At 62.4% G+C, this 57,671-nt stretch carries 46 protein-coding genes (2 of these 46 cut by a window edge); 22 read left to right on the forward strand and 24 right to left on the reverse strand.

The annotated features are described in order from the left end of the window. The 17 genes from F3H95_RS12095 to F3H95_RS12175 form a co-directional block, all read left to right on the forward strand. Positions 1 to 666, forward strand: the 3' portion of a protein-coding gene (locus F3H95_RS12095; protein ID WP_244617994.1) for a shikimate dehydrogenase. It extends 378 nt beyond the left edge of the window; the window shows 666 of its 1,044 coding nt (coding positions 379-1,044); its start codon lies off the left edge, out of view; the stop codon is at positions 664 to 666. 74 nt (positions 667 to 740) lie between these two features. Beyond that, the gene (locus F3H95_RS12100) at positions 741 to 1,877 is read left to right on the forward strand and encodes an ABC transporter substrate-binding protein (protein ID WP_149746153.1); all 1,137 of its coding nucleotides are present in this window, start codon (positions 741 to 743) and stop codon (positions 1,875 to 1,877) included. 64 nt (positions 1,878 to 1,941) lie between these two features. Continuing rightward, positions 1,942 to 2,820, forward strand: coding sequence for a branched-chain amino acid ABC transporter permease (locus F3H95_RS12105; RefSeq protein WP_142881223.1), 879 nt, complete (start codon positions 1,942 to 1,944; stop codon positions 2,818 to 2,820). Next, positions 2,817 to 3,800 carry a branched-chain amino acid ABC transporter permease gene (locus F3H95_RS12110; protein WP_142881224.1) on the forward strand — a complete coding sequence of 328 codons (984 nt, stop codon included), beginning with the start codon at positions 2,817 to 2,819 and terminating at the stop codon, positions 3,798 to 3,800. Before F3H95_RS12105 ends, F3H95_RS12110 begins: the two co-directional genes overlap by 4 nt. Then, entirely contained in the window at positions 3,797 to 4,543 is a 747-nt protein-coding gene (locus F3H95_RS12115) for an ABC transporter ATP-binding protein (protein ID WP_149746154.1), read from the forward strand. Before F3H95_RS12110 ends, F3H95_RS12115 begins: the two co-directional genes overlap by 4 nt. 2 nt (positions 4,544 to 4,545) lie before the next feature. After that, positions 4,546 to 5,274 carry an ABC transporter ATP-binding protein gene (locus tag F3H95_RS12120; RefSeq protein WP_142881226.1) on the forward strand — a complete coding sequence of 243 codons (729 nt, stop codon included), beginning with the start codon at positions 4,546 to 4,548 and terminating at the stop codon, positions 5,272 to 5,274. Positions 5,275 to 5,708: 434 nt separating this feature from the next. Next, positions 5,709 to 6,224 (forward strand): sigma-70 family RNA polymerase sigma factor, encoded by a 516-nt coding sequence (locus F3H95_RS12125; protein ID WP_142881227.1) that lies wholly within the window; start codon positions 5,709 to 5,711, stop codon positions 6,222 to 6,224. A gap of 111 nt (positions 6,225 to 6,335) precedes the next feature. Further along, a complete protein-coding gene (locus F3H95_RS12130) occupies positions 6,336 to 7,343 on the forward strand; it encodes a FecR family protein (protein WP_149746155.1) in 1,008 nt (335 codons plus the stop codon). A 135-nt stretch (positions 7,344 to 7,478) separates the two neighbouring features. Then, a complete protein-coding gene (locus tag F3H95_RS12135; RefSeq protein WP_149746156.1) occupies positions 7,479 to 9,773 on the forward strand; it encodes a TonB-dependent receptor in 2,295 nt (764 codons plus the stop codon). Positions 9,774 to 9,923: 150 nt separating this feature from the next. Continuing rightward, complete coding sequence (locus tag F3H95_RS12140) at positions 9,924 to 11,717, forward strand: IucA/IucC family protein (RefSeq protein ID WP_188134371.1); 1,794 nt, start codon at positions 9,924 to 9,926, stop codon at positions 11,715 to 11,717. Beyond that, a complete protein-coding gene (locus F3H95_RS12145) occupies positions 11,701 to 13,425 on the forward strand; it encodes an IucA/IucC family protein (protein WP_188134372.1) in 1,725 nt (574 codons plus the stop codon). Before F3H95_RS12140 ends, F3H95_RS12145 begins: the two co-directional genes overlap by 17 nt. Then, positions 13,422 to 14,690, forward strand: coding sequence for an AMP-binding protein (locus tag F3H95_RS12150; RefSeq protein WP_149746159.1), 1,269 nt, complete (start codon positions 13,422 to 13,424; stop codon positions 14,688 to 14,690). Before F3H95_RS12145 ends, F3H95_RS12150 begins: the two co-directional genes overlap by 4 nt. After that, a complete protein-coding gene (locus F3H95_RS12155) occupies positions 14,687 to 16,000 on the forward strand; it encodes a DUF6005 family protein (RefSeq protein WP_149746160.1) in 1,314 nt (437 codons plus the stop codon). Before F3H95_RS12150 ends, F3H95_RS12155 begins: the two co-directional genes overlap by 4 nt. A 32-nt stretch (positions 16,001 to 16,032) precedes the next feature. Further along, positions 16,033 to 16,944: a siderophore ABC transporter substrate-binding protein gene (locus F3H95_RS12160; RefSeq protein WP_149746161.1), complete on the forward strand. Its 912-nt coding sequence runs from the start codon at positions 16,033 to 16,035 to the stop codon at positions 16,942 to 16,944. A gap of 38 nt (positions 16,945 to 16,982) precedes the next feature. Beyond that, a complete protein-coding gene (locus F3H95_RS12165; protein ID WP_244618001.1) occupies positions 16,983 to 17,921 on the forward strand; it encodes an iron chelate uptake ABC transporter family permease subunit in 939 nt (312 codons plus the stop codon). After that, positions 17,914 to 18,858 carry an iron chelate uptake ABC transporter family permease subunit gene (locus F3H95_RS12170; RefSeq protein ID WP_149746163.1) on the forward strand — a complete coding sequence of 315 codons (945 nt, stop codon included), beginning with the start codon at positions 17,914 to 17,916 and terminating at the stop codon, positions 18,856 to 18,858. Before F3H95_RS12165 ends, F3H95_RS12170 begins: the two co-directional genes overlap by 8 nt. Next, a complete protein-coding gene (locus F3H95_RS12175) occupies positions 18,855 to 19,625 on the forward strand; it encodes an ATP-binding cassette domain-containing protein (protein WP_149746164.1) in 771 nt (256 codons plus the stop codon). The genes F3H95_RS12170 and F3H95_RS12175 overlap by 4 nt, the downstream gene beginning before the upstream one ends. 144 nt (positions 19,626 to 19,769) lie before the next feature. Here F3H95_RS12175 and F3H95_RS12180 read toward each other — a convergent pair whose 3' ends face one another. The 5 genes from F3H95_RS12180 to F3H95_RS12195 all read right to left on the reverse strand — a co-directional run bounded on the left by F3H95_RS12180 (position 19,770) and on the right by F3H95_RS12195 (position 25,490). Further along, a complete protein-coding gene (locus F3H95_RS12180; RefSeq protein WP_149746165.1) occupies positions 19,770 to 21,497 on the reverse strand; it encodes a biotin carboxylase N-terminal domain-containing protein in 1,728 nt (575 codons plus the stop codon). Then, positions 21,494 to 23,113 (reverse strand): 5-oxoprolinase/urea amidolyase family protein, encoded by a 1,620-nt coding sequence (locus F3H95_RS12185; protein ID WP_149746166.1) that lies wholly within the window; start codon positions 23,111 to 23,113, stop codon positions 21,494 to 21,496. The genes F3H95_RS12180 and F3H95_RS12185 overlap by 4 nt, the downstream gene beginning before the upstream one ends. Before the next feature lie 7 nt (positions 23,114 to 23,120). Continuing rightward, a complete protein-coding gene (locus F3H95_RS27150) occupies positions 23,121 to 23,294 on the reverse strand; it encodes a hypothetical protein (protein ID WP_188134377.1) in 174 nt (57 codons plus the stop codon). 4 nt (positions 23,295 to 23,298) lie between these two features. Next, complete coding sequence (locus tag F3H95_RS12190) at positions 23,299 to 24,066, reverse strand: 5-oxoprolinase subunit PxpA (RefSeq protein WP_149746167.1); 768 nt, start codon at positions 24,064 to 24,066, stop codon at positions 23,299 to 23,301. Positions 24,067 to 24,239: 173 nt separating this feature from the next. Then, positions 24,240 to 25,490 (reverse strand): NRAMP family divalent metal transporter, encoded by a 1,251-nt coding sequence (locus tag F3H95_RS12195; protein ID WP_149746168.1) that lies wholly within the window; start codon positions 25,488 to 25,490, stop codon positions 24,240 to 24,242. A gap of 267 nt (positions 25,491 to 25,757) precedes the next feature. Here F3H95_RS12195 and F3H95_RS12200 point away from each other — a divergent pair, with 267 nt between their 5' ends. Next, positions 25,758 to 26,411 (forward strand): GntR family transcriptional regulator, encoded by a 654-nt coding sequence (locus F3H95_RS12200; RefSeq protein ID WP_142881242.1) that lies wholly within the window; start codon positions 25,758 to 25,760, stop codon positions 26,409 to 26,411. A gap of 74 nt (positions 26,412 to 26,485) precedes the next feature. On the opposite strand, the gene F3H95_RS12205 is transcribed toward F3H95_RS12200, so the two are convergent. The 9 genes from F3H95_RS12205 to F3H95_RS12245 all read right to left on the reverse strand — a co-directional run bounded on the left by F3H95_RS12205 (position 26,486) and on the right by F3H95_RS12245 (position 36,567). Beyond that, positions 26,486 to 26,833 (reverse strand): cupin domain-containing protein, encoded by a 348-nt coding sequence (locus F3H95_RS12205; RefSeq protein WP_142881243.1) that lies wholly within the window; start codon positions 26,831 to 26,833, stop codon positions 26,486 to 26,488. Between the two features lie 58 nt (positions 26,834 to 26,891). Continuing rightward, on the reverse strand, positions 26,892 to 28,229 hold the full coding sequence (locus tag F3H95_RS12210; RefSeq protein ID WP_149746169.1) for an FAD-binding oxidoreductase: 1,338 nt from the start codon (positions 28,227 to 28,229) through the stop codon (positions 26,892 to 26,894). 12 nt (positions 28,230 to 28,241) lie between these two features. After that, the gene (locus F3H95_RS12215) at positions 28,242 to 29,129 is read right to left on the reverse strand and encodes an ABC transporter permease (RefSeq protein WP_149746170.1); all 888 of its coding nucleotides are present in this window, start codon (positions 29,127 to 29,129) and stop codon (positions 28,242 to 28,244) included. A gap of 41 nt (positions 29,130 to 29,170) precedes the next feature. Further along, positions 29,171 to 30,121, reverse strand: a complete 951-nt coding sequence (locus F3H95_RS12220) for an ABC transporter permease (protein ID WP_149746171.1) — start codon at positions 30,119 to 30,121, stop codon at positions 29,171 to 29,173. Between the two features lie 175 nt (positions 30,122 to 30,296). After that, positions 30,297 to 31,961 carry a peptide ABC transporter substrate-binding protein gene (locus F3H95_RS12225; RefSeq protein ID WP_149746172.1) on the reverse strand — a complete coding sequence of 555 codons (1,665 nt, stop codon included), beginning with the start codon at positions 31,959 to 31,961 and terminating at the stop codon, positions 30,297 to 30,299. A gap of 141 nt (positions 31,962 to 32,102) precedes the next feature. Next, positions 32,103 to 33,434 carry an FAD-binding oxidoreductase gene (locus tag F3H95_RS12230; RefSeq protein ID WP_149746173.1) on the reverse strand — a complete coding sequence of 444 codons (1,332 nt, stop codon included), beginning with the start codon at positions 33,432 to 33,434 and terminating at the stop codon, positions 32,103 to 32,105. A gap of 1 nt (position 33,435) precedes the next feature. After that, positions 33,436 to 34,149 (reverse strand): SDR family NAD(P)-dependent oxidoreductase, encoded by a 714-nt coding sequence (locus F3H95_RS12235; RefSeq protein ID WP_149746174.1) that lies wholly within the window; start codon positions 34,147 to 34,149, stop codon positions 33,436 to 33,438. Beyond that, entirely contained in the window at positions 34,146 to 34,631 is a 486-nt protein-coding gene (locus F3H95_RS12240; protein ID WP_149746175.1) for a MarR family winged helix-turn-helix transcriptional regulator, read from the reverse strand. The genes F3H95_RS12235 and F3H95_RS12240 overlap by 4 nt, the downstream gene beginning before the upstream one ends. 295 nt (positions 34,632 to 34,926) lie before the next feature. Further along, on the reverse strand, positions 34,927 to 36,567 hold the full coding sequence (locus F3H95_RS12245; RefSeq protein WP_149746176.1) for an ABC transporter ATP-binding protein: 1,641 nt from the start codon (positions 36,565 to 36,567) through the stop codon (positions 34,927 to 34,929). A 448-nt stretch (positions 36,568 to 37,015) separates the two neighbouring features. Here F3H95_RS12245 and F3H95_RS12250 point away from each other — a divergent pair, with 448 nt between their 5' ends. The 4 genes from F3H95_RS12250 (at position 37,016) to F3H95_RS12265 (ending at position 44,080) form a co-directional block, all read left to right on the forward strand. Then, a complete protein-coding gene (locus F3H95_RS12250) occupies positions 37,016 to 37,960 on the forward strand; it encodes a class I SAM-dependent methyltransferase (RefSeq protein ID WP_149746177.1) in 945 nt (314 codons plus the stop codon). Beyond that, on the forward strand, positions 37,957 to 40,053 hold the full coding sequence (locus tag F3H95_RS12255) for a hypothetical protein (RefSeq protein WP_149746178.1): 2,097 nt from the start codon (positions 37,957 to 37,959) through the stop codon (positions 40,051 to 40,053). Before F3H95_RS12250 ends, F3H95_RS12255 begins: the two co-directional genes overlap by 4 nt. 8 nt (positions 40,054 to 40,061) lie before the next feature. Further along, positions 40,062 to 42,521, forward strand: a complete 2,460-nt coding sequence (locus F3H95_RS12260; RefSeq protein ID WP_149746179.1) for a TylF/MycF/NovP-related O-methyltransferase — start codon at positions 40,062 to 40,064, stop codon at positions 42,519 to 42,521. A gap of 416 nt (positions 42,522 to 42,937) precedes the next feature. Continuing rightward, positions 42,938 to 44,080 carry a polysaccharide biosynthesis/export family protein gene (locus tag F3H95_RS12265; RefSeq protein ID WP_149746180.1) on the forward strand — a complete coding sequence of 381 codons (1,143 nt, stop codon included), beginning with the start codon at positions 42,938 to 42,940 and terminating at the stop codon, positions 44,078 to 44,080. Here F3H95_RS12265 and F3H95_RS12270 read toward each other — a convergent pair whose 3' ends face one another. From F3H95_RS12270 to F3H95_RS12315, 10 genes are all read right to left on the reverse strand, one after another. Beyond that, on the reverse strand, positions 44,081 to 44,884 hold the full coding sequence (locus tag F3H95_RS12270; RefSeq protein WP_188134373.1) for a protein kinase: 804 nt from the start codon (positions 44,882 to 44,884) through the stop codon (positions 44,081 to 44,083). Between the two features lie 103 nt (positions 44,885 to 44,987). After that, positions 44,988 to 46,385, reverse strand: a complete 1,398-nt coding sequence (gene tagF / locus F3H95_RS12275; protein WP_188134374.1) for a type VI secretion system-associated protein TagF — start codon at positions 46,383 to 46,385, stop codon at positions 44,988 to 44,990. Continuing rightward, a complete protein-coding gene (gene tssM / locus F3H95_RS12280; protein ID WP_149746183.1) occupies positions 46,385 to 49,882 on the reverse strand; it encodes a type VI secretion system membrane subunit TssM in 3,498 nt (1,165 codons plus the stop codon). Before tssM ends, tagF begins: the two co-directional genes overlap by 1 nt. Beyond that, a complete protein-coding gene (tssL, locus tag F3H95_RS12285; protein ID WP_149746184.1) occupies positions 49,879 to 51,423 on the reverse strand; it encodes a type VI secretion system protein TssL, long form in 1,545 nt (514 codons plus the stop codon). Before tssL ends, tssM begins: the two co-directional genes overlap by 4 nt. Continuing rightward, positions 51,420 to 52,760 carry a type VI secretion system baseplate subunit TssK gene (gene tssK, locus F3H95_RS12290; protein ID WP_149746185.1) on the reverse strand — a complete coding sequence of 447 codons (1,341 nt, stop codon included), beginning with the start codon at positions 52,758 to 52,760 and terminating at the stop codon, positions 51,420 to 51,422. The genes tssL and tssK overlap by 4 nt, the downstream gene beginning before the upstream one ends. Next, on the reverse strand, positions 52,750 to 53,934 hold the full coding sequence (locus F3H95_RS12295) for an FHA domain-containing protein (RefSeq protein WP_149746186.1): 1,185 nt from the start codon (positions 53,932 to 53,934) through the stop codon (positions 52,750 to 52,752). The genes tssK and F3H95_RS12295 overlap by 11 nt, the downstream gene beginning before the upstream one ends. Further along, positions 53,924 to 54,946, reverse strand: coding sequence for a type VI secretion system baseplate subunit TssG (gene tssG, locus F3H95_RS12300; protein WP_149746187.1), 1,023 nt, complete (start codon positions 54,944 to 54,946; stop codon positions 53,924 to 53,926). Before tssG ends, F3H95_RS12295 begins: the two co-directional genes overlap by 11 nt. Positions 54,947 to 54,953: 7 nt before the next feature. Further along, positions 54,954 to 56,735: a type VI secretion system baseplate subunit TssF gene (tssF, locus tag F3H95_RS12305; protein WP_149746188.1), complete on the reverse strand. Its 1,782-nt coding sequence runs from the start codon at positions 56,733 to 56,735 to the stop codon at positions 54,954 to 54,956. Continuing rightward, positions 56,728 to 57,237 (reverse strand): type VI secretion system baseplate subunit TssE, encoded by a 510-nt coding sequence (gene tssE, locus F3H95_RS12310; protein ID WP_142881265.1) that lies wholly within the window; start codon positions 57,235 to 57,237, stop codon positions 56,728 to 56,730. The genes tssF and tssE overlap by 8 nt, the downstream gene beginning before the upstream one ends. Continuing rightward, positions 57,230 to 57,671: the 3' portion of a type VI secretion system accessory protein TagJ gene (locus F3H95_RS12315; protein WP_149746189.1), read on the reverse strand. It continues 398 nt past the right edge of the window; the window shows 442 of its 840 coding nt (coding positions 399-840); the start codon falls outside the window, past its right edge — the gene reads right to left on this strand; its stop codon occupies positions 57,230 to 57,232. Before F3H95_RS12315 ends, tssE begins: the two co-directional genes overlap by 8 nt.

Raw genomic sequence — 57,671 nt, forward strand, 5'->3', positions numbered from 1 at the left:
TTTTCGGCCTTTCTCCGGATTGGCAATCTCGGCGGCATGCTGATCACCGTTCCGCACAAGCAGGCGTCGCGTGACCTGTGCGCCGACTGCAGCGACCGGGCGCGCTTCGTCTCCTCCGTCAATGTCGTGCGCCGCACCGCAAACGGCTGGTATGGCGACAATACCGATGGCATCGGCTTTCTCGACGCGATCGCGGCGAAGGGGTTTGACGTGACACGCAAGCGGGTGCTGCTGGCAGGCCTTGGCGGCGCCGGCGCGGCCATCGCTTTAGAGTTCCTTCTCCGCGGCGTCGGCCTGCTTGCCCTGCACGACATCGATACGATCCGCCGCGACAGCCTTTGCGATCGACTGGAGGCGCGCTTTCCCGGCCGGGTTGCGACTGGCGGTGCAGACCCCCGCGGCTTCGATCTGCTGGCCAATGCCACACCGCTCGGAATGCGGCCAGATGACCCCTATCCATTTGATGTCGAAGGCTTCCGATCCGGTCAGTTTGTGGCTTGCGTCGTCACCAAGCCGGAAATATCACCGCTGATACTAGAAGCCAGACGGCGGGGATGTGACACTGTAACAGGTATTGACATGTTCGACGCGCAGGCCGCAAGGCTTGCCGGGTTTCTGGAGCGACGCGACCTTGATGAGAGGGAGCGTCAGATCATGCGTCTCTGACGGCAAGGAATGATCCGGGTGGCGTGGAGGAGACGGCGCCGAAAGCCCGGTCTGAAACAGAGGGAGGACTTCATATGCTTCGCAAGACCTTATTGATTGCCACAACGGCGCTGCTTTCCGCATTGGGGACCGCGCATGCCGCAGATACGGTAAAGCTCGGCATGGTGGCCGAATTGTCCGGCGCCGGTGCGCCGGCCGGCACGAACTGGCGCGACGGCATCAAGATCGCCGCCGAGGAAATCAACGCCGAAGGCGGCATTCTCGGCAAGAAGGTCCAGATCGACGAATACGACACGCAGACCGATCCGCAGGTTTCGCGCGCGCTCGTACAGAAGGCGATCGACGGCGGCGCCTATGTCATTCTCGGTACGATCTATTCCGGCTCCACGATGGTCAACATGCTGGTCGCCCAGCAGAACAGCACGCCGCAATTCGTCGGCTCGGAATCGCCTGCCGTCGTGCAGAAGGGCAATCCCTTCGTGTTCCGCACCTCCTCCGGCGCGCAGAAGGGCGTTCCGGCACTCACCGCCTATTTCAAGGACACGCTGAAGGCCAAGACTGTCGGCGTTGCCTGGGTCAACAACGAGTTCGGCAAGGGAGGCCACACGGTATTCCTGAAGGAGATGGAAAAGGCCGGCATCAAGGTGATTGCCGACGTTCCCTCCGAACAGGCGCAGACCGATTATGCCGCCGACGTTGCCAAGCTGAAGCAGGCCGCTCCGGATGCCGTCTTCGTTTACATGAACCAGGAGGAATCCGCCCGCTTCCTCATCGAGGCCAAGAAGCAGTCGCTCGCCATGCCGCTCGTCGGCGAGGTGACGCTGACGGAAGCCAAGGTGATCGAGCTTGCCGCCGGTTCGGCCGAAGGCGCCATCGCCCATGTGGGCCTGACCGCGACGGCAACCGACGTGCCGGGTATCGCAGCCTTCGCCACCAAGTTCGAGGCAACCTTCAAGCGCAAGCCGACCCATGATGCGATCAAGGGCTATATCGGCGCCTGGACCACGAAATATGTCACCGAAATGGTCGGCAAGTTCGATGGCGAGGCCTTCTCCACCAAGATGCACGGCCTGTGCCTGAAGGTGGCCGACCATCCGAAGATCCTGATGGACACCTGCTGGGACGATACCGGCGAAATGTCGCGTCCGAGCTTCATGGTCCAGGTCAAGAACGGCACGCCTGTCGTGATCGGACAGGTGCCCGCCAACTGATCCCCGTCACGGTTCAGTCTCGCCGCGGCGCCTGTCGCCGCGGCCTTTCCCGAAAGAGACAACGATGTCCCAATTCCTGCAAGTCATGCTCTCCGGCCTGGCGACGGGCTCGATCTATGCGCTGGTCGCCATTGGTTTCACCCTCGTGTGGCAGGCCGCCCAGACCGTCAATTTCGCCCAGGGCGAGTTCGTCATGCTGCCCGCCTTCTTCGTTCTGGCGGCCATGAAACTTCTCGGCATGCCGTTCTGGAGCGCGCTGCTTCTGGGGCTCGCGATCTCTCTGCTGGTGCTCGGCCTGCTGTTCAAGAAACTGATTGTCGAGCCCATCCTGCCGCATGGCGGCATCACGCTCATCATCGCCACCATGGCGCTTGGCATCCTGTTGAAGGAAAGCGTCAAGGAATTCTACTCGGCGGAAGCGCAGCCCTTTCCCTCGCTGTTTCCTGCCCGGCATCTGGATTTCCACGGGGCGGTTCTTTCGCTGCAGGATATTTTCAACCTCGTCCTCTGCCTGGCGATCGTGGTGTCTCTGACGCTTTTTCTCAATCGCACGCGCACAGGACGCTGCATGCAGGCGACCGCCCAGAACCCGGCTGTTGCCGAAATCCTCGGCGTCAACGTCAAGCGCATGATCCTCTACACCTTCCTGATCAATGCCGGACTGGCGGCCATCGCCTCCTTCCTCATCACGCCGGTCTATCTTGCGAAATTCTCGAATGGCGAGAGCCTTGGCCTGATCGCCTTCATCGCCGCCATCGTTGGCGGCTTCAACCAGATCCGGGGCGCGCTCGTCGGCGGGCTGCTGATCGGCGTGCTCGACAACCTGACTGCAACCTATGTGACCGCCGAATATCGCGCGGCGCTGCCGCTGGTGCTACTGATCGCGGTCATCCTCGTGCGCCCGCAGGGCCTGCTCGGCACCAAGGAAGGGAGAGCCGTATGACGAAGGTAAACAAGGGTTTCATCGTCGCAGCCCTTCTCCTCGCCGTCGCCATCGTGGCACCGATCGGACAGGGCAACTACATCACCTATACGCTGGCCTCCTGGCTGGTCTTCTCCATTGCAGCCATGGGGCTCAACCTGACGCTTGGCTATGCCGGCCAGATCTCGCTTGCGCAGGCCTCCTTCATGGCGATCGGGGCCTATATCACCGCGCTGCTGACGCTTTCCGGCTGGCACTGGATGGCGGCGATGCCGCTCGGCGTGATCGCCTGCTTCATCGTCGGTCTTCTTCTCGGCTATCCGGCGCTGCGGCTGAAGGGCCATTTCCTTGCCTTCGTGACACTTGCCTTCAACACGCTCGTCTTCCTCGTCCTGCGCAACGAGGAGTGGCTGACTGGCGGCAGTTACGGCCTGACGGGCATGCCGCGACCGGGCTTTGGCCTGTTCACCACCATGAAGCAGTTCAATTTCTACTACTTCACGCTCGCCGTAACCGTCCTTGCCGCGCTGGTGATGTGGGGCATCGTGCGCTCGCCCTGGGGCCGCGCGTTCACAGCGCTGCGGGAAAACCCGATCCGTGCCGAGAGCCTCGGCGTCGATACGCGGCGCATCACGCTTCTCGCCTTTGCCATCGGCTCAGCCTATGGCGGGCTTGCCGGATCACTCATTGCGCCGCTCGTGCAGTTCATCGAACCGGGTTCCTTCGGGCTTGCCCATTCGCTGCGCATCCTGCTGATGGTCATCGTTGGTGGCGCCGGGTATTTCGGTGGTCCCTTCCTCGGTGCAGCCGTGGTGATCCTGCTGCCCGAAATGCTGCGCTTCACCCAGGGTTATTACCTCATCATCTACTCCGCGCTTGTCATCGTCATGCTGATCTTCGTGCCGGCAGGCCTGATGGGAATGGGCCAGAGATTGCGCGAGAAATTCTGGCCGGGACGCCAGCAGCGGGCTGACATGGCGGAAGGAGCGCGTCTGAAATGAGCAAACCGGTTCTGTCCGTACGCAATATCCAGAAGAGCTTCGGCGGCATCAAGGCCGTGCGTGGCGTGTCCTTCGAGGTGCAAAGGGGCGAAATCCTCGGGCTCATCGGCCCGAACGGGTCCGGCAAGTCCACGCTCTTCAACTGCATTCTCGGCCAGTTGCCAGCCGATACCGGCGAAGTGGAGGTCAACGGCAGGCCTGTTTCGAACATACGGCCCTCCGATCTCAACAAGCTCGGCGTCGGCCGCACCTTCCAGCAGCTGTCGGTCTTCCCGAAGATGACGGTTCTCGACAATGTGATCCTCGCCGGCCAGGAGCATCGCGGCACCATGCTGTCGCGGCTGTTCGGGCCAGGCGATGCGGGGCTGACCGCCGAGGCCGAGAAGATGATCGAGTTCTTCCGGCTGACACCCTACCGGGATACGCCGGCAGGCTCGCTCTCCTACGGCCAGCAGAAGCTTGTCGATGCCGCCATGGCCTTCATGGCGGGGCCGGATCTCGTGCTTCTCGACGAGCCGGCGGGTGGCGTCAACCTCACCATGCTCGCCAACCTGAAGGACAGGCTGGTTGCCTACAATGCCGAGCACGGCACCACCTTCGTGGTGATCGAGCACAACATGGAATTCGTCATGAGCCTTTGCACCCGCATCATCGTGCTGGCGGAAGGCGCCGTCATTGCGGAAGGGAGCCCGGCGGAGATCCGGGCGAACCAGACCGTGATCGACGCGTATCTGGGAGGCTGAGCATGCTGGAACTCAAGAATGTCCATGGCGGCTATGGCAAGGTGACCATCCTGAACGGCGTCTCGTTCACGATCCCGAAGGCCTCCATCACCACCGTCATCGGCCCGAACGGCGCCGGCAAGTCCACCGTGTTCAAGGCGATCTTCGGCCTTCTCAACATCCATTCCGGCCAGATCCTGCTGGATGGCAAGGATGTGACGCGCCAAAGCCCGCGGCAGATGATCGAGCAGGGCGTCACCTATGTGCCGCAGGGCCGCAATGTCGTGCCGCAGCTTTCGGTCTATCACAATCTGGAGCTCGGCGGCATCACGGCAAGCGATCAGGACCGTGTACGCGCGCGCATCGAGACGGTGATGGACCAGTTTCCGATGCTGCGTGAATTCCGCAATCGCAAGGCCATCGAACTGTCAGGCGGACAGCAGAAGCAGCTCGAAGTGGCACGCGCCCTTCTGCTCGATCCCAAGCTGATCCTGATCGACGAACCCTCGATCGGTCTTTCGCCCAACCTCGTGCAGGAAGTATTCCGAACCCTCATCCGGCTGCGGGACCAGGGTGTGACGATCCTGATGGTGGAGCAGAATGCCAAGGCGGCGCTTGCCATGTCCGATGACGGACTGGTGCTGGAGCTTGGCCAGACACGCATGCATGACAAGGCAGAGACGCTGCTTCGGGATCCCCGCGTCGGCCAGCTTTTCCTGGGCGGGCATATCGAGACGGCGCAGAGCCACTGACCGGTATCGCCGGGCGGCATCAGCGGTCCCCATGATGGAAGGCCAGTCGGCATGCCTGGCTGGCCCTCAAAGCGCAGAATTGGTCTGCCGCCAGAGATCATCAGCCGGAATGCGCCCCGGGTCCGTGTGGGGACCGAGTAGACACATCCGCACTCGTTGACGGATCTTTTCCGGCGGGCACGGCTCAGGGAAGATCACCCGGCACAGACCTGATGCAGAGCGGGGGGATGCAAAGCGCCGGTCTGCCAGTCTCCTGTCTTCCGATCCTCCCGGCGATGACCGCACGCAGCTCATCTGTTTCATAAGTTCGAGAAGGAGGCTCTGATGCCTCCGGTCGTTCGCCACCGGCAACAGCAACCTGCGTGATTGCCTTCAGCTCGATTGCACGCTAAAAAAGATTACCCAAATAATCAACTTTTAGACCCCCATCCGAGATGAGCGTAAAGACCCCGCGCCAGATGGCGCTTTTTCTGGAGCACAGGCCGGCCTTGGTGGATTACGCCGCCCGGCTGATGGGCTCGCGCGATCAGGCGGAGGATATCGTGCAGGACGCTTTTCTCCGATTGAAGCCGAAGGAATCGGAAGACTATGCCCCGCGCCAGATACTTTCCTATCTCTATAGCATCGTGCGCAACCTTGCGCTTGACCAGTTGAAGCGCCGCAGCGTCGAGAGCCGGGGCCGCGATACGGATCCGCCATTCTGGATCCTGCCGCAGAATCCGGGCACGCCGGAAGACGCTGTTCTATGGTCCGACCAGGCGCGCGTCGCAGCGGAAACACTGGAGGGCTTGCCGCCAGAGATGCGTCTGGCCATCGAACTCTATCGAACCGAAGGGTGGACGCTGGAGGCAATCGCCTCCGAATTGAAGGTCTCCGTGGCAACGGCGCACCGGTTGATCCGCACCGGCATGGTGAGGATCGCCCTGTCGCTGGATCAGGCCAGCCATTGAAAATACCGGTGAACCGATGAAAAATCCGACCGTGCCGATCGTTTATCAAGAAGCCGCACACGCAGGCGCGCAAACGGCCAGACAATCACGCAACGAGGGAACCGCCGGCCGGTGAGCACCACAGATCACCCAGAACACGAAGGCGGACTGGCTCTCGAGCAGGCGATGGATTGGTTCATGCGCCTGCGGGATACGCCCTGCGAGGAAGACGTTGTCCGGCAATGGGAGGCCTGGCTCCGGGAATCCGAGAAGCATGCCGCGGCCTGGACACGGATCTGTCGCACCTGGGTCGCACTGGGCGAACGACCGGCACCGCTCCCCTCCGCGCGGCCTCCCCTTGCACCCACGGCATCATTCGTACAGCGGGCAGGCAAGGAACGGCCCTTCTCGCGGCGGCGCTTCGGCCTGGCGGGCGCAGCACTGCTCTGCCTCAGCCTCGCCGTCATCCTCTTTGGAACCGACCTGCCGTTGCGCTTCGAAGCGGATTTCCGCACCGGTGCAGGCGAAACCCTGACGACGACACTGGCAGACGGATCGCGCGTGACACTGGCACCGGAATCCGCCCTCTCCGACGCCTTTGACGGTACCACTCGCAAAGTACGGCTCCTTGAGGGAGAAGCCTATTTCGAAGTAACCCACGACACCACGAGGCCTTTCGTGGTCACGGCCAGGGACGCCTCTGTCCGCGTGCTGGGCACCGCCTTCAGTGTTCGCGACACCGGGCACGGAACGCGTGTCGAACTGGCCCGTGGAGCCGTCGAACTCCGGTGGACGGATGCCACCGGAGATACGGCCATGGCGCTGGCACCGGGCGATGCGGTAACCGTCGACAGGTCGAACGGAAAGGCAGACCGAAGCCGTGTCGATCCGCACGACATCGCGCTCTGGCGTGAGGGACGTCTGTCGGTCACCGACCAGACGCTCGGCGATGTGGTCGGCCTGATTCAGCGTCAGCATCCCGCCTGGATCGTCGTGGCCGAGGCTGACATTTCAGCGCTGCGGGTGACCGGCCTTTACGACCTGAATGATCCGGACAAGGCCCTGGCGGCACTGATTGCGCCGTTCAACCTGCATCTGCGCCCCTTTTCACCCTATCTCCGGGTGATTTCGAGCCGCTAAGTACTTGTTTTAGCGTGCGAGAGCGCATGCATGCAGCATCGCGTTCCAAAAAAGATTCGAGGCGCCTGAAAAACTTGCCTCCTTCACTCGTATTTACCCGCAGACGGCCTGGGCCGTTTCTGTATGGGGACGAGTATGACACTGACGAGATTTTCTGCCGAACGCGGCCCGCGGGAACGCGCCTTGCCGCGTCGACTGCTGACCACCACCGCCTGCGCCCTGACGCTCCTGACGGGGACAACAGCCTTACCCGCCATGGCGCAGGTGGCAGGAGAGGCGGCCGCGTCGCGCAGCTACGACATTCCGGCACAGCCGCTCGCCAATGCGCTGAGAACATTCGGTCGCCAGTCGGGCCTGCAGGTGTCGCTGCCCGCAGAGGCCGCGCGGGGCGGCAGTTCCGCACGCGTCTCCGGAACGCTGAGTGCTGAGGCAGCACTTTCACAACTGCTTGCGGGCACCGGATTATCCTACCGTATCAGCAATGGCGTCGTCGTGGTCGGCGCCCAGCCGCCGGCAGCCACCAATGACGCAGCACCGGCCGATGGGGCGACCGTGCTCGACAAGATCCACGTGACCGGCGAGCGGACAGCAACCAGCGTCAGTTCCGTCAACATCGGGGCCGAACAGCTCGAAGCCCGCAATCCTGACAGCATTGCCGATGTCTTTCGCGACGAAGCGGGCGTCAGTGTCGGCAGTTCGATCCCGACATCACAGAAGGTCTATGTCAACGGGCTGGAGGAAACAACGCTCGCCGTCACGATCGACGGCAGCCGTCAGAACAACCGCGTCTTCCACCACAATGCCACCAACCTCATCGATCCATCCCTCCTCAAGGCAGTGGACGTTGATGCCGGCATTGCCCCGGCCGATGCCGGACCGGGCGCGCTCGCGGGCTCGATCGCCTACGAGACCAAGGACGTGAAGGACCTGCTGTCCGAAGACGGTTTTGGCGGCATGGTTTCGGAAACCTACAATTCGAACAGCAGAACCTTCACCACCGGCCTCGGCGGCTGGGGGATGCAGGACGGCTTCGAATTCCTGGGCTTCCTCAACTATGGCAAGGGAAGCAATTACGAGGCCGGCAATGGCGCCGAGGTCCGCGGGACCGAGACCAACCTTCTGAGCGGGCTCGGCAAGTTCGCCTATGAGGCGGACAGTGGCGACCGCTTCGAAATCAGCCATGAACGCGTCCGCGACGATGCGGAACGGCCCTATCGGGCAAATGCCAGCGCGGTTACCACCGGTCGCCCCTGGGAACCGCGCTACCGCAACTACAAGCTCGACCGCGACAACACCGTCTTCACCTATACGGACACCACGCCGGAAGGCTGGTGGGATCCGACGATACGGCTTGCCTACAGCCACAGCTCCGTCAAAACACCGATCTTCTACGATGCCGGCGGTGGGGTTGGCGCCTCCTATGCCGGACAGGGGGAGAGCGGCAGCCTGAACGGCAAGGTCGAAAACAAGTTCACGCTGGAAAATGGTACGGTCGTCGCGGGTCTGGACTTCTACAGCGATCGGATCGAGCTGGATACGGCCGTCAACACCGAGGATGCCCGGGAAAGGGCACGCAATGTCGGGATCTACAGCCAGGCGCGCCTGGAGCCTCTTGATGCGATGCGCCTCTCTTTTGGCGGGCGCGCCGACAAGCAGTGGTTTGAAGGCACAACCGGACAGGAATGGGACCATCAGGGCCTCAGCGGCAATGCATCGGTCGAATATGATCTGACGAGCTTCCTGACGGCCAAGGCCGGTGCCTCGCATGTGTGGGCCGGCATTCCACTCGCCGAAGCCTTCATCATGAACCCGGCCTGGAACTACGGGTCGTCAGGGCCGGAGGTAACGACCGCCAACAATGTCATGGCCGGCCTCGAATTCCATCACGACGGCTACACGGCAGGGGCAAACCTCTTCCGCAACCGCATCAGTGATGCGCGCGTCGCCAAGTGGGCGTCGGCCTCAGCCAATCTGAACTATGACGTGGAAACGCACGGCTTCGAGATCAGCACCGGGTACGACTGGATCGATGGATTCATCAAGGTCAAATATGCGCATATCGAGGCCGAGATCGACGGCAAGCCGGCCGATTCCGACACCGGCAACTATCTGACCACACCGGTTGGCAATATCATCACCGTCTCGGCCGCCCACATCTTCGCGGACTGGGGCCTGAGGATCGGGACCGACATGGAGTTCGCCCCCGAATACAAGGACGGTGCAACCACCTATGCCTCCTATCAGGTGGTCAACCTCTACACGGAATGGAAGCCGGAACAGCTGCCGCACATGACCTTCCGCGCGGAGGTGCAGAACCTCTTCAACGAGACCTATGCGAGCCGCGCCACCTATGGTCAGGAATTCGGCAATGTGACGCCGCTCTACGAACCGGGTCGAACCTTCCTGCTGTCAGTCAGGGCAACCTTCTGACTGATCAGACCGTGCTGTGCCGGGAAACCGGCGCAGCACGCCAGCGCATCGAGCAACGAGGAAACCCCAGATGAGCGACAGGCGCACCGCGCGCAACCTCCGCCTCGGGCTTTGCAGTCCCCTGTCGAAACGGACCGGAGGATGGTCATGATGCCGCGCGCACCCATGCCGGCCGCGCATGATCCGCAGGCGATCGCCGCGGCGGCGACATTCCAGAGCTTTGCCAATTGCTACATCCGCGAAATCGATCCCGGCTGCGCTACGTGCATGGCGCTCGATGGCTGCGAGCGGCACTGCCTCGACTGGTATCTCTCGGCGCAGCGGCTGCATCTGCGCGCCGTGGTCGCCGCCGACAGCCGTACCGGCCCGAAGGCCTTTGGACCGCTGTTCAGCCGCCATCCGGGCGAACGGGACTGGCAACCGATGGATCCGCTCTGGGCCATGCAATGCCTCGTACAGGATCTCGCCGAAAAGACGGCAGGAGAAAGCCGGCCCGGCGCAGGACTGGAACTGATGCTGCGGACGCTGCAAAGCTGCGCCCGGATCGCAACGATCGCGGGACAGAGCGCCGGACGGCTGGACAACCGGCCGGAGGGTTTTCTGGAAAGCGAACAATCACTTGTCTTCGGCCACTGGATGCATCCAACGCCAAAGAGCCTCACAGGGATGAGCGACTGGCAATCTGCGGTCTATGCACCGGAGGGTGCAGGACGTTTTGCCCTCACCTATTTCGCCGCACCGCGTGAAATGGTGCGCAGCCGCTCGGTCGCCGGAAGCCTGGACGCGATCCTGCGGGAGATGGCAGCGGATCTGCTCAAGACCAGACCGATCGGAGACGGCGAGATGCTGCTGCCGATGCATCCGCTGCAGGCAGAAGCGCTGCTGCTCGAGCCGCGTATCCAGGCGCTGATCGAGGCCGGACGGCTTCGTCTTCTCGGCAGCGGCGGGCTGCGCTTTACCGCCAGCTCGTCGGTGCGCACCATCGCCTCCGACGATTGCGACTGGATGCTGAAATTCTCCCTGCCGGTGAAGATCACCAATTCGCTGCGGCTGAACCGCCGGCACGAACTGGACGCCGGCGTCGCCATGGCACGGCTCGTCGAACTGCTTGACCTTCAGACCCGACTGCCGAAGCTCGGCTTCCTCAGAGATCCCGCCTACCTGACCCTCGACCTGCCCGGTGCCTGCGAAAGCGGCTTCGAGGTGATCCTGCGGGAAAACCCCTATCGCGGCGAGAAGGGCAACGGCATCGTCAGCCTGGCGGCACTGACGGCGCCCGCCCTTCCCGGTCGCCACCAGCGGCTCGCGGCATCCGTTGAGAGGATGGCCGGCTACGCCGGGATGGCGCGCACTGACGCAGCGTTCCACTGGTTTGACTGCTATCTCGATTGTGTGGCGGCGCTCGTCCGCCTCTATGACGAAACCGGCATCGCGCTCGAAGCGCACCAGCAGAACATGCTGGTCGATGTCTCCCAGGGTTGGCCTTCCAGGGTCATCTACAGGGACAGCCAGGGTTTCTACCTCTCGGAGCGGCACCGGCCGGCGCTGACAGCTGCCCTGCCCGATCTCTCGATGGTGGCCGATCTCTTTTATCCCGAGACCGAGATCCGCCGTCGCTTCGGCTATTATCTTGTCGTCAACCAGGTCTTTGCCGTGATCCATCGCATGCAGATGGAGGGGCTCGCCGATGAGGCCTGCCTTCTGGCCCGCCTGCGGAACCATCTCGCCCACCTGTCAAAGAGCCTGCGCGGCAGCGGGCTCGATTTCGTCCGCCATCTGCTTGACGACAGAACGATCACCACCAAGGCCAATCTGGGTGTGCGGGTGGCCGGCATCGATGAGCTCGAAGGCGGGGCGGGCACGGCGCTCTACCGGGACATGCCGAACCCGCTGCATCCCGCCCAGATGCAGGACACAAGGATTACCGATGCCCTTGCCTCTTGACCTGCCCGGCCGGCCGGACGAGCGCGTGCTGCGGCAGTTCGTGTCCGCCCTCCTGTTCGAAGGTCTGGCTCGGGTGGATGAACCCAGCTCAGACGACGACATGACACGGCTTCAAATCGGTAAAGGCGAGGCACGCGCCCGGCTACGCCACGGTCCCTTTGGCCGCCCGCGCATAGCACCGGGCTCCTTTCAAGTCCGATGCCCTGAAACCCGCGCCTGGACCGGCGGCTCGCTCGACCATCTGATCCATCTCCTGCCGGCACAGGAGGCCGCGCGGCTGACACTGCTTGGCGAACTCGAACGAACGGTCACATTCCTTCATCAGGACAGTGCCCTGCTGCAACCAGTCGACAGGCGCTCACTGCCCTTCGACCGGCTCGATTGCGCGCTTGCGGAGGCACATCCCTACCACCCCTGCTTCAAGTCCCGCACCGGCTTCACGCTCAGAGACAACGCGCTGTTCGGCCCGGAGGCCGCACGGCCTTTCCGGCTGCACTGGCTGGCAATCGCACGCCGGCATGTCCGCGAGGCGCTGCCGACCGATCCGGAGATCTTCTGGCGCAAGGAACTCGGCGAGGCCCATGCGGCACGCCTCTTCTCGCGCATGAGGCGCAACGGGATCTCGCTCGACGGCCACGCTCTCGTGCCGGTTCATCCCTGGCAGTGGCGGCACCTGAAGCATGGATTGCTGGCCGACTGGATTGCCGACGGACGGGTGACCTCGCTCGGCGAAAACGGCGATCCCTACCGGGCGACACAATCGATCCGCACGCTCGTCAACCACGCCGATCCGGCCCGTGCCCACGTGAAACTGCCGCTCGACATCGTCAACACCTCCTCACGGCGGGGACTGGAGCCGCACTCGATCGTGACGGCCCCGCATCTCAGCCGTTGGCTTGCGGCGCTCGTGGAGGGGGATCAGGATTTTCGCAGCCGGTATCGGCTGGAGGTCCTGCAGGAATATGCCGGCATCCGTGTCGATGCGCATGGAGCGCTCGACGGCAGGCTGGGGCTGATGCTGCGTGAAAGCCCGCAGACGGCTCCGGACGAACAGGCGGTCCCCTTCAATGCGCTGATGATGATGGAGGCGGACGGCAAACCCTTCATCGCCCCGTGGATCGCCCGGCACGGGCTTCTCCCCTGGCTGAACCGGATGCTGGAGGTGACGATCCTGCCTGTGTGGCACCTGATGGTGCATCACGGCGTAGGATTGGAAGCGCATGGCCAGAACATGATCCTGGTGCTGCGCAACGGCTGGCCGGAGCGGCTGATCCTGCGCGATTTCCACGAGAGCGTCGAGTTCTGCCCCGCGCTGCTGCGCGTTCCGGACGCCCTGCCGGATTTTGCCGCGATTGACCCGGTCTACGATGGGGCGCCGTCGGATGCCTATTACTGGACCGACCATGCCAACGAACTGCGCGAACTGGTGATGGACTGCCTGTTCATCTACTGCCTGACGGAAATCTCGCTGCTGATCGAAACCGCCTACGGGCTCTCAGAACACGCCTTCTGGGATATCGTGACGAGGCTCCTCGACGGCTATGCCGCCGGCTATCGCGACCAGCAGCGGCTTTGCCTCTTTGCCCACGACCAGCCGGACATTTCGACGGAATCGCTGCTTTCCCGCAAGCTCTTCCAAGACCGCAGCCTCTATCGCCACCGGGTGCCCAATCCGCTTGGGCTCCGAGACAGGAGCGACCAGCCATGATCCTCATCGACGGAACCTTCCACACCCGCGCCGACATCGAAAGCAAGGGCGAGGCCTTCCTCGCCGCGGCCGGCATCACCGATCGACGGCTCAGCGTCGCGATCTGCCTTGCTGAAACCGCAGACTGGCTGGCTGCCTTCTTCGCCGTCCAGCGGCTCGGCGCCAGCATCCTGCCGCTTCTGCCGGGCACGCCGCTTGCCACCGCCCGCAAGCTTGCCAGGGAAGCAGGCTGCCACCGGCTCTATCACGGCGGGACGACGGCCGAATGGCTCGGCGACCCCACCGACGAGAGCCCCCGCGGGCGGCTGCTGCAGATGAGTTCGGGCACCACCGGCGCTGCGAAATGCGTCGCACGCGACTGGGACGACATCGTGCGGGAGCTTGAGGACTATGTCCGTTTCTTCCCCGAACCGGACGGCATGACACCCATCGTCGCCTGCCCCACCACCCATTCCTACGGGCTGATCTGCGGACTGCTGGTCGGCCTGAAGCGCGGTCGCGTTCCGCATGTGGTGAACACGGCCAATCCCAAGCATCTGATCAGGGTGCTTGGCGACACCGAGCGGCCCATCCTCTATTCCTCGCCCGCCATGCTGCATACCATGGCGCGGCTTCTGCCACCGGGCGAAACGCTGCATGCCGTCATGACCTCCGGCACGCTGTTGCCGGAAAGCTGGTTTTCTGCGATCCGCAAGCGCACAGAGCGCTTCTACCAGCAATATGGCTGCTCGGAAGCTGGCTGCGTCGCCATCAATACCGATCTTGTCCATCCCGCCGAGATGGGGCGCATCCTGCCCCGCTTCTCGCTCCTCGAAAACGGCACGGCGGAACAGCCGGCGGAAATCGTGCTCGACGGACGAACGCGGATCGAGACCAGGGATCTCGGCTATCGCCGCACCGATGGCATGCTGGTCTTCGTTTCCCGACTTGACGATACCGTGAATGTCTCGGGCCTGAACGTCTATCCGCGGGATGTCGAAGACCAGGCGATTGCCGTCGAGGACGTCACGGACGCCGTCGCCTTCCGGGTGCCCGACAGTTTTGCCGGCGAGCGGGTCGCGCTCGTCTATTCGGCCAACCGGATCATGTCGCCAGCGGAACTGCGTGAACGGCTGATCGCCGTGCTGCAGCCGCATCAGGTGCCGATGCATCTCGTCCAGGTTCCCGAAGTTCCACGCCAGGCCAATGGCAAGATCAGCCGGCGCGAGGTCGCGCGCCGCTTTTTGAACGCAGAATTCGATCCCCGAAAGGAGTGCGCCTCGTGACCCGAAGCGACGTCATCAACGCCATCGCACAGGTGCTGGCCGGCCCCATGCAGCATCACCACATGCAGGATTTTTCGCCGACAGCACGCCTCAATGAGGATCTCTATCTCGATTCCGTTCTGATCCTGCAGATCTTCCTCAACCTCGAACTGGAACATGGGCTGATGGTCGATGACGACCTGATCAGCCGCAAGGACGTGGTGACGGTCGCGGATCTTGCCGATCTCTTCCTGCCGGAGAAGGAGACGCTGTCCGCCACACCGGAGACCCCCGCCGCGCCGATGCCGGAATTCGAAGGCGGAGTGCATGGCGAGGAGTATTATGACATCAAGGTGCACTGCTTCGTCAGTTGCCTCTGCGACGGGCTGAAGCGCCGCGGCATCGACCACCGGCCCTTCTACTTCGGCATCTGGGATGCGCCCTTCGGCATCGGTCCGCGCCATGACCTGCTCTATCACCACGAGACCGTCAGCCACGAACCGTTCCGGCTGTGGTTCGAGCGGCTCTACCGGGCGCCGGTCACCCCTTGGTACGATCCTTCCCGTTCGAAAGACGAAAACATCACAACCTTCCTCCGCCTGCTGGAGAGTCGGCGCAAGACCGAGGGCGTGATGGTCATGCTCGATCTCTTCCACCTGCCGGAACGGGAGAACAAGTTCAACCAGAACCCCTTCCCCCACTACCTGATGCCAGAAATGACCGATGACCCGGCTATGTGGTTCATCCGTGATCCGGACTATCGCTGGGAAGGTGTCATCGAGCGCGAGAAGGTCCTGAACGCCATTGCCCAGCCGACGGTTGCGGGCGGCTATCATTTCGACCGGGCAGCGTTCCGGCCGGCGGCAGATGCCGACGTCGCGGCCTATCTCAACGAATGCCTGATCCGCAACCGCAATCCGCTGATCGATGCGCTCCGGGATATCCTTTCTGCACATGTTGAAGGCCGGAACGGGCTGACGCTGTCGGACCTCAGCTCCGGGCTGCGCGAACTGCCCGTGCTCGCCATCCGGAAATACGCCTATGAACATGGCTTTGCCTTCATCTGGCGGGCGGCGCTGCTGCCCAACAGCGAATTCGAGCACTGGTGCACCGAGATCGAGGCACTGCATCAGGAGCTGAAGAACATCCACTTTGCCGCGATGAAACTGGCCCAGACCTGCGACCAGCGGCTGATCGCGGATGTGAGGCGCAGGCTCGATCGCGCCGACCGGATCGAGTTTTCCATCAAGACGCGACTCGGAGCCGCTTTCGACGCCTGGAGTGCCGGCTTCCGCGAGACACCCGCTCGGCGCCTGACGGCAGCGGGCTGAACGATGACCATCCGACCTTCGGAGACAAGAGCATGACATTTCGCCCCCTCACACGTTGCGTCCTGATGGCCGCCAGTCTCTGCCTTGCCGCCTTGCCGGCCCGTGCCCTTGATGTCGAGACCTATGCCGGCACGGTCACCGTGACGGGGACGCCGTCAAAGGTCGCCGTCTACGACATCGCCGCCCTCGACACCCTGCTGGCAATCGGGGTGATGCCGGCCGGCATTCCGGGCAACCTTTATCTTCCCGAACTGTCGGATCTGAAAGGCAAGGCCGACGTCGTGGGCGACATCTTCGAACCCGATCTCGAGGCGCTGAGCGCGCTGCAGCCGGATCTGGTCATCGTCGGCGGCCGCTCGTCCGGCAAGGAGAAGGAAACGTCAAGGATCGCACCGTCGCTCGACATGACCATGGACGGCATCGATGTGGTCGATCAGGCTCGCGAACGCGCCCGCACCTATGGCACCATCTTCGGAAGAAAGGTCCAGGCCGAAAATGCTCTTGCCGATTTCGACGCGGCACTGGCCCGTGCCAGGTCAGCAGTCCAGGGCAAGGGCAAGGCGCTGATCGTGATGACCAACGGCCCGAAGATCACCGCTTATGGCACCACGTCCCGCTTCGGCTGGGTGCACAAGGCGCTCGACCTGCCGGCAGCTGTCGAGGATGTAAAGGGCGCAACACATGGCGAGCCTGTATCCTTCGAGTTCATCGCCAGGGCCGATCCCGACTGGCTGCTGGTGCTTGACCGGGCAGCCGCGATCGGCGCCAGGGACCAGAACGCGAAGGCAACGCTCGACAATGCGCTGGTTCACGGCACAAAAGCCTGGAAACGTGGCCAGGTGGTCTATCTGCCCTCGGCCGACTTCTACATCGCGGCCGGAGGACTGAAGGCGACGACCCGGGTGCTGGGGGCGATCGAGACCGCCTTTTCCGACAGCCAGTGATGTTTGTCCCCGCCATTCCCTTGCATCGCCGCGTGGTTATGAGCGCCGGGCTCTGCCTGGCGCTTCTCGTCGTTGCGAGCCTTGCAATCGGCGTCGAAGAGATCTCGCTTTCATCAACGGCCCGCAGCGTACCGCTCGCCGATCTGCTGTCGATCAGCCGGCTGCCGCGCACCCTGGCCGCCGTGCTCTGCGGTGCAGGCCTTGCCGTCGCCGGGCAGATCCTGCAGACGCTGACCCGCAACCGCTTCGTTGAACCGTCGACCGCCGGCACGGCACAAAGCGCCGCACTTGGCATCCTGATCGTCACACTCTTTCTGCCGGCCACCGGCCTTGGCATGAAGGCGCTGGTTGCGAGCATCTGTGCGCTTGCAGGCACCGCGCTCTTTCTTTCGACGGCCCACCGCCTGCCACCGGAGCAACCGCATCTCGTGCCGCTCTTCGGCATGGTCTATGGCGGTGTGGTGGGAGCGGCCGTCACCTATGTCGCCTGGCAAAATGATCTCCTTCAATATCTCGACATCTGGACGAACGGTGAATTCTCCGGCGTGCTGCGGGGGCGCTACGAACTGCTTTTCGTCGCCGTCGTCATCGTCGCCGTTGCCATGCTGATTGCCGAGCGGTTGACGATCATGGCGCTCGGCGAGGCGCAGGCGACCAGTCTCGGCATCGACTATCGCCGGATGACCCAGATCGGACTCGTGCTGGTGTCCGTCATGTCGGCACTGTCAGTCGTCGTTGTCGGGCTCATTCCCTTTGTCGGGCTGGTGGTACCGAACCTCGTATCACGCCTTTCGGGTGACAATCTGCGTGGCACGCTGCCCCTGACGGCCCTGGGCGGGGCAATCCTGGTGCTTGCCTCCGACATCGCGGGGCGCATCATCCGCTTTCCCTACGAGATCCCCGCCGGCACCGTGATGGGGGTGATCGGGCCGGCCGTCTTCCTCTGGTTCGTCCTTCAGGAGCGACGCGATGCGTGATCGGATCGTCATAGCCCTCCTCCTCGGCCTGGCGCTCACGACGATGGCCGCCTTCATGGGCGTGAACCTGCGCGGCAACATCGCATTTGCGCTGGAACTGAGAGGCATCAGGCTCGCAGCCCTGGTGACGGTCGCCATCGCCATTGCACTTTCGACCGTCACCTTCCAGACGATCACCGGCAATCGCATTCTCACGCCCTCGATCATGGGGCTCGACGCGCTTTACCAGTTCGGACAGGCCGCCCTCGTCTTCGGACTGGGCGGGCTGGGTTATGTCTCCCTCTCGCCGCTTCTGAAGTTCGGCGCTGAAACCGCAGCCCTGATGCTGCTCGCAATGATCATCCTGCGGCCGGCACTGAAGAGCCAGATGGACCTCACGCGGATGCTGCTGGCGGGCGTCATCATCGGTGCGCTCTTTCGCAGCATGACCAGTCTCATCGGCCGATTGATCGACCCGCAGGAGTTTGCCGTGGCGCAAAGGGCGATGGTCGCAAACTTCTCCTCGCCGATGATCGACCTGCTGCTGATTGCGGTGCTTGTCACGGTCATTGCCGGCGGCTTCCTCCTGTCCAGCCGACATCTGCTCGATGTTGCAGCGCTCGGTCGCGACACGGCGATCGGGCTCGGTGTCGCCTGGAACCGCGCCGTGATGATCCACCTCCTTGTCGTTTCGCTGCTGGTAGCCGTCTCCACAGCGCTGGTCGGCCCCGTTACCTTTCTAGGCCTGCTGGTCACAGCCCTCGCCGAACGGCTGACGGCCTCGCGCCGGCATGACACTCTCTTCGCCGTCGCAATTCTGCTCGGTGTGATCGTTCTCGTCGGCGGGCAAACGCTCCTGCAACACGGCCTCGGCCAGGCTTCGACGCTCTCGGTCGTTGTCGATTTCATCGGCGGCCTCGTCTTCATCCTGCTTCTGTTTGCGAGGCGCATCCGATGATCGAAATCAAATCCGTAAGCCTCGTTCGTGAGGGCCAGCGCGTGCTGGACAGCATCGACCTCCTGCTCCCGAGAGGCGGTCTCACCGCACTGGTCGGCCCGAACGGCGCCGGCAAGTCGACCCTTCTATCGCTCGCCGCCCGACTGTTGCCGCTGCAAGACGGCTCGGTGACGATCGACGGACTGCCGGTGGAATCGACACCCGGCAAGCTGCTCGCGAAGAAGATCGCCATCCTCCGGCAGGATTCCGGCCCGCCGCCGCGCGTGAGCGTGCGTGACATGGTGGGCTTCGGCCGCTTTCCGCACAGCGGCGGACGGATGACGGCGCAGGATCGGACGATGGTCGAGGAGGCGCTCGCCCGCTTCGAGCTTGAGGCGCTTGCCAACCGTTCGCTCGACCGCCTCTCAGGCGGACAGCGGCAGCGGGTGATGGTGGCAATGACCTATTGCCAGGACACCGACTATATCCTGCTCGACGAGCCCCTGAACAATCTCGACATGTATCACGCCCGCCAGTTGATGCTGGAACTCAGGCGACTGGTCGACGAAACCGGCCGTACCATCGTCATCGTGCTGCACGACATCAACCACGCCTCGGCGAGTGCCGACCGGATCATCGCGATGAAGAACGGCATGATCGCCGCAGACGGCTCGCCAGAGACGGTGATGCGCACCGAAGTGCTGGAAGCAATCTACGGGTTTCGGGTTCCCGTTATCGAGACGAACGGTATGCGGCTTGCGCTGCAATACGCCTCCTGCGCCCTTTGACCTGCCGTTGCGGTCGGAGAGGGCGTGAGGGAAGGCAAAGGGAACGCGTGTCCCCCTCGGCAGACTGATCCCACGGGAGATGTGGTCCACCATACCCGTCACTGCCCTGTCTGCGCGGTTGCGGCGGATGCCCCGGCTCCGCGCTTATTCCAGCCTGAGAAGAAGACTGCCGGCCTGGAGGTAAGCGCCTTGCTGGACCAGAAGCCGAACCGTTCCGGCCTTGGGCGCGGTGATCTGCGTTTCCATCTTCATCGCTTCCATCACGGCCAGAAGATCGCCTTCGGCAACCGTGGCGCCGTCCTCCACCTTGAAGGTCTGCAGGGTTCCCGAAACCGGGGCAGCTACGCCATCCAACGGGGTCTGCGCAGGCTGACCCGTCATGCCATTCTGACTGCGTCCTGCCGCCCCCAGGCTGGACAGCAGGATGCTCGGCAGGCCGACCGAGACCCGCCGACCATCAATTTCCAGCCATGTGCGCGTCATCGACGGATCGTCAGCAGGTGCAGGGCGCTCCATAGCGTCGGGCATGGCGGCAAAGTCCGTCTCGATCCAGCGGGTGTGAACCTTGAAGCCGTCAGCACCGGTAAAGTCATCCGCCTCAACTGCGGCGCGGTGGAACGGCAGGACGGTCGCCACCCCTTCGATGCGAAACTCCGAAAGCGCCCGCCGGGCCCGGCGCAGCACCTGATCGCGGTCGGCGCCCGTGACAATAAGCTTCGCCACGAGGGAGTCGAACACACCGGGGATCGAGGAACCGCTGACAACACCGCTGTCGAGGCGAACGCCCGGTCCGGATGGCGGATCGAAGACGGCAATGTCACCGGGTGTCGGCAGGAAACCACGACCGGGATCCTCGGCATTGATGCGAAATTCCATCGCGTGCCCGCGCGGCTCCGGCGTCTCCAGAATACTCAGCGTCCCGCCTTCCGCGATGCGGAACTGCTCGATGACGAGATCGATTCCCGTCGTTTCCTCGGTCACGGGATGTTCAACCTGAAGGCGCGTATTGACTTCGAGGAAGGAAATCGTGCCGTCGACGCCAAGCAGGAACTCGACGGTGCCCGCCCCCGAATATCCCGCAGCCGCGCAGATCGCCTTTGCCGCATCATGGATTTTCTGCCGCTGCTCGGCGGACAGGAACGGCGCCGGAGCCTCTTCGATGAGCTTCTGGTTACGGCGCTGCAGCGAACAGTCCCGCGTGCCGACCACCAGTACGTTGCCATGCTTGTCGGCCAGGACCTGCGCCTCGATGTGGCGGGGCCGGTCCAGGAATCGTTCGAGGAAACATTCACCACGCCCGAAGGCAGCGGTGGCTTCGCGCACGGCGGACTCGTAGAGATCAGCGATTTCCTCCATCTTCCAGGCCACCTTCAGCCCGCGTCCACCACCGCCATGGGCGGCCTTGATGGCAACGGGCAGGCCATGCGTTCTTGCAAAGGCGATAACCTCGGCAGCCGAGGTGACGGGACCGTCGCTGCCGGCCACAAGCGGCGCGCCAACACTGGTAGCGATATGACGCGCCTTGACCTTGTCGCCGAGCGTTTCGATCACATGCGGGTCGGGGCCGATCCAGATAAGGCCGGCATCGAGCACGGCCTGCGCAAACTCGGCACGCTCCGACAGGAAGCCATAGCCGGGGTGGACGGCGTCAGCGCCGGCCCGCTTTGCGATGGCGATCAGCTTGGCAATGTCGAGATAGGTTTCGGCCGGGCGCACGCCCTCCAGTGCGTAGGCCTCATCGGCCAGCCTTACGAACAGCGCATCACAATCGGGATCGGCATAGACGGCGACCGATCCGATACCATGGTCGCGGCAGGCGCGGATGATGCGCACGGCAATCTCGCCGCGATTGGCGATCAGAACTTTTTTCATCGCTGCTCTCCTCGGATGTCGTTGGTTCCGGTCGCCGAAATCTCCGCGAAGGGGGCAATCGGTCGGAACCTGATTTTGGCGTTGACGGGGATCTGGCCTGCAAGGTCGAGGTGGTAGTCCGCAACCGCGCCGATGACCGGATAGCCGCCTGTCAGCGGATGATCGGCGAGGAAGAGCACCGGCTGGCCGCTATGCGGAATCTGGATGGCGCCGGTCGCCGTGCCCTCGCTCGGAAGTTCGGCGGTGTCCCTGCGCTCGACCGGCAGGTCACCGGCAAGCCTGATACCGACCCGGCTGGATTGCGGCGTCACCGTCCAGAGCTGGGCACTCAGGGTTTCCAGTCCCTTTTGCGTGAACCAGTCGGTGCGCGGACCGAGCACGACATCGAGGGTCACGATCTCGCCGGCCAGGGGAGGCTCGAAGGCCGGAGCCTCGTCGAGCGAGACGCTGGCAAGACCGGCGGTTTTACCCTTCAGTGTCAGAACGGCGCCCGTCACCACGGGTTTCGGGCCGACGACAGCCAGCGTATCGGTCGCGAAACTGCCAAGAACCGGCTCGACATCGAAGCCGCCGCGCACGGAAAGATAGCTGCGCATGCCCTTCACAGGCTGGCCGAGCCGCACGATATCGCCGGACTCCAGAGAGATCGGGCGATAGGCTTCAGCGCCGTATACGGCTCCGGCAGCGGTCTCGATCGTGATCGGGCACGGCGCGCCGGCAAGGCCGATGACGGCGCGGGCAGCGCTCCTGAACGCGAAGCCGCCGAGCGTCAGTTCCAGACACGGCGTGTTGGCGGGATTTCCGGCAAGACGGTTCGCGGCATTGAAGGCGCTGCGGTCGAGCGCTCCGGACGACGATACCCCCTGCCCCGTCTGCCCGAAACGGCCAAGATCCTGAAACAGCGCGGGCATCGGCGCAGCCAGAACCTCGAAATGTGGAGCGGAGAGGTCCGGCTGCCGTTCTGCCTTGCGCGGCGTCTGCGCAAGGGAAACAGTCCTGCCGGTCCTGGCCATGTCGAGGAAGCGAACGCGATAGCCAGGCTGCAACAGCGCGCCGGGTTCCCGGTCGATATCCCACATCTTGAGCGGCGTCGTGCCGATGATCTGCCACCCGCCCGGGCTGTTTTGCGGGTAGACGCCGCTGAACGCACCGGCAAGCGCCACCGAGCCGGCCGGAATGCGGGTGCGCGGGCTCTGGCGGCGCGGGACGGCGAGTGCCGGATCGCCGCCGACGAGATAGCCGAAGCCGGGTGCGAAGCCGCAAAAGGCTACGGCAAATTCGCTTTCAGTATGCCGGCGGATCACCTCATTGACGTCAAGGCCGGTCAGCGCTGCCACATCGTTCAGGTCTTCACCGTCGTAGCGGACGGGAATCTCCACAAGCTGTCCGGCAGCCGGCGGCGCGGCGGAGAGATCGCGTGCTGCAAGCGCTTCCGCGATACGAGCGGCATCGATCGTGTCCGGCCGGAACCGGATCATCAGCGTGCGTGCAGCCGGCACCATCTCCTCGATGCCGTCGACGGGTTCAGTCGACAAAGACGCGAACAGCGCCAGCGTTTCATGGAGACTGGCGAGTTCGACAAGGAGAACGGTAAGGCTGACGGGGAGGATACGCATCGGGTTCTCAGGCGTGATAGGCGGAATCGGGAATGTCCGTGATGGATATGCAGCCCGGCGCATGGGTAATCGCGAAGGGAACGCCGGATGTCGGCTCGACACGGTCTTGGCGATAGGTGGCGCGGGCCTTTCGGGCAGCTGTCGCATCGACATGTGCCCGACAATCGATCGGAGTGGCCATCGTCTCAGGCTCCCGTGACGAAGGGTCGGATGGCGACGCCCTCGCGTTCGAAACGCTGGCGGATCGTTTCGGCAATGTCGACCGCACCGGGGCTGTCGCCGTGAACGCAGATGGACTGGGCGGAAATCTCGATGGTGGAACCGTCGATGGCAACAAGCGTGCCGGTGCGGGCAAGGCGCAGCATGCGCTCGGCGATCTCGTCTTTGTCATGCAGAACCGCCCCCGGCTCGCGGCGGGAGACAAGCTCGCCCTTCGGCGTGTAGGCGCGATCGGCAAAGGCTTCAGCCACAACGGCAAGACCGGCCTTGCGGGCAAGATCAAGAATGGGAGCATTGGCAAGGCCCATCAGGACAAGCCCGGCGTCGATGGCGAGGATCGCATCGATCACGGCCTGTCCCTGTCTGGCGTCCCAGGCGATGCGGTTGTAAAGCGCGCCATGCGGCTTCACGTAGGTGACGGTGGTGCCAAGCGAGGCAGCAATGCCCTTCAGGGCGCCTATCTGGTAGATTGTGTCAGTAAAGAGCTGTTCCGGCGCGATGTCCATGTCGCGACGGCCGAAACCGACGCGGTCCGGATAGGACACATGGGCACCGATAGCCACGCCTCTGGCGGCGGCCGCCTTGACCGTATTGTAGATGCCGGCGGGATCGCCTGCATGAAATCCGCACGCGATGTTCGCGCTGGAGACGATGGCCAGCATGGCCTCGTCCTGTCCCATGCGCCAGGCACCGTAGCTTTCTCCGAGATCACTGTTCAGATCGATTGCAGCCATCGTGAAGTTCTCCTTGAGCTCCTGGCAAGGTCATCGCAATGATCTTGCTATCGCTATTGCATCGACAAGGGAATGTGCGTCGCAGCCTGTTCGTGACGTATCACAACGGGCCTTGCGACATCGGGGCGAGCGTGGCGCGCCAAGGTCGCCACGCTCTCTTGCGACATGCGCCGTCACAGGCCGAGCAGCGCGAAGATCGGGCCGATCGACTTGTAGGCCATGTACCAGGTCAGGCAGCAGACCAGCGCGCCGAGCACCAGCAACCAGCGCGGATACTGATAGCCGTTCATCAGGTCGGCGCGCTTCCAGGCGGCAAACAGCAGCATGGACAGACCGATCGGCAACACGAGGCCATTCAGGCCGCCGACGAAGACCAGCATGGCGGCCGGCGGCGTGGTGATGATGACATAGGCGACGAGCGAGATGCAGATGAAGGCGACGGTTGCCAGGTTGCGCTGACGCTCGGAGATTTCCGGTCTGAAAGCCGTCAGGAACGACACCGAGGTATAGGCCGCGCCGATGATGCTGGTCATGGCGGAGGCAAGGAAGACGGCACCGAACAGGCGGAAACCGATATCACCGGCGGCTGCATGAAAGGCCTGGCCGGCCGGATTGGCTCCCTTGCCCGAAAGGTCGATGACAACACCGCTTGCAACGACACCGAGAACGGCGAGGAACAGGATGTAGCGCAGCACGCCGGTGATCGCGATTCCGCTCAGCGCCGCGCGGTTGATGGCAGAAATGTTTTCCACGCCGGCCGTGCCCTTGTCGAGCAGGCGGTGCGCGCCGGCATAGGTGATATAGCCGCCGACCGTGCCGCCGACGATGGTGGTGATCGTCGCAAAATCGATGGTCGAAGGCAGGAAGGTCTGATGGAAGGCTTCGGCAACCGGCGGGCCTGACACGACCGTCGCATAGAGGATCAGCGCCAGCTTGACGAAGGCGGCGACGAAGACCACGCGGTCCATCGCAACACCGGCCCGGCGCGACAGGAAGATGCCGATGGCGGCCAGAGCGGCCGCAGCCCCGCCGATCTTCGGATCGAGATCGACCATTGCATTGAGGCCGAGCCCCGCGCCGCCGATATTGCCGACATTGAAGAACAGGCCGCCGATGATTACGAGAATGGCCAGCAGATAGCCGGAGCCGGGAATGGCGGCATTGGCAATTGCCGGCGCACGCATGCGGGTGACGGCGACGATGCGCCAGACATTCGCCTGCACGACGAAATCGATCAGGATCGAGACCACGATCGCGAAAGCGAAGGCTGCCCCCAGTTTCACGGTGAAGGTGGCGGTCTGCGTGATGAACCCCGGCCCGACGGCCGCCATCGACATCAGGAACATGGCGGAAAGCAGGGCATAGCGCTGGGACTGCGCGCCTCCCGCAGCCTTGCGGCCCGGCACAGGCTCGGTCTTCTGCATGATATGTCTCCGTTTATCGTCATCCGCCCCTCGCGGATGCTTTCATGCTCTCAATCATGGAATGCTCCTCAAAAATGTCAATATCGTTGAACAATCTTTTAATATTGCACAGCAATATAGATACATTGCTGTGCAATATGATGAAGTTTTGGGCAAAGACTCCGTGTGTGCCGCCAAACATTTGTGCTATGGAGGCAAGTGTTGAGGGAACAGACGCACCGGGCCACCCATGACAGGCCCGACGGGAAGCATTGGGGACGCAACAGCATGACGGAGATGGCGGAGAGCTTGCCGGTTGCGGATAGGCTTGCCAGAGACATTCGCGCGATGCTGATCTCGGGGGAGTTGAAGCCGGGGCAGCGCCTGTCTGAAGCCGCCTTCAGCGAACGCCTCAACGTTTCCCGCAATTCGCTGCGCGAAGCGTTCCGGCTTCTCACGAAAGAGGGACTGCTCCAGCACGAGGCAAACCGCGGCGTCTTCGTCAGCGTGCCGAGCATGTCCTCGATCATCGATATCTATCGCGTCAGACGCCTCATCGAATGCGGCGCCCTGCTCAAGGCTTGGCATCTGCATCCTGCCGTCAGAACGATGCGTCAGGCGGTCGAGGCGGCCAAGTCCTGCCGCCTGCGCAGCGACTGGCAGGGCGTCGGCAGCGCAAACATGACCTTTCATGCGGCCGTTGTGGATCTATCCGATAGCGCCCGGCTGAATGCGTTCTATGCGGGCATCGCCGCAGAACTGCGGCTCGGCTTCGGGCTGCTCGGAGATCCCGAAGACCTGCATTCTCCATTCATCGACATGAATGACGAGATCGTCACGCTCGTCGAGAACAACAGGTCCGCAGAGGCGGCAAGCCGCATGGGCGACTATCTGACGCTCTCGGAACGGGTCATCCTGAAGGCCTTCGAGAAGACCCTCTGAACGCATCCCGGCAGCGCAGGACTGTTTACCCTGATGGCGCTGACCTGCATGGCAGCGCTCCCGATAGGTCGATCCTATGGCTTCGGAACGACGGTAGCCAGCTTGCGGAACGGCGAGAGAATTTCGAGGCGGCTGGGCACGCCTCTGGCGATGCTGACGATGGCGCCGGGACCGATCTGCACGGGTGCAGCACCCGCTTGCGAATAGATCGCCTCGCCTTCGACGACAACGAATGTTTCCTCAAGATCGCGGCCGGGATAGTTGTAGATGCCGGGTTCGGCCTTCCATACGGCGACGATTGTGCCGTTTTCCATCGGGTCCTGCCAGATCAGGCGGCGGTAGGAACCGCTGTCACGCCCTTGCGCCGGCATGGCGGGCGTGAGGTCGATATCATCGGCAATGTTGTAGATCGGCATGCTCATGGCAGTCTCCTCGGGGTTCATGATGATGGGCATCGGCGGCACGCCGCGGGGCATAAGGTCAGGCATGCGGCGGCAGAGGCGTGCCGGAAAGGCGGGTAGCGAGATTGTCACGCAGACGGTGGTAACGCAGCGTCAGCGCCGGGCCGAAGGTCATGTAGAAGGGCGCAGCCTTCAGCGGCTCCAGCTTCAGCGCCAGTTCGCCTTCCGGTCTGTCCAGCGCCCATTCGGACAGGATGGAGCCCAGCATGGAGCCCAGCATGGAGCCCGTTGGCACGCCGCGTCCGGACAGGCCGGTCAAGGCCACGACCCCGGGCGCCAGAGCGTAGAAACGCGGCACCGTGCGATACTGCATGTCGAGTTCGCCGAACCAGATATAGTCCCAGCGGATCTCCTCGCGAATCTGAGGATGCAGCCATTTCAGCCGCTCGCTCATCACCTGTCGCGTATAGGCTATGTCGCGTCCACGCCGTCCCATGGGGAACATCGAGGCGACGATGCGGCCCTCCGCATTGTACTTGTAGACAAAGATATCGCCGCGACCGTCGTGGATCGTGGTGTTGTTCGGCAGCACGCGGACCCGCGTTTCCGGCGAGAGCACCTGCGTGGCGGCCACGAAGACACGCTGGATCTTGAAGGTGCGGTCGAGTTTGGGCCAGCCGCCAACGGTATAGGCACCCGTCGTGAAGATCACCTTGTCGGCGATCACATGGCCGGCGGCGGTTGCCACCTTCCAACCGCCGGCCGCATCACGCTCGCAGGAGGTCGCGGCCGAGCCGGTGAACAGTTTTGCGCCTTCCTGAAGAACGGCACGCGCCAACCCCCGCGCATAGCCGAGCGGATTGAGATGCCCGGCCTCCTCATGCAGCCAGCCGCCCTGGAAGCGCGGGCTGCCGGTGAGATCGGCCACTTCGTCGCGATCGATGAAGCGGGTGCGGGCACCGACGGCATTATAGGTCTCGACCTTCTCGCGGATCGTATCGAGTGCGCGAGGATGCGGGGCGCCCATCACATAGCCGTTCTGCACCCATTCGCAGTCGATCTGGTAGTCGCGGATCATGGCCGCGACGCGATCATTGGCGCGCGTCTGCCGATCGATCAGCCGTTCCGCCCAAGGTTCGCCCAACATCCGCCGAAGCTCCGGCAGGCTGTAATGGGTGAAAGTTGGCGTGCAGTGGCCGGCATTGCGGCCGGAACCGCCGAAACCCGCCTCCTCCCGCTCCAGGAGCACGACCCGGACCCCGGCTTTGGCCAGTTCCAGCGCCGTCGTGAGCCCCGTATAGCCCGCACCGACGATGCACACATCAGCCCTGACGCTGCCTTCAAGCCTTTCGGTTGTCGGGGCCGGTGCGGCAGTCGCATACCATAGGGTGATATCGAAGGGGGAAAACGCTGTCATGACGGCCTCCCCTCAGTTCAGGTCGCTACGGGCGTCGAGCGCATCGCGCAGGCCGTCGCCGATGAAGTTGAAGCTGGTCACCGCAAGGGTAATCGCCACCCCCGGCACGATGGCGAGCCAGGGCGCCTTGTCGAGATATTGCTGGGCACCGTTCAGCATGTTGCCCCAGCTCGGCAGCGGCGGCTGGATGCCATAGCCGAGGAAGCTGATATAGGCCTCCAGCAGGATGGCACGCGCCACCGTCAGCGTGGCTGCCACGATGATCGGACCGACCGCGTTCGGCAGGATTTCCCGGAACATGATCCAGGCATTCGGCAGCCCCAGCATGCGCGCGGCCAGCACGAAATCACGCTCACGCAGCGAGCGCACCTCAGCCTCCACCAGCCTGGCAATTTCCATCCAGCTGGTGACCGCGATGATCACCGTGATCATGAACGGGCTCGGCTTCACGAAGGCCGCAAGCGCCAGCAGCAGGAAGATGCTGGGAAAGGAGAGAAACGCATCAACGAAGCGCATCAGCACCGCACCAAGGCGCCCGCCGTAATAGCCGGCAACCACGCCGATGACAGTGCCGATCAGCGTCGAGAGCACCATGGCAAAGAAGCCGACCAGCAGGGAAATGCGACCGGCATTGAACAGACGCGCTGCGATATCCCGGCCCAGCGGATCAGTGCCGAAGATATGCGCGCCGGTGAGTGGAGGCGCAAAGCGGGCGCGCAGATCGATGAAGAGCTCGTCATAAGGCAGAAGATGCGGACCGACGACACAGGCGAAGATCATGACCGAGATCATCACGAGGCCGAGGACGGCGAGCCTGTGGCGCATGAAGCGCCGGATCGTGCGGCTTCGCCACCAGTGCGCGCCAGCGACGGCGGAAGGGGAGAGCATTGCGGCAGACATGGTCTATCCTTTCGGGGATGACGGCTGTTGCGAACATGGCCTCATCCGAGCCGGATGCGGGGATCAACGAGAGCGACCAGCAGGTCGGCAATCAGGCTGCCGAGCAGAACAAGGATGGCTGAAAACATCAGAAGCCCCATCACGACCGGGTAATCGTGATAGCCGAGACTATCGAGGAAGAGCCGCCCCATGCCGGGCCAGGTAAAGACCGTCTCGGTTACCAGTGCGCCACCGAGAATGGTCGGCAGTTGCAGGCCGGCGAGCGTAATCATCGGCAACAGCGCATTGCCCACCACATGCTTCATCAGAACGCGGCGTGGCGTGAGCCCCTTTGCACGGGCAGTGCGCACGAAATCCTGGTTGATCACATCAAGCGTTGCGGTGCGCATGTATCGGCTCCACACGGCGATGTTGACAAGCGCTAGAACGAGGCTCGGCATGACCAGATGGATCGCATAATCATAAAGAGACTGATCGCCGATCGTGTACATGTTGCCGGCGGGCAGCCATTTGAGCTTCAGCGCAAAGACATAGATGGCGACGAGACCGAACCAGAAGGTCGGGATGGACAGGGCCACCATGGCGCCCACCGTTGCGGTATAGTCGAACAGCGAATAGCGTTTCGTTGCTCCCTTGATGCCGATCCAGGTGCCGATCAGGATCGAGACGAGGGTGGAGGAAACCATCAGCAGAAGCGTTGCGAACAGATGCCCGGAAATGATGTCGAGCACGGGTCTCTGGTCGCGGTAGGACTTCCCCCAGTCTCCCTGTACGAGGCGCCAGACCCAGTCGAGATACTGGATCGGAAGGGGACGATCGAGCCCCATCTGGTGGGCAATGCGATCGAGCGCCTCGCGCGTCATGCCGGGGGTCAGGGCGAACTGCGACAACGGGCCGCCGGGCGCGAGGTTGAGGATGGCAAAGCCGATGATCGACACCAGCACCAGCAGGACAAGGCTCTGCCAGAGACGATTGAGAAGATAGGCGAACATGCGGGGTCAGCTCCGGTTCGACCCGAGGCGCATTCCGGCAGGAGCGGACCTCGGGCAGGCCTTCGGGATCGTCGGCGACGGCCGGCGTCAGACACGCCCCTGCGGAGCCCGCCTTCCTCGCCGGTCGTCGCGACGCGACGGGCCGGGCACTGAACCAGCCCGGCCTTTGCTGCGATCAGTTGAGGCTCCAGCTTCCGACGTTCCAGGTGTCGATGCGCGTGTTGATGTTGAAGACAACATTCTCCACGCCCTGCTTGTGGCCGCGCACCGTTGCGTACTGGAACAGCGGCAGGAACGGCAGCTCCTTGCGCATGATCTCCTGGATCTTCAGATAGGCGGTCTTGCGCTCGGCCGGCACGAACAGGCTGCCACCCTTGGCCAGCAGCTCGTCCACCTCCTTGTTGGCGAACTGCCAGGTGTTCTGGCCGGAACCGCCCTTGGCCGGACTGGAGTTAGAGCGGAAGAAATCCGACGTGTCGGGATCCGGGCCGGTCAGGAAATCGAGGCCGACGATCACGGTGTCGAACTGCGACAGCATCCAGTAATCACCCCACATGACGGCCGGCGGCAGGTTGGAAATGGTCATCTCCACGCCCAGTTCCTTGAAGGACTGCTGCATGTACTGCTGCACCTGCTCGCGGATGTGGTTGCCCGCCGTGGTCGAGCAGGTGAAGGAAAGCTTCACGCCATCCTTGGCGCGGACGCCGTCCGCTCCCGGCTTCCAGCCGGCCTCATCAAGTAGATTCTTGGCCTTCTCCATCGAGTATTCGTGCTTCGGCAGATCCGGATTGTAATAGAAGGACTGCTGCGGCACATAGCTTTCGGTCGGCGTCGGCAGACCATAGTAAAGCGCATCGATGATCGATTGCTTGTCGATGGCGTGGTAGAGCGCCTCGCGCACCTTCGGGTCCTTGAACTGCGGACGCTCCATGTTGAAGGTAAAGGATTCGACCGTGGAGCCCGGCACGACCGTGACCACCTTGCCCGGCAGCGCCTTTGCCTCGTCATAATGATCGGGCGTGATCCACTGCAGGCCGACGACATCGATGTCCCCGGTCTTGAACTGCGTGTACATGACGTTGAGATCGGGCACATATTTGTAGATCAGCCGCTGCAGATGCGGCCCATCGCCGAAGTAATCGGCATTGGCCTCAAGCAGGATGTAATCGCCGGCCACACGCTCCTTCCACTTGAACGGACCGGTGCCGATCGGCGCATTGTTGTAGGGCGCGGTATTTTTGTCAGCGGCGGCGCCGAGGATATGCTTCGGGGTGATGAAGGTGGAGGCGAGGATGGATGGATATGGCGCGAAGGGCTTTTCCATCTTCCAGGTGATTTCGGTGGGCGACACGACGGTGAGATCGCGCACATATTCATGGCCGGTCTTGCGCCAGGACCGAAAGTTCGGATCGACCAGCAGTTCGAGCGTGAATTTGACGTCTTCGGCCGTAAAGGGCTTTCCGTCATGCCATTTCACGTCGTCCCGCAGCCTGATCTTCCAGGAGAGACCATCGGCGGAAATGCCGCCATTCTCGACGGTCGGCACCTCGGCGGCAAGCGCTGCGACGAAGGCGCCCTTCTCGTCCACATAGAACAGCGGATCGAAGATGCTGAAATGGATGCCTTCATCCACCTCGATATGCGGCATGTGCGGATTGAAGACGGTCGGCTCCTGCGAGAAACCGATGGTCAACTGCCCCTTGGGCGTCTTGGCCTCCTTCGCGAAGGCACGCGAGAGGCCGGGAAGACCGCTCAGCACGACGCCGGACGCGCCGAGCGCGAGAAGGCCGAGCGCCTGGCGGCGTGTGGTGGCAGTAAACGGCTTGGATTGATCGGACATGGTCAGTTCCCCTTTTTGTCGATGGATTGTCTTTGATGTCACGTCGTTGCATCCGCCTCTGCGGGCGGTAAGCCTCCCGCCGGCAGTCACCTGCCGGTCTGCAAGGGCGACAGGCGGCAGAGCCGCCGGTCGCGGGGCGCGTCAGAAGCCGCTGATCAGTTTGATCTTCGAACCGTCGGAAAAGCGGCTGAACCGGAAATCGCGGCGCTCGACGATCGGGCTGCGGCCGGTGACGATATCCGCCATCAGGCGACCGGCACCCGGGCCGATGCCGAAGCCATGGCCGGAAAAACCGGTAGCGACATGGAAACCGGGGATCGCGTCGATGGCATCGATGACCGGCACCGCATCCGGCGTCACGTCGATCATGCCGCCCCAGCGCTGGGCGATCTCGGCATTCCTGAAGACCGGAAAAGCCTCCGACAGGCGCTTCAACGCCGCATCCGACATGGCCTTGGACGGGATGGGATCAAGCACGCGGTTGTATTCGAAGGGTGAGGCCTCATCGAGTGCCCAGCGCCTCGGGATGCGCGCCTCGTCGAAGAAGCGGCCCGCGAGCCGAAACCGAAGGGAGCGCCATTCGTGCGCAAAGGCCGGCATGAACTTCATGGCGTAGCGGAAGGACGCCGGCACGAGATCGACGATGTTCTGCGTGCCGTCAGCGATCGTGTAGCCGCCGTCCTGACGCTTGCGCAGCGCAAAGCCGCTGGCCCAGATCGCCTCTTCCGGCCCGCCTTCGAGCGGCTTGGTGCGCAAGACGGAATTCAGCACCTTCAGCTGCGGCAGGTCGAGGCCATTATTGCCCATGAACAGGCTGGACCAGGCGCCTCCGGCCAGCACCACGGCCTGACAGGCTATCTCGCCACGCTCGGTCACGACGCCGGACACACGGCCACCGGACAATTGCAGGCCGCGCACCGCACATTCCGTGAGGATATGCGCCCCGCGATCACGCGCGGCTTCCGCAATCGCAGGCGCTGCCCTCTGCGGTTCGGCGCGGCAATCGCCGGCGGTATAGAGCGCCCCGGCAATCTTCATCCGGTTGCCGGGATACTTTTCGTTGAATTCTGCGGCACTCAGCATGCGGCTTTCGATCTGATAGCCTTCGAGATTGCGATTCCATCTCTCGTGCTCGTCGAACTGCTTCTCGTCGGCGCAGGTGAAGACGATGCCGGAGCGCTTGAAGCCTGTTTCCCGCCCCGTGCGCCGATTGAGATCGGCCCAGATGCGAAGCGATTCCGCCATCAGCGGCACTTCGCGCGGATCACGCCGGGAAATGCGTACCCAGCCCCAGTTGCGGCTGGATTGTTCGTGGCCGATGCCGCCCTTTTCGCACAGGGCAACCTTCAGGCCGCCATCGGCAAGTTCCAGCGCCGTCGAGGTTCCGATGATCCCGCCGCCGATGACGACGACATCCACCTGTTTCGGCAGTTCGGCATCGCCATGGACGGGAACGACAAATGGACCGGGCATGTCAGAAGAACTCCTCGAGTTGGCAATTCACAGCGAATTCGGCGACGGAGGCCTCGTTCGGCAGAGCAAGCAGCATGGCGACGATACGGGCGAGATCCTCCGGCTGCGTCAGACGGTCGGCGGGCCGGTCGGTCAGTGCCGCGGCCATGTCGGTGGCGACAAAGCCGGGGCAGACGGCTGTGGCGCGCACACCCTGTTCAAAGCCTGTCTGGCGGATGGCATGGGCAAGGGCCACGGCGGCGAACTTCGACAGCGAATAGCTGCCGGCACCGGCCGACTTCACCCTCTTGCCGGAGAGCGAGGCGAGGATGATGACCCTGCCACGACCCGTGGCGCAGAGCGCGGCCCAGGCGGCCTTCGCCAGCCGGCGCGGCGCCTTGACGTTGACCGCCATCATCGCATCGATATCCTCGTCATCGGCCTCGATCACCGTCTTCGGGATCATGATGCCGGCATTGGCGACCAGCGCATCGATGCGGCCGAAACGGGAAAGCACCGCGTCCACCCAACGCTGCTCCCCGGTGACATCAGCGGCATCATAGGCCATCAGATGCACGCGCTCCTCGCGGCCGGACGCCCAGTCGGGCTGAACGGGCTGGCGCATGCCGAGCGACACGGACCATCCCTGATCCAGAAGTTCCAGCGCCACATGCCGGCCAATGCCGCGGCCTGCTCCGGAAATCAGTGCTACGGATCCTTGGGGAGCCTTGATCATGGCAACCCCACAATCCGCCGATAGGCACGTCTCAAGATATCCATGACCAGCCTCTGTTCGTCTTCGGGAATGAATGAGAAGAAATCGCGCGACTGTTTCGGCACGATCTCTCGGATCTTCACCGCAAGTGCCGCCCCCGCCTCCGTGATGTAGAGTTCCTGGGCACGGCTATCGTCGGGCGAAACCTCGCGCCGGATGAGGCCGTGGTCCTCCATCTGGTCGATCAGCCGGCCCATCGCGGAGCGGTCGCGCAGGATCAGGTGGGCGATCACCGAAGGGCGGATGCCCGGATAGTCATCGACCAGAAGCAGGGTGGTGATCTTTCCCGTGCCCTTGGCGACATCCAGCCCCTCCAGCCGCTCGTCCAGATCGCGCGAGACGGCAAGGTTGATGGTGCGGATGTAAAAGCTCAGCGTATCCTCGAGAACATCGATGTTGATATCCTCGGGCACGATGGGCGGTCTGGCAGGCGGCTTGCGCATGAAGGTTCGGTTCCTATGGACAAAAAGAGGCTCCATTCGCCGACGCCCTGTGCGGGCGCCGCCGTCTGGTCTTCCATCCATGCCGTATTGCAGTTTCGTGACGCTATGAAAGGGTAATTGGTGGATAATAGCAACTATTTTTCGCGCCAGAATCCGATATTTTTTCGCAATTTCAATTACTTAAGAGGAAAAACAGGGAGAGCGCCGGCATCGCGGGATGCCAGCGAAACAGGGCGGGATATCCTGAGGAGAGCCATCTCGCGGGCATGATGCCCCGGTTCGGCTGTGCTCCTGATCAGACGGCTGTAACTGCCGGTTCCCAGTCTGCACCGGGAATGGCGGCCACAAGCTTGCGGGTATAGTCGTGCTGCGGGTGTCGGAAGATGCGGGTCGGCGGCCCCTCCTCCACCACGATGCCCTTGTGCATGACCAGCACCTCATCGCAGATCTGGCTCGCGACCCTCAAATCATGCGTGATGAAAATCATCGCGATCTTCATCTCCCGCTGGACCCGGGCCAGAAGTTCGAGGATCTGCGCCTGGATCGACACGTCGAGGGCCGAGACCGCCTCATCCGCGACCAGCACGACCGGATCGAACATCAGCGCCCGGGCAATGCCGATCCGCTGACGCTGGCCGCCGGAAAACTCGTGCGGGAAGCGGTCATAGGCCTGCTCGTCGAGACCGACCAGCGCCAGAAGCCGGAGCGCCTTGGACCGCGCCTCCTGCGCTGAAACGCCATGCGCGATCGGCCCGACGGTCAGGATCCGGCCGATCGTGTGACGGGGATTGAGCGAGGCGAATGGATCCTGAAAGATCATCTGGATATAGGGACGGATCTTGCGGAAGCTTTCCTCCGCCATGCCGGCAATGTCGCGCCCGTCGAAGCGGATCTGGCCAGCATCCGGTTCCAGAAGCTTCAGCAGTACCTTCCCCAGCGAGGACTTGCCGGATCCGCTTTCGCCGACGACACCCAGCGTCTGGCCCTTGCGCAGCCGGAAACTGACCCCGTTGACCGCCTTGACCGTCCGCGCCGCGGCAAACAGCGAACGGCTGCCGCGATATTCCTTCTCCAGGTTTTCCACCTCCAGCACCACCGGGGGTTCATCGCTGACAGCGTCCGCGCTGGCACGCATACGCGGCACAGCCGCCACCAGCCGGCGCGTATAGGGATGAGCGGGATGCACGAGAACCTGATCGGCCCTGCCCTGCTCCACCAGATGTCCCTTTTCCATGACCACCACACGGTCGGCGATCTCGGCAACCACGCCGAAATCGTGGGTAATGAACATCACGCTCATGCCCTTGCGCTTCTGGATACGGCGAATGAGATCGAGGATCTGCGCCTGGGTGGTGACATCGAGCGCCGTCGTCGGTTCGTCAGCGATCAACACATCCGGATCGAGCGCCAGCGCCATGGCGATCATCACGCGCTGGCGCTGGCCGCCGGACAGTCGGAAGGGATATTGCAGCCGCATCAGGGAAGGATCCGGCAGGCCCACCTCTTCCAGCAAGTCCAGAACCTTCGCCCTTCGGCTTTCCGCAGTTCCCACCCCATGCGCGGCCAGAACCTCGGCAATCTGGTCGCCAACAGTCATCAGCGGATTGAGCGCCGAGAGCGGATCCTGAAAGATGATCGAGACGGCGCGACCGCGCAGTGGCCGGATCTCCTCTTCCCGGGCGGCCAGAATGTTGATGCCTTTGAAATGGATCTCGCCGGCGCTGACTTTGATCGCCGGCGACAGGAGGCCCATGATGGTGTTGGCGGTCACGGATTTTCCGGATCCGGATTCACCGATGATGCAGAGAATTTCTCCTGCATGGAGATCGAAGGATATGTCCTTGACCGCGTGGGCCCGCTCCATTCCCGGCGGAAGGTCCACCGTGAGATGACGAACGGACAACACCACGTCGGCCGACGTGGAGGTTTGCGACATCAGTTCCCCTTGTTTTTTGTTCACCATGTTCGCACTGGCCGGCACCTATCGCGCCGACAGAGATAGTGGATGATGTCCACTATCTTGTCCAGTGATCATGTGTTGCAGGCAGGCGACGGTGGGATTGGGACAGAGATCTACCCATCGCGACCTTTACCCGGGGGAGCAGAGTTTACCCTGTTGTCGGTCATCGATGCTCTTTCCATCAGGCATGAGCTCAACAACCAACCCGGCCGGACACAGACGGATGGCCATGCGTCAGCCACACCACGCGCCGTCACATGATTGCCAGGCGGCCCGGATACGGCACGTCGTGCGTCATCTCACCGTTTGCGGCAGATCCGGAAAACCGCTATAGCGCCCGGTTAATAGTACAGAAATTTCAATCCTGGGCTTATTGGCAGGCGCGGTCACGTGGTCGGCGTCTTTACACAGCCAGGCTTCGTTGATGATTGGAGTGCATGTGTTTTTGCCAGGCTCGGATGACAATGCTGCCATCGCGCGCGTCCAGGAGTTCTTCAAGAACAATCCGGTCCGGGAAAGTTGGCCCTGGCGCCATTGGAATGCCCAGCCTCTGGTATCACGCACAATAAATCGGCGGATTTCCGGGTTTGTCGACAGGTCGTTTCACGACGTCTTGAAGGACATGCTGCCTGAACTCGGGCTGTCGTTACCGGTCGGGCGGGCCGTATCTCTCGGATGCGGTCGAGGTCGCCAGGATCGCAGTCTTTTCCGCCATGGAATCGTCAATGCTCTTGTCGGTTACGACATTTCACCAGATTCTGTCGAGGCTGCCCAAAGATTGGCAATTTCAGCGGGCATTGATGCGTTTGACTACCGGGTTGGCGATCTCAACGCGCTGGAGTTGCCGGAGTCGAGCTTCGATCTGATCGTTGCCGAGATGTCGCTGCATCATACGACCGAGCTTGAGCGGCTGTTTGATGTTGTGGCGCGCGCCTTGAAGCCGAATGGTCTGCTGATCGCTGACGAATATGTCGGCCCAACCCGCTTTCGGTGGACCGAGACGCAGATGCGGACAACGAACGGTTTTCTGTCCATGTTGTCAGAAACGATGCGCACAACACCGGACGGGATCATCAAACCCCTGATAGAGCATCAGCCTCCGTCTTTCTTTGACGCAGTGGACCCTTCTGAATCCATACGATCGGGTGAGGTGATCACCTGCATGGAACAGCGCTTCGACATCATCTGGCAAAGGCCCTATGGCGGAACGCTCCTGCATCCCATGTTGCACGACATTGCCTGTAATTTTCGAGAGGGGGATCTGTTTGCCGAGGCCTTTCTCAATGCCGTCATTTCCATGGAGGATGTCATGATGGCGACCGGCGAACTGGCATCCGACTTCGCGACACTCGTGGCGAGGCCGAAATGATGGCGTCACTGTATCGTCGCGGCTTGCAGCTTCTTCGGCGTCTACGGGCGCGCCAGCGAGAACGGGAGCGGCAGGTGATCGAGTTGGGCGCATCGGGATTGTTCGATGCACGCTGGTACCGGCAGTCTTATCCGGACGTGCCGCAGGGAGGCGAAATCCTGCATTATCTGGACACCGGATGGCGCATCGGTTTCAATCCATCGCCGCGCTTCGATTGCGCAGCCTATCTCATGGCGAACGTGGATGTCGCCCGCGCCGGCATGAACCCTGTCATCCATTACATCCGATACGGACGGGAGGAAGGCAGAGCCCTGCCTGGTCTTCCGGATGCCGGAAGCGCTTCAGGCAGAGGTCCGAAGGCAGATGCGAGCATTTCGGAGCATCAGGTCCACTCCCCCGAAATCCTGCAAGATGCCGTCGTGCTGCGGCAGTCGGGCCTGTTTGACGAGACATGGTACCGAAGCACGTATGGCGTGCCGACCGGGGACGACGCGCTCCTTCATTACCTGTCGACGGGATGGCGTCTCGGGCACAATCCCTCGCCACGTTTCGATCAGAACTTCTATCTTGAGACATACCGGGATGTTGCGGATGCAGGCGATAACCCGGTCCTCCACTACATCCGCCATGGCCGGATCGAGAACCGCATGCCCGCGGCACCGGCGGCCTCTGTCGATGCCGCCTCGATTGCAGGGGACCTGGACGCTGTTCGCGCCAGCGGGCTTTTCGATCCCGACTGGTACACCGAACGCTACGGCGACAGCATTGTCGGCGATCCGCTTGTTTTCTATATCGCAAGCGGATGGACGAAGGGTCACCAGCCCGGCCCGTCCTTCAACGGCAGCTTCTACCTCGAAACCTATCCCGATGTTGCTGAGGCAGGGTTCAATCCGCTGGTTCACTATGTCAGCCATGGGATGTCCGAAGGCAGACTTGCCCTGCCGGATCCGTTTGCACCACATGCCCTGCAATCGGTGCTCGCACGTTTTCAGCTTGATCCTGCAGCAGCCGAAGAGACCATCAGGGCAAACCTTGAGCACCATCAATGGCCCCGCTTTGCACGTGGCGCCAAAATGGATGTTTTCGTCCACTCGCGCGGCAACATCTTCATGCGCGAGATTGCGGAGCTTGTGACGGCTGGCGCGATCGAGGCCGGATTTGCGGCGCGCCTTTGCCATGAGGACGAGTTCTTTCGCGCCAAGGCGGAGTCGACGCATTCTGCGGACGCGGTCGCGATCATCGTCGCACCGCACGAATTTTTTGTCATCGAGTTTCAGGGGCGGAAAGTGCCCATGCACTGGGCCGCCGGGGCGGTGCTTCTCAATGTCGAGCAATTGCACACAGGGTGGTTCAAGGCGGGATTGCCGGCCATTCGCACGGCTGCGGCGGTCCTCGATATCAGTCTGCAATCCGCCGCGGTTCTGGCCCACCTGAAACTGCCATCCGCCTACCTGCCGCTCGGATACGTGAAGGATTTCGCACGTCTGGCGGTTCAGGAAACCCTGCCGGATGTGACGGCATTGAGGTCCCTCGAAAGGGCAATCAAGCAGACGCCCCCGGTTCTCGATGCGCCGCTGTCCACGCGCCCCATCGACGTGTTTTTCATTGGCTATCTTTCGCAACGCCGAAGCGGCATCTTCGAGCGCTTTGCCACCAGACTGTCCAAATGGCGCTGCCACTTCGTGTTGACGGACGGGGACCGCCCGCTGGTCAGCGGCGACAATGCCATTCTGGAAAGCGAGGCGACCATTGGCCTTGTTCAGCGCAGCAAGATCGTCCTCAATCTGCATCAGTCCGACGAGCCCTTTTTCGAGTGGCACAGGATCGTGCTGCAAGGAATCTGGCAGCGCGCGCTTGTCGTTTCCGAGCCGCTTGCGCTTCAAAGCAAATTTCTGTCGGGAACGCATTTTCTCGAAGCACCACTCGATGAACTGGCAGATCTCATCGACTGGCTGCTTGAAACCGAGGCTGGAATGCAGACGGCAGAGAAGATCCGAATGCGCGCCTTCGATCATTTGACGCAACAGGTAAGTCTCGGCAGAGAGTTGCAGACTTTGTTCCTTGACGATTGCCACGGCACGACAAAGGCGTGAGAACACGGATGCAGACAGGTTTGCCGGCTTCTCCGAAAATCCCGTATGACGTGCTGTTCGAACACGACACGCATACGTTACCGGATGCCACCATCATCGTTCCCGTCTGGAATGGCGCCCGCTTCCTCAGTGAGTGCTTTGACTGTGTCGTGTCGCAGAAGGCAGTCTGCCTCGAGCTTATCATCATCGATGACGCTTCGACGGATGCAAGCGGCGCGATTGCGAGCCACATGGCAGCAAGGCATCGCGATATGTTTGCGCGCGTAATGGTGATCAGGCATCGGGCCAAATCCGGCCCGCCGGCAGCGAGAGACAATGGCATGCGCCTTGCCAGGACAGACGCAGCACTCCTGCTCGATGTGGACAACGTCATTTATCCGCACTGTGTTCGCCGCTGCCTCGACGCGCTCGATGCCTCTTCCGCCGCCTTCGTCTATCCGACGCTGCGCATCATGGGGACCGTGAACGGAGTCAATGGCTACCAGCAGTTCGACCGCAACCGCCTGGCGAAAGGAAACTACATCGACACCCTTTCCATGGTTCGCCGTTCCGTCTGGGAACAGGTGGGGGGCTTTCCGGATATCGAGGGCCTTGAGGATTATGCGTTCTGGCTGCGGTTGATCGACCACGGCTTTGAAGGTGCACACATCCCGGAAATCCTCGGCGCCTATCGCATGCACGACGCCGGGCAGACGGCCCTCGTCATGCCGAAGATCGCGGCCCTTCACCGCCAATTGCAAGAAGCATTTCCCTGGATCGAACTCGGTGCAGAGGATCGCGTCGAACCCGCAACGGCATCGCCAGACGAGACGCGCTATCCCGACAGATACCTCGATCTCATGATCCGGACGCTCACCAACTCGATCTATGGCGATGCGTCCATGCACCCTGACCTGCCACGGGTCTATGATGCGGCGAAACGCGAGACCGGAGCGGATTGGCCGACGACAGCCCATACCATGGCGGGCGCCATGCGGCTTCGCAACCTCGCTTCCCTGGTGGAGCGCACGATCGATGAAAAGGTCCCAGGCGACTATATCGAGACGGGTGTCTGGCGCGGCGGATGTTGTATCCTGATGCGCGCCGTCCTCGAAGCCAGATCAGACCAGACGCGCCGTGTCTATGTTGCCGACTCCTTTGCCGGCCTTCCTGCGCCAAAGCCGGACCTTTATGGTCAGGACACCGGCGACCTGCACTACATGTTTTCCGAACTGGCCGTCTCGCGTAAAGAGGTCGAAGAGAATTTCCGGAAATATGGCCTGCTCGATGACCAGGTCGTTTTTGTCGAAGGCTACTTCGACGAAACACTCCCCAACCTGCAGGCGGGTCCTTTCGCCTTGCTGCGGCTCGACGGGGATATGTACGAATCCACGATTGTCGCCCTGGAAGCCTTGTATCCGAAACTCTCGCCCGGTGGTTTTGTCATCATCGACGACTTCGGTGCGGTCGAAGGATGTCGCCTGGCGGTCGAAGAGTATCGGCGTGCAAACAACATCACAGAAACCATGCACGCGATAGACTGGACAGCGATCTGGTGGCAGAAACCACCCGCCGATATCGCATCAGCACGCTCGGAGGACGATGCCGTGCGGCCGGGTTCAGAGATCCGGGACGAACACCTGCGGCTTGTTCGGCAGTTCGACCAGCGCTGTGCGGAATTGGGCATGGTGGCCGATCCCCTGTATTTCTGGTACCATACGGTGGATCTGGGGGATGGGCTCGTGACCCCCGGTTCCTTCGACTACCGCAGTTCTCTTCCGTCGTTCGGGTTCCCTGACGATATGTCGGGCAAGACTGTGCTTGATGTCGGTTCGGCGACAGGCTTCTTCGCCTTCGAATTCGAAAAGCGTGGCGCATCCGTCGTTTCGGTCGAACTGCCCAGCCTCTCGCACTGGGATCATTTTCCGGGAGAGCCGGTTGCCGGGATCCTTGCCAAGATCAGGGATCGTCTGCCCTTTCATAGCGTCCGACCGCACGAGGAGATTGCCGAAGCATTCTCTGCCCTCAGCGATCGTGACCTTCACCGCATCCTGCTCGATGGCCCATTCGCGTTTTGCAAGAAGAAGCTCAACTCCAAGGTGGAGCGCGTCTACAGCACCATCTACGACCTTGATCACGCCCTGCAGGGACGCAAATTCGATCTGGTCATGCTGGGCGATATCCTGGTCCATACCATCAATCCGCTGGAAGCACTGGCAACAGCGGCAGGCATTTGCAGTGGTACGCTCTTCATCGCCGACGATATCATCGGTGAACCTGATGATGCGCCGTCTTTGACTTACATCGGCGGTGCCGAAGCAAATTCCGATATCGCCGAATGGTGGCGCCCGAACCTGTCATGGTACATCAACATGCTGAAGCGTTTGGGTTTCACGCATGTTGAAATAAGCGCGCCCTTTTCCGGAATCGTACGCCCGGGCGGCGAGCTTTTACCGAAGCGCGTTGTTCGCGCTCACCGCGGCCATTGACCTATTCCGCTGGTTTATTCAGCCGCGGGTTTGCGCGGACGGTTTATGGTTGCGGCATCGTCGTTCCCGTCGCGAATGTCGCTCCTGCCTATGCGGATTTCGATCACGGCTGCGACATCACCATGGAACGACATTTTGGTGACCTTACAGCGCGTGTAGATGCGCTTGCCGGACGCTCGCTGGACCGGTCGCGGTAGGCCGCGGCCAAAAAATGCGACGCAGAGGAACGTGCATGCGCGCGCGCCATCTCGACCCCACGCGATCATCCCCGATGAGGACCGCGCAAACACGTGATAATTTCGCCACAAATTAGGTCATTTGCGGAGAATGTATGATACGGCCGTGAAGGTGATATTGTATCAGCACATCTGAATGCTAGGTTCCGCTGACATTGCAGAATTTTATCGGGGAATCAGATGCGTAAGATCGGCACGGCCTTATTTTGCCTGATATTGGTGGCTTGCGCACGCCCCTCGGATGGCCCCTCCGCATCGAGCTTCTATGATGCAAAAGACCCCGCAACGGGCAGGGACATTCCGGTTGTACGCTTGTCCCAGGCCAGCCTCTCGTCAGCGCCCCCCGGTCAGGTCACGTACAATCCAGCCGATCCCGGTCTATCGATTTTCCGTTCGAGCGGAGCCAATGACACACGCCTTAGACAGGGCGATGTGATTGAAGTCACCATCATCGACACGGGCGAGGAGGGCCTTTTCTCGTCCGCCAACAGCAGGACACTGCCGCTGGGACGCTTCACCGTCGATGCCACGGGCAATGTGGTGCTTCCCTTCGTGGGCAAGCAGAGGGTTCTGAATTCGTCGCCGGAAGCGTTGCAGAGCCGCATCGTCAGCGGTCTGAAAGGCTCCGCCGTCAATCCCCAGGCCGTTGTGAACGTCGTGGATCGCCCCGGCTACGCTGTTACCGTGGGTGGCAGCGTTCATAACCCCGGCCGCGTTCCGCTCTCGGCGCGCAAGGAGCGGGTATCCGATGCGATTGCCATGGCAGGCGGTGCGCTTTCGGCACCGGCAAGCACCATCGTCACGCTCATGCGCGGGTCGCGAAAGGCGAGCGCACCTTTGTCGCGCGTGCTGGCCGAGGCTCCGCAGAACGTGAACCTCCTGCCGGACGACCAGATCTTTGTTCAGGACAGCGCTCCGAGCTTCACGGTCATGGGCGCCTTCAAAAGCACCGGGGAGTTCAAGTTCGAGCCCGGACAACTGACCTTGGCGCAGGCTATCGGACGCGCCGGCGGTCTGCTCGACGACAGGGCGGACGCGAGCCAGGTCTATCTTCTGCGCAATCAGGTCACCTATGCACCGGTGGCTTCCAGCAACGGGAAACTCTTGCCGGCAACGACGACCGTCACCAACAAGCCCGTCATCTATCGCGCGGACATGAAGGACATCGCCACTCTGGCCTTGATGCAACAGTTCCAGATGGCCAACGGCGACATCCTCTATGCCGGCAACTCGGGACTGGTCGATTTCGCAAAGCTTTTCAACGTTTACCAGAAAAGCCCGAACCTGCCTGCGGCATCTCCGCCGGTAGCACCCAGTCGCTGATCAGAGAGGCGACAGTCCATAGCGTTCCAGGCAGGCTTGGGCATGCTCCGGTCGATCATCGGGACGGGCCATGGTCAAGTGAGCGGCAAGCCTGCGCAGACCATCGTCTACCGGTTCGCCTTGCGTATGCTTATCCAGCATCCACTGCAAGACTCGCCCCAGCGAGTAGAGATCCGATCGTTGGTCCGGGCCGACGCCGGAGGTCTGCTCCGGCGCCTGGAAGGCATCTGTTCCGGCCCGCGCCAGATCATCAAGCGGAAGCCTCTCGCCCTGCCGGCGACACAGGCCGAAATCGCAGAGTTTCCAGATGGACGGATCCTCTGCGGCGACAAGGATATTGCCCGGGCTGATATCCGCGTGCACGCGATCGACGCGGCTGAGGTGATCAAGAGCCAGCAGAACGCCACGCACAACCTCCGGGATCATGCGGGCAGACAGGAGCCCCTGCCTCACCCGCGCCGAAAGTGACAAACCACCCTTCTCCATGAGGATCGCGGGCCGGCCATCCTGAAGCCGCAGAAGCATGTGCGTACGGATGATGTGGGGATGGCAAAGCGTCAGGCCGATCTCGGCCTCCCTGAGCAGAAAATCCCGCATGATCGGGTCAGAATGACATTCCGGCTTTGCACATTTCAGGGCATGGATCGTGCCGGTGTCGCGATGCCGGACCGCGTGGACCTCTGTCGCGGCATTCTCCGCAATCAGGTGGTCGATGACGAAGGTGTTGGCGATGAACTCGACCTCCTGCCCGTCGATCACCATACCCGCTCCACGATCCAGTGCATCACGGATCCGATCGCGCATCAGGGATCGAAATTCGTCAACGGTCCCCTCCCCTGTCGGCCGAAGCACGTCCCAAAGCGCGCGAAAGCGCGCGGCGATCTCCTTTTCCCTGCAATGATCGGCGTCAGCAGGGTTCGACATGCACGATCAGGCTCGACAGATTGTCCGGACACCCAGCGACCAGGGCGTTCTCGATCAGGCTTCGCGGCACTTCCGACAGGGTCTCCGTCTCCATGATTCCAGCGATGAACCGCTCCGGCAGGACACGGCTGAGGGGCGCGCTGCACAGCAGAAAGCAATCCTTCTCCCGCAGGTCCTCCATCGCGGTTTCGCAGTGGAATGTGGGGTGTAACCCGACCGCGCGCGACAGACTTCTCTTCATTCCGATCTGGATGTGATCGCGGGTAAGACAGCGCAGCATTCCGTCCCGCAGAAGATAACAGCGGCTGTCGCCGGACCACAGGACGGCAAAGGAATGCTGATCGACGACAAGAGCAACCAGACTTGCCGCATCGGCCGAGGTTTCGGACGATGGCGCCTTGCGGGAACGAAGCAGCGAATTCGCCTGCCCAAACTTGCCCTTGACCTCCTGGAGCCGGGCTTCGACCGGTCCGTTCAGCACGGTCTGACCGGCAAGATGAAGCGCAAGCCTCGCAGCCTCCGCCGCGCCAGCCGTGTCTCCGAGACCATCGGCCACCGCGAACAAGCCGGCTGTGTCCGAGGTAAGCAGAGCATCGCAATTGCGCCGCTGACGCGTGCCGGGATGGGTATGGAACGCATGTCGCCACTGCACCAGCGGCCGCTCCTTCTTCGTCTCCAAGGGGGCGCTCGTCGAGTCGTGGTGCACTTTCGGCTCCAGGCGCCGTGCCACGGCGCCTTGCGCAGGCATATGGTGCGGAGGAACCAGCCGAAGAACGTCTTCAGCCTGGGGCGGACCGGAGCGGCGAAAGCCCTCCGCTGTGCCGGACGCCGTCGCCACGCTCCACCAGAGTGTTTCTCTGGTTCGACCCCGAGACGCGTTCAGGGCTTCCTCCGGCGGATCGAAGGGACGCAGACGCCTCAACTTTTGCAGGGCGGCGGTAAAGTCCTCAAGCTGAAAATCGCGGCGCAGGGAACTCTCGCCGATGGCCTCGACTGCGGTAAACCAGCTTTCATCCTTGTAAAGCTGGAAGGGATGATCCGTCGCCGCATGGATCTGGCTGATGATGACGAGGGGAAAGGCACGCCCCACGCGATCCGTGCTCGGCAGGAAAACACCGGCCAGTGCGGGGTCGCTCCAAAGCCCCTCCTCCACGATGAATCGCCATGGCGGGGTCGCCTTGAAGGCACCGGACCACGCGTCACCCAGTCTGTCGCGAAGCAGTTGAAGCCCTTGCTGAAGCCAGTCCTGAAGCAGGCGCTGCAACTCGACCGGAACCCCCCACCCGACGAAATCGCCATGCGTTGGCAACTTGCCGAAAAATCCAATCCGGTCCGCCTCGCGCGTGGGAATGGTTCGGGTTGAGCGGTCCTGCATGGCCATCAGAAACGCCCCGGGCATGAAAACGTATCGAGTGCCGGCATGCGGAAGGGGTTCAGGACGGAACCGAACTGGACGTCGAACTGCGCCGTCTGCTCTCCCTTCTGGAAGACGGCCCGGAACAGGTTCGGCTGGCTCCCCTGGCTCAGTTTCGCCCGGTCGAACAGGCGGAAGGCGGACCAGTCACCCGTTACCGTCAGCGCTTCTTGCCAGCCACCCGGCTGAAACGCCAGACGGGAACTGTTGGCGGCCTGCCCCCCGGGCCAGGTGATCGATTTCGACAGGATCGGTCCATGGAAGTAGACCACCTTCTCTCCCGCCACATCCAGCATGACGGCATTGGCCGCATCGCTGAGTGAAACAGGGGTGACATTGATGGTGATCGACGGTTGCTTGCTGCCGTTCGGGAAGAAGGCGCGGGTAATCTGGTCGGCCTTATCGAATGCGGCAATCGCTTCGCTGGGAATGCTCGCTGACCCGAAGGTCCCCTTCCAGCCCCAGGGAGATGCACTCGTGTCCACGAAGGGCTCGAGATTTTGCTTGAAGAAGGTCTTCAGCAAGCCGTCGGGTGCGAAGAGACGGATGAAGTCGCTCATGGCAACATCGGAGACTGCGTTTCGATCGAATGGGTAGCGGTTGGCAATGGCGCTGGAACAATAGTTTGCCGCTTCGCTCGCCCACATGTCTGCAATGCGGGCGCGGGCGGACCGCACGGCAAGCGAACCGATATCTGCCGCCACTCCGGCCATCCACGCATCCAGCGGCGCAGGCATTTGCCGCGCCTGTTGCAGAAGATCCTGATTGGCTGCCGTCAGCTGGCCATCGACATCGAAAACCTTGGCAAGTGTCTCTGTCGAAGTGGAGGCCCGGGATAACTGCTCACGCAGTTTCTGTATCGTTGAAACCAGTTGTCTGAGAGGCGGAAGCTGCTTCTGATCGGAAGGTCCCGTCGCCTCGCCTGTCGCCTTGTTCGTATCAGGAGCGCCGAGCAGATCGCGAAGCCCGGCATAGGGATCGGGTAGAGAAGAGATAGCGACAACGTTCGCGCCATTTCCAGGGTCGCTCTCGCCGATCGAGCCGGTGACCAGAGCATCGGGCGAACGGAGATCGGTCGCAGCAGCGATCGATCGGACGAGAGCCTCGATCGGACTCGGCTCGGAGGAAAGCAGCCGGGTGACTTCGGCTGCATCCGCCAATGTTTGCGGCGTCTTGACCCGGAGATCACCGAGCAGCGTTCGCCACTGAAGCTCGAAATCCGAGACATAAAGCTGAAAAACGGCCTGGGCGATTTGGTCAACCGACGTATCCGGCGGATTGGAGCTTCCCCGCACCCACTCCTCACCAATGGCATCACGGGCTGCCTCATCCAGCCGAGGACCAACGACCGACTGGAAGCCACGTGCCGTCAGAAGCCCGGGCAGACCCTGTCGCAGATTGGCACCGGATCCTCTTTCGAAGGCCTGTTCACCCAGAGGTCCAAGAGCAGCAGCCGGCGTCCAGACGGGCAAACGCCGTGCATCTTCGACGTTCCTCAGGATCTCGTAGGCGCGAGAGGCAATGCTGATGTCGCGTATCTTCCCGCGCGCCTCCGCGATGAGACGATTATCCAGTTCGATGGGCGGAATAACGCCCTGAACGAGCGCATGCGCGTGCCGCGAGAGGGCGGCGCGCGCCGCCGCCCTTGCATCTCCAGGCAACAGGGCGCGGAACATGTCCTGCATCTGCAGGGTGGCGAAGTCGCCGTCCATGGTGCCGACACCCCCCAGCATCCCATACAGCTTCAGGGCGTTGAAGACCTTCTGCGGATCTTTCTCGTTTAGCATATCTCGCTGCAACTGAACCATCAGACGGGGCAACAGAAGCGCGTTCAAGGCTCTCTGATAGGCATCGAGGTGACGTTTCTCGACCTTTTCCTGTTGATCCAGGCCGAAACTCATCGGCCAGGTCCGGCTCTGTTCGAAGCTGTCGGGAATAGCCGCAAGGCTGTCGAGCGGCGGCAATATCCGCAGGAAATCGGTATCCTTCACGTTCTCCACCGGGATACCCTTGGCCAATTGCTCATAGGTATCGATATGCCGATCCGCATCGGCAAGAGCCACGCTGTTTTGCCAGTAGGTCGCGATCCAGCTTGCCAGCACGACGAGAACGAAGGCGGTCGCCATCGCATAGATCGAACGCCGGATGATGAGCTGCCGGCGGCTCAGACGCCTGTCGCGTGCCACGAGGGCTGCTTCCTCAAAGATCACGTCGTGGAAGAGACGCTTCAGGAAGTAGCTCCGGCGTGGCCGCACCGGTGCCAGATCGACAGATTCCGGACTGTTCTGCGTGCCGGAAGCCAGATAGATGCCACGGATCAAAGGCGGCTCCATCAGCTTCGAGGTGGCCGCAAGTTCGGTCATGACGTCGTCCAGTCTCTCGCGCAGCAAGGCGAGCTGTGCCGGAAAACGGAAGATACGGCCGCGGATTTCCGCGTTCGGCTCCTGTTGCAGCCGCTCCAGAAGGAGCGCGCTGACACGCTCCTGCAACAGCGCAAATTCGGCACCGAACGCCTTTGCCAACTCGCTCGCCTTGTCGCTCGTATCCAGAGCGAAGGTCATGCCCCAGACCTGTTCGCGGTCCGACTTGCCGAAGCCATCGAAGAACTCGACAAAGCCCGTCAGAAGGTCGGCCTTGGTCAGGACGATGTAGACGGGAACCCGGACCTGCAACTGTTCGTCCAGCTCCGCGAGACGCTGGCGAATGATACGGATTTCCTCCTTCTGGGCCTGCGGATCGCGTTCCAGCAGATCTCCGACCGATAGCGTGACAAGGGCACCATTGATGGGTTGAGACCGCCGATACCGGCGCAAGAGGCCGAGAAAGCCCTCCCATCCGGCCTTGGCCGTGCCGTTCAGATCATCCTGCGTCGTATAGCGCCCGGCCGTATCGATCAGGATGGCCTCGTCCGTAAACCACCAGTTACAGTTCCGCGTGCCACCAATCCCCTGGACCGAGTTGCTGCCCAGGGCATCGCCGAGCGGGAAATTCAGGCCGGACTGGGTGAGCGCCGTCGTCTTGCCGGACCCGGGTGCGCCGAAAATCACATACCAGGGCAGTTCGTAGATGTAGCCGAAACGCTTGCGGGTGACGCGGCGCAGCAGCGTCAGAGCCTCCTTCAGCCGCTGATAAATTTCGCCTACCTCGGCGCGCTGGCTGGCCTCTGCCTCCGCTGCAGCGCTTTGCTCGATGCCATCGACAAGAGCGGCATCACGCCGGCGGCTTCGGATGATGGTGACGGCAATATAGACAACCCAGGCGAGGACCAGCGCGGCAATCACAACAAGCCGGGCATTGACGCTGACGAGCGGCTTCCATTGCCCGAACGCCAGCAGCGAACCGTAGAACCAGATGATGACGCACAGCGCCACAAGCCAGATGACCGAGATAAAACGTCGGCCGATCAATCCGGCATAGGAATCGACATAGGATCGGATCGTATAGAAAATGCTCAACGGGTTCATTGCGCATCACCCGGTCTTTGCTGAGAGGCAGGTTCGGTCTGGGTTCTGACGGCAGGAGCCGTGAGGCCAGCCTCGTTCAGGCGCTGCTGCGGGTTGGTCAGAACCAGGATCTCGGTTCTTCGGTTTACTTCCCTGCCTTCAGCCGTGGTATTCGGCGCAATCGGATCGCTGTCTGCACGCCCTTCGGTCAGGATGGCCTCCGGTCCGGTATAGGCGGCAAGGATTTCGCCGACAGCCTTCGCCCGTGCCTCCGACAGGTGCCAGTTGGACGGGAACTGCACCGTGCGGATGGGGGTGTTGTCGGTGTAGCCGACGACGACCGCACGAAACTGTTCGGCAGAAAGTGCGCCGCCGATGCGCTCGAGCAGACCCCGGAAGTTATCGCTCACCTCAGCGCTGCCAACTTCGAACAAGCCGGAGTTGTTGATCCGAATCCGCAGGCGGCCGTTGACATCGGCAAGCGTCACGAGATTCTTCTCGACCTCCGGCTGAAGGAACGCCCGGAAGTTCTCCAGTGGTGTTGGTTTTGGCGGCGCCTCGACCTTCGGCGCAATGGGCGCAACAGCCACCTGCGGAGCGGGTTCGGCAGGCTTTTCGGGGACAGGCCGTGGTGCCGGGGGCGTCGTCATCGCAACGCTGACTGCACCCGTCGGCGGCAGGGATGCCAGCCGGCCAAGGGTTCCGTCCGAGACGGAATTGAGGGAGAACGTGAAGAAGAGGTAGCCCAGGCCGAACAGCAGCGCGAGGATGGAAAGGAGCGTCCACAGCGCGGTGACCGTCTTCAGTGGCCTGTGACGAGCCGAGACGCCTTTCCAGTGGGGTGAAAGCTCGCGCTCAAAGATCCCATACTGGCCAAGCAATGTCTTGTAGAGACTGTCGCGGACGCGACCCAACTCCAGATTGCCGCGTGGAGAAACCCGCATCCGGCCTTCGAATGCGAGCGAAAGGCAGAGGTAAATGAGAAGAAGGATATCCCTGGATGCACCGGGCGACTGATGGAAATGATCCAGCAGGTCGAATACCCGCTCCCCGCCCGTCACATCCATATGGAATGTGGATACGAGACCGGACCGTGCCCAGCCCGCCGCCACCCCCCAAGGCTTGCTGAGGACCACATCATCCAGCGTGGCACAGACAATGTAATGCGCAGCCCGGGCTCGGTCCGGCGCAATGCGCGCGCCGGCCAGATCGCGTTCATAGCGATTGACAGCATCGATGGCCACACGCCGAAGCTCTGCGATATCAGGCTGTTCGTTCGTATGACGGATGGTGTGCGACAGGTTCAGCAGCGGGGCGGCAGACCGAACGAGCGTCGGCACCTCCTCGCCGCCCAGCGTGAAATCCGCCACCAGTCGCTCCGTGGACCAGCCGCCGGCCTCGGACGGTTGCACGGGTCTCGTGTCGCCGGCTGCGGGAGCGCCGATGATATCGTCAAGGAAATCAGCCATCCTGGCTGAAGACTGGCGCCTGTTGACGCCCTTTTCGTTCAGCTCCACGATGGTCGGAAGATTTTGCCAGGATGAACCGCTGTCGTTGCTCATTCTCTCAAGGCCCACAATTCCATTTCAAGCCCCTGGAAATCGCCGGACAGGTGAAGGGCGATGGCACCGGAGGTCTCGAGCTGTCTCCACAGGGGGTTGCGTGTATCGAGTTCGAAATAGATCGTACCGGACCGGTATGGCAGCTGGCGCGGCAGAACCGGCAGGGGGCGCACGGGAATGCCGGGCAGCGCCACGTTGACAAGTTCGGCGATGCGCTCCACCGGCCCGACCTTGATCTGCGCGGGAAGCTTGCGCCGGATCTCTTCGGCCGGCATGTCGGCACGGATGGCCAGCACGAAACCGGCATCTTTGAGCAGGCTGCGGTCGTGGATGGTGCCGACACGTACGCCATGACGACGCTCCGCAAGCTCAATGGCAACGGCGGATTGTTCAAGAACCGCTGACAGGGACGTGCGCAGATCATCGAAGACTGCCGCGAAGGTCGCCTTCAGGTCGTCATGGCGATAAGGCGGAAAATCCGTGGCTCGCTTTCGCGATGTCGTGAAGGTCGCCAGTTCACCGGCCAGCTGGATGCAGAGTTCATAAAAGCTCAAGGGATGAATGCGCGTTGCATTATGGGCGACATGCTGCAGCAGCGGATCAGCCCGGTTAAGGATCTGCAGGAGAAAGTAGTCGCCAACCTCGGCCGTGCCGCGAATGGTCGGATCCCCGATCCGGTCGGCAATCGCCTCGGCGCGATGACGCACGATCCCCAGCAGTTCCTTGACCAGTTCACCGAGCCTCGGCTCTGCCGCACAGGTCAGGCTTGGCGCCAGATAGTCGGGATCGAGAATGACGGCCCTGTCGGAGCGCACTTCGATGACGCGCGCAAGCCCGATCAGGTCGAACCCCGCCAGATCGTCGCCGGTCTTCAGATAGCGAAGGTTAAGGCGGCTGACCTCGATCGGGGCCGAGAAGTCGGTCTCGACATTGGCATCGGGCGCCTCATAAGGGGATGCAACATGGCGCACCTGATGCAGCGCAGCGCCGGCACTGAGCGCCATGTCTGAACGACCTGGCTGGCGGGTCGGCAGCGCCAGATAGATCACGGCATTCCTGACAGATTCATCCAGTTCCAAAGCCGGCGGAAGGTCGCAATCGATCGGAGCTTCAAACGCGGTTCCATCCGGAAGAATGCCCCGCAGATTGCTGAGGGCAAACCGCCCGATGGCCAAGGCACTCCGGTCGATCTCCATGGCGGCAACGCCCCAGGGATAGGCCGCAAGTGTGCGCATGGTCGTGCTGACCAGGCGTTCCGTCCAGCGATCTGCCTGTTGGAAATGCTGGACCCGGAGAAACATGCCTTCGCTCCAGGCCACACGGTTCTCATATCGCATCGGGCCGCTTTCCTTCCCTGGAGGCACTTTCCACGCCTGCCGATTCCTTTGGTTCATCTGTCGAATAGGTTTTCCGCAGCAGGTCGGCAGCAGAGAGGGCGCATGCGGCAGTGTCGAATTGCCGACTGTAGAAGCGCCAGTAGATCGCCTCTCGGGACCAGCTGAATCCACGCCCGGCTTCTGCATCGGCGCGCGCCGCGATCAGCCGCGGATCGAAGAGACGGCCGCATTCGCTGAACATTGTCTCGATTGCCTCGTTCACTCGAAGCTGCATGGAAAGGAGAGCCCGAAGCCTTGAGGAGAGCCGCCCCTGCCCCGGGGACGCGCCGGGCGCATTCGCATCCGGCACAGCCCCTGAGATCTGCAAGGTGGCAAGCGTCTGCTCCAGCGCCTGTTCCAGCGGTTTCAACAGCAGCTCAACCTCGTGGGAGCGAGAAGCGTCAGCACCTGGCAAGGGCTCGAAATCCGGCTCCATTGCCTGGACGATCCGGACATCATCGCGCCTGCCGCCGACCTCCGATGCGCGGCTTACACCGATGGAAACACGGGTCGCGGCGCTATGCTCGAGCACATGACCGAGCGGCATGTCCGGCTCCGTCTCTTCCCACCAGTTCTCTGGCAGCACCTTTGCGTGCCTGTCGGGTTCCGGCGGACCATCCCAGCCGATCTCGACATTCCGAGACGAGGCGGCAGCCGACTTCGGGGACTGGATGAAGGCGAAGGGATCATCCCGCTCCGGTGCCACCAACACACCGCTCGCCATCTGACCTGCCGGAACGATATCCGACAGAATGGAAGAGATCGTCGGCGTCTCCGGGCTCAGCGAAAGGCTGTCGTCCGGATCCTCCTGCGGGGCCACGCGCTCCCCAAGGATCGATACGCGGAACGACAGGTTGCCAATGCCAAGCATGCTGCCGTCACGCAGCGGCGCGCTCGCCCCATCCTGCAGCCATAAGCCATCGAGCTGGGAGCCGTTGGAACTGCGATCCACCAGCACGAAGCTGTCACCGCGACGTTCGATCACGCAGTGGACCTTCGACACGCAACGATCCTCGTCAGGCAATTGCCAGTCGCAATCCGGTGAGCGCCCGACGGTGCGCCGTCCACGCTCCAGCTGCCACCGGTGTACAGGCACGGCGGAGGTCGGGTTCTGCAGAACGAGTTCAAGGCGCATGCTGCACCTCCATGGCCATATTCTCCACCGCCATGGCCTGCACCACGGCGTCACCGCTATCGCGCGCGGCCGGAGCGATCCTGGCCCAGGCGTTCCAGCCGAGACGCGGTGGATCCCCGGAGCGGCCCAATTGCGTTTCCGGGACATCCTCCTTCCGGAGCACCACCTGGACGTCGAAATCGAGCGAGGGGCCGACATAGAGCCGCGTCAGCGCCACGATCTCGCCCATGGCGCGGGCATCGGGGGAAAGTCTGAGATAATCGCCATAGTGAAGCGGCCCGATGACAACCCGAAAGCCACCGGACTGGTCGCGAAAACGGGAGCCAGCCGAGGCATTGGTCCCGAGTTGCAGGCCCTGTGGCTGGCCGATCCGGCTTCGTTCCGCAGGCGGAATTGTCAGCCAGCGCGGCCGAAACTGCTCGATCTGCACCGGTGCGCCGGTCAGTTCCTCCAGCATGGCCGCCAGACCTGATGCATGGCGGGTCCGATCCGCGAAGAAGCCCGAAAATCGCAGCGGCAAATCGCGGCTGATGCCGGCGCGCTCAACCGTTCGGCGCGTGCCAAAGCCTCCGAGTGACAAAAGCGCGCGCAAGAAGCCAGCCTTCGCCTCCTTGCCTTGCCAGCGCAGAGCGCGCGCCAGCCGATATTTCTCGCAGGCATCGGCAAACAGCTCGCTGATGCGTCCGTTGAAAACATCGAGAAATGCAGAAAATGCGCGTGAACGCTGCCGCTCCTCGCGCAGAATCAGCTGATTATAGGAGGGAGGCAACGCGCCCACCGGCCCGCTGAGGCTCGCAAACAGCGAACGAATCCGGCTGCGTCTTTCGCTCCGCTCGAATCCGCTGACCGCAAGCGGCGCCGGATCCACGCCCACAGGCGCAACCACATCCAGGCCGTCCGGACTGACCGCCTGGGCAACCCGAAGCGCCGTAACGGGTTCGAAACTGCCGGGATCCCGCACCAGCCGTTCGGCAAGCACATCAGGAAACTGATCAACCGATCCTGCGTCCATCGGCACCTCACACCAGAGGCCGCGCGGCCGCGCGTGCCGGCCAGCGGGCCACCGGCTCGCTGATGCCTTTCAAGAGCACCGTCAGACGCGTGAAGCTGTTGATCGACGTGTAGAGCCCAAAGAACCGATCGAGAATGCTGCCGAAAAGATATGCAGCGGCCGGATCGATCGCATTGGGATCGAACGTCAGCGTGATGTCGGTCCCCGGCGCCATGCCGCCATGCGGCATGCGAGCCAGAGAGGGCTCGGCACTGATGCCGATGATCGCCTCCGCGAACAGACGGGTCTCCGGACTGTCCCGAAAGCTGTAGAGCGAAAGGATGTCCTTCAGCGCTCCACCATTGCCATCCGTCAGCGAAAGATGATTGAGCAGAAGGTGGGAGATCAGCCTCCAGTTTCTCGCCTCCTGATCATTCATCCGCACGGAAGGCGTGGGTGGCATCAGGGCCTGCAACCGGTGAACCGCTTCATGGCCAGAGGCGAGTTGCAGATGCGGATGGCCGCCGCCGAACGGCAATTGCTCCGGCAGGTTCCTGTTGATGCACAGCGCATCGACACTGGCAACCGTATCGACCGGACTGAAATGACGCCGGTTACGATCGACAAAGGCGATATCGGTGTCGCTCGTGCCATCTTCATCGCAGAAGCGGCGGGTGATCTGCCAGTAGGTGCTGGCACTGTCGCTGCGATAGGTCCGGCCGAAGAATGGCTGGCTGGTTTCCTTGACGCCTTTTGTCGAGGTCAGCATTACCTGCTCGACGGCAAAGATCTCGCGCGTCTGCTGACGCCGTGAGTCCGCGAGAAGACGATATTCGGTCCGCGTGCCATCGATCGTGACCGGCTCGCAGGCCTGGCGAAAGAGATTGACCACCGGCACCGCATGCAAGGCGAAATCACGCACCGAGATGGCCCGTTCAAGCTTGGGACTGGTCTGATCGAGATAGATGAAGATCTCGAGTTCATTCTGTTGCCAGTCCTCGAGGCCCGAGAGTTCGATGAACAGGAACTTCTGCGGCAAAGCGAAAAACTCCGTCAGCAGACGGTACCCCTCGAAGCTCGGCGCGGGATAGGGAAGCAGCGCTTCCTCCGCATCGAAACCGGTGGGGCGAAGATGGCTTGCCGTGAGGATCCGGGGCTGCAGATCGCCGGAATGCCGGGCAACAGCGATGCCAACCGTATGATTGCAGAGCAATTCGTGGATCTGGACGGCCTGAGGCCATGGGGATGCGATATGCAGGCGAAGACCGGACAGCCCGATGCCGCCGAGCGATTGCCGTGGATCGCGACTGCGCAGCGACAGTCGCAGGCAGCCGGTCACACCGGTGAACGGCACCGCTGGCGCCTCAATCGGCTGGCCGGCCAGACGTGCTGCGGCAAGCTCGACCGGCGCGATCCGGACGTCCTGGCTGGTTCGGAACCGACAAGTTTCCCCTGCCACCGGTTCTGCCAGAATCTCTGTATGACGCGCAACGATCTGTTGCGCGGCGACAGTCCGGGCCGGCTCGAACTGGACGATGAACATCGATGGGATTGGCGACAGGTAATGCGGGTAAAGCGTCTCCAGCAGGCTATCCGTCAGTTCCGGAAACTCGTCGTCCAGCTTCTGGCGCACGCGCGCGGCCGAATAGGCAAAGCTCTGGATCAGACGTTCCACATGGGGATCGTCGACCACCTCCCCCGTCATGCGCAGCCGCCCGGCGATTTTCGGAAAGCTTTCCGCAAAGCGGCTTGCACGCTGACGCAATGCAGACAGTTCTTCATTGTAGCGTGCGAGAAATCCCTCAGCCATCGGCGCCCTCCACATGGAAGCGTTGCGAGGACGGATCAATGACGGACTCGAAGCTGATCGGCGGCATCCCCTCATGCAGGCGGAAGGTTGCCTCAATGCGCATGCGAAGAGCGCGGGCCGTCATGCTTCGGTTTTTCAGGATCGTCACACGGACATTCGAAAGCCTTGTCTCGAAGCGGCTGATGCTGCGTTCGATCGAACGCGCGAGCGCGAACTTGGATTCATCCGTCATCAGATTGGCCGCCACCACGCCGTCAACGCCGAAGGTCCGCAAGGAGTTCTGCAGTTCCGGAAAGCCCTTTCCGGGGGATTGAACGCAGCGGCGCGTGTTCAGCAGAAGCTCCAGATCCCGTCGGATGGCCTCGCGCAGTTCGCGCACCTGTGTGGCATCACTCACCGGCGGATCAGCGGGACTGAACGGCGCGTCGTCCAGCAGCCGGTCAAGAACCGAGCGTACCAATTGTCGGCTGCCGGCCCGGTAGATGTCCAGCGGATCAGCCATGGACGCTTCTCCGCGCCACCGCGCTCGCTTCCGCCGACACTCCCGTCAACCGGTGGATCTCGCCAAGGGCGCGCAACTCGTTCCCGGCGAGGAAGCACCGCTGCCCCCGCCCGACGGTCAGCCCCGTGGGCAATTCCAGCCATTCCGTTGCATGACCGAGACGCAATTGGTCGACCTCGCCGTGCGGCTGATGATAGATCGCCGGAATCAGGACAGGGGCAACGGCACCATCGATCAGCGTGAGATGTGCCCGGCGGAATGCCATGTCGCGGAGACGTGCGACGGGCTCGACCTCAAGGGCCGCGATCCTCGAAAAATCAATCCACAGATAGGCGCCACCAGACATGATGACTTCAAGCGCATGGGGGATGCGATCATCGAGATCGCGTATGTCGTCTATCTCGTTTCCGTTGCAGGACATGGCCTGTTCACCG

The organism is Rhizobium sp. RU35A (assembly GCF_900156005.1).
In the GTDB taxonomy this organism is placed as follows: domain Bacteria; phylum Pseudomonadota; class Alphaproteobacteria; order Rhizobiales; family Rhizobiaceae; genus Neorhizobium; species Neorhizobium straminoryzae.

Coding starts and splice junctions, on each gene's coding strand:
- F3H95_RS12205 (WP_142881243.1), bottom strand. CDS start 26,833: ATGAGCATGCCGATCTACAACATTGCCGATGATATCGACCTCACGCCC.
- F3H95_RS12180 (WP_149746165.1), bottom strand. CDS start 21,497: ATGAAAAAAGTTCTGATCGCCAATCGCGGCGAGATTGCCGTGCGCATC.
- tagF (WP_188134374.1), bottom strand. CDS start 46,385: ATGGCCATGCAGGACCGCTCAACCCGAACCATTCCCACGCGCGAGGCG.
- F3H95_RS12200 (WP_142881242.1), top strand. CDS start 25,758: ATGACGGAGATGGCGGAGAGCTTGCCGGTTGCGGATAGGCTTGCCAGA.
- F3H95_RS12125 (WP_142881227.1), top strand. CDS start 5,709: ATGAGCGTAAAGACCCCGCGCCAGATGGCGCTTTTTCTGGAGCACAGG.
- F3H95_RS12255 (WP_149746178.1), top strand. CDS start 37,957: ATGATGGCGTCACTGTATCGTCGCGGCTTGCAGCTTCTTCGGCGTCTA.
- F3H95_RS12295 (WP_149746186.1), bottom strand. CDS start 53,934: ATGCGCCTTGAACTCGTTCTGCAGAACCCGACCTCCGCCGTGCCTGTA.
- F3H95_RS12245 (WP_149746176.1), bottom strand. CDS start 36,567: ATGTCGCAAACCTCCACGTCGGCCGACGTGGTGTTGTCCGTTCGTCAT.
- F3H95_RS12150 (WP_149746159.1), top strand. CDS start 13,422: ATGATCCTCATCGACGGAACCTTCCACACCCGCGCCGACATCGAAAGC.
- tssG (WP_149746187.1), bottom strand. CDS start 54,946: ATGGACGCAGGATCGGTTGATCAGTTTCCTGATGTGCTTGCCGAACGG.
- F3H95_RS12165 (WP_244618001.1), top strand. CDS start 16,983: ATGAGCGCCGGGCTCTGCCTGGCGCTTCTCGTCGTTGCGAGCCTTGCA.
- F3H95_RS12235 (WP_149746174.1), bottom strand. CDS start 34,149: ATGATCAAGGCTCCCCAAGGATCCGTAGCACTGATTTCCGGAGCAGGC.
- F3H95_RS12190 (WP_149746167.1), bottom strand. CDS start 24,066: ATGGCTGCAATCGATCTGAACAGTGATCTCGGAGAAAGCTACGGTGCC.
- F3H95_RS12230 (WP_149746173.1), bottom strand. CDS start 33,434: ATGCCCGGTCCATTTGTCGTTCCCGTCCATGGCGATGCCGAACTGCCG.
- F3H95_RS12210 (WP_149746169.1), bottom strand. CDS start 28,229: ATGACAGCGTTTTCCCCCTTCGATATCACCCTATGGTATGCGACTGCC.
- F3H95_RS12110 (WP_142881224.1), top strand. CDS start 2,817: ATGACGAAGGTAAACAAGGGTTTCATCGTCGCAGCCCTTCTCCTCGCC.
- F3H95_RS12135 (WP_149746156.1), top strand. CDS start 7,479: ATGACACTGACGAGATTTTCTGCCGAACGCGGCCCGCGGGAACGCGCC.
- F3H95_RS27150 (WP_188134377.1), bottom strand. CDS start 23,294: ATGGCCACTCCGATCGATTGTCGGGCACATGTCGATGCGACAGCTGCC.
- tssM (WP_149746183.1), bottom strand. CDS start 49,882: ATGAACCCGTTGAGCATTTTCTATACGATCCGATCCTATGTCGATTCC.
- F3H95_RS12140 (WP_188134371.1), top strand. CDS start 9,924: ATGCCGCGCGCACCCATGCCGGCCGCGCATGATCCGCAGGCGATCGCC.
- tssE (WP_142881265.1), bottom strand. CDS start 57,237: ATGGCTGATCCGCTGGACATCTACCGGGCCGGCAGCCGACAATTGGTA.
- F3H95_RS12175 (WP_149746164.1), top strand. CDS start 18,855: ATGATCGAAATCAAATCCGTAAGCCTCGTTCGTGAGGGCCAGCGCGTG.
- F3H95_RS12120 (WP_142881226.1), top strand. CDS start 4,546: ATGCTGGAACTCAAGAATGTCCATGGCGGCTATGGCAAGGTGACCATC.
- tssK (WP_149746185.1), bottom strand. CDS start 52,760: ATGCGATATGAGAACCGTGTGGCCTGGAGCGAAGGCATGTTTCTCCGG.
- F3H95_RS12170 (WP_149746163.1), top strand. CDS start 17,914: ATGCGTGATCGGATCGTCATAGCCCTCCTCCTCGGCCTGGCGCTCACG.
- F3H95_RS12105 (WP_142881223.1), top strand. CDS start 1,942: ATGTCCCAATTCCTGCAAGTCATGCTCTCCGGCCTGGCGACGGGCTCG.
- F3H95_RS12250 (WP_149746177.1), top strand. CDS start 37,016: ATGATTGGAGTGCATGTGTTTTTGCCAGGCTCGGATGACAATGCTGCC.
- F3H95_RS12240 (WP_149746175.1), bottom strand. CDS start 34,631: ATGCGCAAGCCGCCTGCCAGACCGCCCATCGTGCCCGAGGATATCAAC.
- F3H95_RS12220 (WP_149746171.1), bottom strand. CDS start 30,121: ATGTTCGCCTATCTTCTCAATCGTCTCTGGCAGAGCCTTGTCCTGCTG.
- F3H95_RS12195 (WP_149746168.1), bottom strand. CDS start 25,490: ATGCAGAAGACCGAGCCTGTGCCGGGCCGCAAGGCTGCGGGAGGCGCG.
- tssF (WP_149746188.1), bottom strand. CDS start 56,735: ATGGCTGAGGGATTTCTCGCACGCTACAATGAAGAACTGTCTGCATTG.
- F3H95_RS12145 (WP_188134372.1), top strand. CDS start 11,701: ATGCCCTTGCCTCTTGACCTGCCCGGCCGGCCGGACGAGCGCGTGCTG.
- F3H95_RS12225 (WP_149746172.1), bottom strand. CDS start 31,961: ATGTCCGATCAATCCAAGCCGTTTACTGCCACCACACGCCGCCAGGCG.
- F3H95_RS12265 (WP_149746180.1), top strand. CDS start 42,938: ATGCGTAAGATCGGCACGGCCTTATTTTGCCTGATATTGGTGGCTTGC.
- F3H95_RS12185 (WP_149746166.1), bottom strand. CDS start 23,113: ATGCGTATCCTCCCCGTCAGCCTTACCGTTCTCCTTGTCGAACTCGCC.
- F3H95_RS12100 (WP_149746153.1), top strand. CDS start 741: ATGCTTCGCAAGACCTTATTGATTGCCACAACGGCGCTGCTTTCCGCA.
- F3H95_RS12215 (WP_149746170.1), bottom strand. CDS start 29,129: ATGTCTGCCGCAATGCTCTCCCCTTCCGCCGTCGCTGGCGCGCACTGG.
- F3H95_RS12115 (WP_149746154.1), top strand. CDS start 3,797: ATGAGCAAACCGGTTCTGTCCGTACGCAATATCCAGAAGAGCTTCGGC.
- tssL (WP_149746184.1), bottom strand. CDS start 51,423: ATGAGCAACGACAGCGGTTCATCCTGGCAAAATCTTCCGACCATCGTG.
- F3H95_RS12270 (WP_188134373.1), bottom strand. CDS start 44,884: ATGCGCGATCGGATCCGTGATGCACTGGATCGTGGAGCGGGTATGGTG.
- F3H95_RS12160 (WP_149746161.1), top strand. CDS start 16,033: ATGACATTTCGCCCCCTCACACGTTGCGTCCTGATGGCCGCCAGTCTC.
- F3H95_RS12260 (WP_149746179.1), top strand. CDS start 40,062: ATGCAGACAGGTTTGCCGGCTTCTCCGAAAATCCCGTATGACGTGCTG.